This is a genomic window from Kitasatospora sp. NPDC098663 (assembly GCF_044760075.1).
Classification (GTDB): domain Bacteria; phylum Actinomycetota; class Actinomycetes; order Streptomycetales; family Streptomycetaceae; genus Kitasatospora.
On record NZ_JBIWAP010000020.1, the window covers coordinates 1 to 57,671 of the forward strand.

Below are 57,671 nucleotides of genomic sequence, written 5' to 3' on the forward strand. Positions count from 1 at the left end.
GGCGTACCTCGTCCCCGGCGAGGGCCTGGACGTCGATGTGGCGCGCAGCTACATCGCCGAGCGGCTGCCGGCCTACATGGTCCCGTCGGCGTTCGTGGTCCTGGAGGCGCTGCCGCTGACCGTCAACGGCAAGCTCGACCGGCGTGCGCTGCCGGCACCCGAGTACACCACCGGCACGGACCGTACGGCCCGGGGGTCGGTGGGTGTGCTGGAGGAGGTCATGTGTGAGTCGTTCGCCGAGGTCCTGGGACTGCCCACGGTCGGTGTGCACGACGACTTCTTCGCCCTGGGCGGCCACTCGCTGCTGGTGGTCACACTGGTGGAGAAGCTGCGGTCGCGGGGTGTCTCGGTCGCGGTCCGCGACGTGATGGGCAGCCCGACGGTGTCCGGTCTGATGAACACGCTCAGCCTGTCGTCGGTCCAGGACTCGCTCGGTACGCTGTTCCCGATCCGGACCGGCGGTGACCGCCCGCCGATCTTCTGCGTGCACCCGGGCGGCGGCCTGAGCTGGTGCTACCTGCCGCTGGCCCGGCACCTGCCCGAGGAGTACCCGCTCTACGGGCTGCAGGCTCGGGGCCTGGACGGGGCGACGCCGCTGGCGACCTCGGTCCGGCAGATGGCGGCGGACTACATCGAGCAGATCCGCTCGGTGCAGCCCTCCGGTCCATACCACCTGCTGGGCTTCTCCTTCGGCGGCGTGCCGGCGCACGAGATCGCCGTCCAGCTCCAGGAGCAGGGCGAGGAGGTGGCGTCGCTGATCCTCCTGGACGCCTACCCGCCGGAGCCTTCCGCGGAGGAGCCGGCCGGGGAGGCGTCGGCGGCCGCCGACGCCGAGCCGGGGGAGGAGGGGCAGGCCGGTCCGGAGCTCTGGGCGGAGATCATCAAGGCGGAGTTCGGGCACGTGCTCAGCGGGTTCTCGGACGACGAGATCGCGATCCTCACCAGGCTGTTCCAGAACAACCTGGATATCCGGGACACGCACGCGCTCGGGCGGTTCGAGGGCGACGCCCTGCTCATCGTCGCGACCGAAGGAAAGCCGGAGGGCGTGTCCAACTTCGCTCGGTGGGCGGACTACGTGGCCGGCGAGGTTGCCGAGGCGCCCGTCCCGTCCGCGCACTCCAATCTGGTCGCGCCGGACACCCTCGGTCTGGTCGCGGAGGCCCTGGTGGCCTGGCTGAAGTCGCGGGGCTGCTGACCGCGACACGACACCGGCGCAGGAAACTCCGGCGGCCCTTCTCGCACCCCCTTCGGGAAGGGCCGCCGGTCCGGGTTCGTGTGCTTGCCCGGACCACCCGAAATTCTCCACCTTGATTTGCCGTCATATTTCGTACCGCCCGATCGCCCGGGCGGTTCCATCGATTACCGAGGGGATTTCGCCTTGCTCACCGAAGAAATAACCGGGACGGTCTCCGGCCGGACGCGTCAGGATGTTCGGACGATGGTTCCGAAGCGCCTGCTGATGTGTCCGCCCAGCCATTTCGACGTCAACTACTCGATCAATCCCTGGATGGTTCCGGAGAAGCCCACCAGCAGGGACCTGGCGGTCGCCCAGTGGGAGCAGCTGCGCGACCTGTACGTGGAACTCGGCCACACGGTCGAGGTCATCGCACCGGAGCCCGGCCTGCCGGACATGGTGTTCGCCGCCAACGGCGCGACGGTGGTGGACGGCCGGGTGCTGGGCGCGCGGTTCCGGCACGTGGAGCGCGTCGCGGAGGGGCCGGCGTACCTGCGCTGGTTCCAGGAGAACGGGTTCGAGTCCGTGCTCTGGCCCGAGTACATCAACGAGGGCGAGGGGGACTATCTGGTCGCCGGGCGACTGATTCTGGCCGGCAACGGATTCCGCACCGACCGTCGCTCGCATGCCGAGGCGCAGGATTTCTTCGGTCGCCCGGTGATATCACTGACCCTGGTCAACCCGCGGCACTATCACCTGGACACCGCGCTCAGCGTGCTCTCGGACGATGAGGTCATGTATTACCCGGAGGCGTTTTCCGACGCCAGCCGGAGGGTGCTCGAGGCGCTGTTCCCCGACGCGATCAGGGCGAGCGCGCAGGACGCGGCGGTCTTCGGCCTGAACGCCTTCTCCGACGGGCGTCACGTACTGCTGCCGCAGTCGGCGGTGGGGCTCATGGACCAGCTGCGCGAGCGCGGCTTCGAACCGATCGGCGTGGACCTGACGGAGCTGCTGAAGGCCGGCGGCAGCGTCAAGTGCTGCACCCTGGAGCTCCGCGCCGCGTGATCGGGGCGGTCGTTCGACTGCGGCGCAGCTGCAGTTGAACGCCCTTCGCACAGAACCTGGTTGATCAGCGCTGGTGCCCGCGATACCTTCGATGGGCGCCAGGCCGGGGCACCGCTTCCGCCGGCTCACAGGGTCTGCCATCGATGCCGGGCCCGCCCCGGTCGCCCAGCGGCGCCGGCCGGCCGATCACCCGCGCGGCCGTCACATCCACCGCACGTCCAGCGTCACGCCGTATCCCGCCCACGAGGGACGGGGCACACGGCAGGGGCACCGAGCGGACAGCGCGCGCAATTCGCCGTCTCCCTCCACCACGCGGGTCCTTCACGGACACCTCCCACACTTCTGGAGAGCCATGGGTACCACCGACGTCGACGTCCACCACACCGACGGCGGACGTCCGCTGCCGACGATCGTCTCCGCGGCGGGGTTCGTCGGCGAGATGCCCGGTCAGGTGAAGGACATGGTCGGTCAGGTGAAGGACGTGGTCGGCGGCGACGACCCGAGGGCCGTCATCTGGGAGGTCATCCGCGGTCAGTGGAGGTTCTCGGCGCTGTACGCGTTCGTCGAGCTGGACCTGGCCCGGTGGTTGAGCGAGCGGCCGATGGGCGTGTCCGAGCTCGCCGGGCTCTGCGCGTTGGACGAGGGCGCACTGGCCCGGCTGCTGCGGACCAACGCGACCCTGGGCGTGGTGCGCTCGGTCCCGGACGGGAAGGGCGGCTCGCGGTACGCGCTGACCGAGGCCGGGCGGACGCTCGACGCGGGCGACGAGCGCTCGATGCGCTCGGTCGTCATTCCCCAGGGCGCTCCGGACTTCATGGACGCGATGGGGGCGCTGGCCGACGCGGTGCGTACCGGGAAGTCCCCGTTCGGAGCGAAGTTCGGCTCCTTCTACGCCTACCTCGACAGCCACCCGGAGGCCCGGCAGCACTTCGACGCCCACATGGTGACGCGTTCGCGGGCGATCGCCGAGGCGGTCGTCGCGCGCTACGACTTCGCCGGGATCGGGAGCTTCGCCGACATCGGCGGCGGGGCGGGCACGATTTTGGCGACCGTGCTCCACGCCAACGCCGAACTGCACGGTGTGCTCTTCGAGTTGCCGTCCGTGGTAGCGGGGGCCCAGGCGTTCCTGGCCGCCGAGCTGGTCATCGACCGCTGTGAGGTGGTGGCCGGCGACTTCTTCAAGGCGGTCCCGACCGCCGACGCCTACCTGCTGTCCAACATCGTCCACAACTGGGCCGACGACACCGCCGTCACCATCCTGCGGAACGTGCGCTCGGCGATGCCGGACCACGGCCGGGTGCTGCTGCTCGACATGCTGCTGCCGGACGACGACCGGCCCCACCTGGGCAAGGAACTGGACATGCGGATGTTGGCCCTGCACCAGGGCGGCCGGGAGCGTACCGAGGCCGAGTACTTCGGCTTGCTGCGCGAGGCGGACCTGACCGTGCGCCGGGTGGTCGAGCTCCCCTTCGCGCTCAGTCTCATCGAGGCGGTTCCGGCGTGACGGCGGCCGGGACGTCGAAGCGGTAGAGGAGAAAGCCATGCGCTCCGCCTTGGTGTTGGGCACCGGACTGATCGGCACCTCGGTGGCGCTCGCGCTGGCGGCCCGCGGCGTCGAGGTGTACCTGTCGGACACCGACCGGACCGCTGTGCTGACCGCGGCCGCGCTGGGAGCGGGGCTGGCGGAGGAGCCGGCCGAGGTGGTGGACCTGGCCGTGGTGGCGGTGCCGCCGGGACGGGTCGGCGACGTGCTCGTCGACCTCCAGGCCAGGGGAGTGGCGCGGCACTACACCGATGTGGCCAGTGCCAAGGCCGGGCCGGAGCGGGACGCCGTCGCGCTGGGCTGCGACCCGGAGCACTACGTCGGCGGCCACCCGCTGGCTGGCGGGGAGCGGTCCGGAACGCTGGGTGCCCGGGCGGACCTGTTCCAGCGCTGCAGCTGGGTGCTCACACCGATGCCGGAGGCCGACACCGAGACGTTCAACACGGTGCTGGAGCTGGTCTCCCTCTGCCGGGCCATCCCGGTCGTGATGGAGCCGGCCGCGCACGACCGCCTGCTGGCGCTGGTCTCGCACGCGCCGTACGTGGTGGCCCGATTGATGGCCGAACAGGTGCGGCGGGAGGGCAACGGCGTCGTGGACCTGGCCGGTCCCGGGATGGGTGGCCTCGCCTGGACGGCGGCGGCCGACCCGGAGCTGTGGGGCGACGTACTGCGGGCCAACGCTACGGAGGTCGCCGACCTGGTCGAGGACCTGGCGGCCGACCTCCGTGAGGCGGCGGTCGGACTGCGGGCCCTGGACACAGCGGCGGAGTCCGGCCGCGAGCACGGCGACGTGATGCGCGGCCTGCTGGGCGGGCGGAGCATGGACGACTCGGGGATCTTCGGCGGGCGCGGTGGCCTGCCGGCGCGGTGCCGGACGGTGGCCGTGCCGATCAGCGACCAGCCCGGTGAGCTCGCGCGGCTGTTCGCGGACGTCGCGCTGGCCGGGGTGAACGTGGAGGACATCCGCCTGGAGCATCCGGCAGTACGGCAGACGGCGCTGGTCCACCTCGCGGTGGCCGAGGCGGAGGCAGGGTCCCTGGAACGGGCGCTCTCGGTCCGGCAGTGGCCGGTGAGACAGGCGAACGAATGTGCGATGGGGTAGCCGGTGCCCGGTACGCGGGCAGCCGGCCACCCCGGTGCGGTGGCTCAGGAGGTGTTCTCCCGGACCGTGCCACGGACGTGCTCGTCCAGCTCCTGGGCCAGGCTGAGCCAGGACTCGGCGACCAGACGGGCGAGCTGGCTGATGAGAGAGGCGGAGTGCGGAGGAACGGCGGTCATCAGGCTGTACCACTCCTCGGGGGTGATGGCGCTCTGCTGCAGCAGCCGCAGCAGCCGGCGTCCCTCCTCCTTGTGGCGTAGCGAAGGGTCCCTCAGCAGCCGCTTCATGATCGCGGAGCCGTCGACGGGCACCGGATCGGGCTTGCGCTCCACGATCTCGGCCGGGAGCTGCGCGTGCGTGCTCGTGTCTCCCGCAGGTCGGTCGGCAGTCAGGCGCACGGGGACCGGAGCCTTGCCCTCCCTGAGTCGCCGGCGCACGTCGCTCGCCGTGGCCGGCGAGATCCCGGCGATCCGGGCGACCTCCCGGATGGAGGCGTCCGGCCGAGACTCCAGGACCTCCGCAGCCTTGTACCGGCGGTCGGCAGCGTCGAGCGGACGCACCTTACCGTCCATGCCGACCCGTGCGGTCATCTGGGGCAGGCTGTCCGCGGCGGCCCGCCTGATCGAGGCCACAGCCTTCGCCCCCAGGCCGGAGGCGCGGGCGATCACCCGGTCGGACATGTTCGGCTGCGAGGCGATGATCCGCGCGGCCGCCGCCCGTCGGTCGGCCTGCGAGAGGGGGAGGCCATGGGTCACGTTCGCCATGACGGAACAGAGGAAGGCCTCGTCGCTCGTTCCGTCGAAGAACTCGACCTCAACGGTGGTGAAGCCTCGGGCCAGCGCAGCCAGCAGCCGGTGCATCCCGTCGATCACCCGAAGGGTGCGCCGGTCCACGAGGATCGGAGGCAGCAGAGTCTCCACGCCTGCCAGCTGCGCGATGTGCTCGTGGTCAAGCCCTCCCAGACGCGGTGAGTCCGCGGGGCGGAGGGAAGAGATCGCCAGTGTGGCGATCTGGTGTTCGTTCCTGGCGGGTGTCAGGGTCTGGTGGAGAATGGGTGAATTGATGGCATGGTGGTCGGTTCCTTCCTCATGAGTGCGCTCGAGCAGCTCGGCAACCGAGTGGATCACAGCAACGTACCCCCGTTGACAGTGTGTTCAGGAAGCCAGTTCCGAAGAACTCCGTCTCAGGCGTCTCGTCAGCGGTGCGACCATGTCGATATGTTTCATCGCGTTCCCCCCTAGCGCCGGGAAGCGTGGACATCTCCCGGCAAGGCCTTGTGGGCATGGCAGTGGCCAGCCTGCGGAACCTCCGAAACGTGCGCGAGGTGGTTCGTGGTTCAGCAGCCTGACGGCTGAGCCATCGTCACAAGAAGTGGCGCCTTTGTCGAGCGGGAGTTCGATGGGTGCGAACTTCCCATAGCCGCCGGATCCGCCGGAGCATTCGAGAGTGCCGGCCGGACCTGAGTGCCGGGGGAGGCCGCCGAGGTGGCCAACGCTGGTGGCCACCAACACCTGGTCGCCTGCTTGGTATTGGGCGGAGGGTGGTCTGGCTGCACCTGGCGAATCGTTCGAAGTTTCAACTGACGCGTGGCTGCGGTTGAACGGTTCGGCGCTGTCCCCGACCTTTGCGAGCCAGGTGACTCTCGCGTGAAGGCCTACGAGAACAGCACATGAGCTCCACTGGCGGCGAGGGCGCATCCGACAACTGCGAGGAGCACACCCGTTGCGCGCTGGGCGCTCGGCCTCGTCGGACTCGGCAACAGGCGGCGAAGTGGTTCCGGTGATCGCGTCCGGTCTGCCAGCTGCTGGTCATGACGGCGAGTCACCATGCCGCGGAAGTCTGCCGCCCAGAGGAGTCCGAACCCCGTGGCCAGCACCCCGAGCACCACGAGAACCAGGCCCGAGGTGGGGCTCGGAGGCCTGTCGGACGGCTGCGCGCCGGCGACCGCGATCACCGCGTGAATCATGGCATGCATCGCCGGGCGTTGCGAATGAACACGTCAACTCTCCGTGAACGCCCCGAGAGGTGCTCGTCCTGGGGTCGCGAATCCCCAGGCGCGAGGCACCCCTCAGGTGGATGTCAGATCCAGGCCTGCTGCAGCCAGGCCCCCGTCGGCGCGGCCGAGAGCGTCGTGGTGTAGTCGAAGGTGTTCTTGGAGGTGGGCACGCCCGCCTTCGCGCACACGATCGGGCCGGAGGTGTAGTTCGTCGACCCCTGCGAGATGAACCACTCCGCGCAGATCGGGCCGTTCCACGGGTCGTACGGCATGCTGGTCTCGATGTAGCCGGTGACGTGGTAGCTGCTGCCACCCTGCGGACACACCGAGATCTGGCCGTCCCCGGCCGAGTTCGACGTGGTCACGTTGACGCACGATGCGGTCGTCGCAGTCGAGCCTGCCGCCTGCGAGGCCGGCGCAGCCAGCAGCATGAGCGACCCGGCGGTCGCGGCCACGGCCATGGAACGCGCAATGCGATTCATCGTTCTCCTTGTTTCTCAAAAGCGCCGAATGGTTTTGGGTCAGCCCAAAGCCCATTGTTTTAGACGGAGTTGGAGATTGTTGACTTGTCGTCAATTCTTTCGGTATTCGAGCGATAGATCAACCGTCACCCTGCCACGTGCTGCGGCAGTCGACCCGCCCCTACCCCGGCGCCGACCGCGTCGACACCACCCCGCCCACAGGCCGAGCCCCGACAACGGAACTCACCAACGCCCTGGGCCAGACCATCTCGTCGGTGGTGCACGGCGGCTCCGGGACCGGCGACGCCACGACCGCCTACGGCTACGACCGCGGCGGCACCGTCCTGATCCAGGCGGCCGACCCGCACGGCACCAACGGTGTCAAGATCGGCACCGACGCCGCGATGACCGTCACCCGCCGACCCACCTACCCCTTCGGCAACCCGCGCGGCACCCAGCCCGCGACAGGCCAATGGGCCGGCACCAAGGGCTACGTCGGTGGCGCCAAGGGCGACGCCACCGGACTCACCAACCTCGGCGCCCGCGAGTACGACCCGTCCGCCGGCCGCTTCATCAACCCCGACCCAATCCTCGACCGGGCCGATCCGCAGCAGTGGAACGGCTACGCCTACAGCGATAACAACCCCGTCAACCTCAGCGACCCCAGCGGCATGCGCCCGGACGGCACTTGCGGCGGCTCGGGCTTGTGTCGAACGCCGGACGGCCACACCGTCGAGGAGGGCTGGAGCCTCCAGAGCGGCGGCTGGTCCGTCGAGGTCCGCAAGAGCGAATTGGCTTACCTTCCCGGCAACATCGGGTTCCCCGTGATTCCCGACTACCAGAAGGTTCTGAAGAAGACCGTTGATCAACTCGCCGAATACCAGAAGGAGCACTACCGCTTCGGCGTGAGCGCCGTAGAGGACGAAACGCAGTACCGGGCAGCGGCACTCAATGCCTGTCAGGAGGTCGCCGCCTGCGACGACACCAGCGTCTACAACAAGCTCTGGGACGACCGGATGTCCTGGGAGCTCGAGAACTTCCCCGCATTCGGCCCCGCCGAGGGCGCCGGCTCCGGCGGTTCCATCCTCGCCGGGGGCAACTCGGCCAAGGGCGGCGTCCGCGGAGGGTCGTCCTCCCAGGGGAGCCGCGTCCGCGGCTGCGACAGCTTCCCGGTTCAGACGCTGGTCCTGATGGCAGACGGCAGCACCAAGCCGATCGGCGACCTCCAGCCAGGCGACGTCGTCACCGCCACCGACCCGCAGACCGGCGAGACCGGCGGGACGGCGATCACCCACAAGACCGTCACCCCGGACGACTCCCGGTTCACCGACCTCACCCTGGCCAAGGCCGACGAGAACGGCACCCCGGGCCCGGAGACCGAGCTCACCTCCACCGCCCACCACCCCTACTGGGACGACACCACCCACCGCTGGACGGCGGCGGAGGACCTCCGGCCCGGCGACCAGCTCACCACCCCGGATCACAGGCGCCTCGTCGTCGTCTCCGCCCGTACCTACAGCACCGAGCCCCAGACGGCCGACAATCTCACCGTCGCCGACCGCCACACGTACTATGTGCTGGCGGGTCGAACTCCGGTCCTAGTTCATAATGATGGCGGCACTCCGGATGTTGCACGTCTGCCAGACCTCTCTGGATTGAGCCAGGCCGACGCGGATTCGGTGGTGGCGCGCAATGGATTTGAACTGCAAGCCATCTCGGAGAAGTACGCCACCTATGTGGGGGGCGATAAGACCAAGCTGACGATTCGCTTGGAAGATGGCCGGGTGACGCGTACCTCTATGGTTGATCCTGGGTCGAACCAGAAAAACTATCCTCAGCGCTGGGATCAGAATGGGGAGAAGACTCAATCGCACGATCATGGAGAGTATCTTGGGTGCAAATAGCGACTTCATAGCCACCTGCGAGCGGGCTGCCGATATCCTCGGCGGGTTCGACGGTTACTTCATCGAGAGGCTACAAGTTGATTCCTCGTATCCAGGCGGGCGCGTCGACGTATTCCTTCGAATCGGTACAGATCGTCCAGATGTGGCGATCTCACTAACCGGAATCGTTGGCATATTTGCTGAGAATCTGCTCGAAATGGACGCCTCCTTCGTTGAGGGAATGACGGTGGAGTGCATCCCGGGCGCTGAAACTTTGTGGCCGCGTGGGCTCGAAAGGCTTGGCTGTCGACCTTCTGGATTTCCGGATGTTGCGCGATTGGTCCTCGCGGGGCCAATGGCTTTGGAGGTGATTGCACGAACGATTTCGATTTCGGTGGCTCAGGTGTACTAGGGTTCACCGGCTCGGGACTCTGCAATTAGTGGGCGCCTGCCGCATTGATATAGGCAGGCGCCCCGGCGCTTCTCGGGCGCCCGCCCTGAGCGAAGCCTCATCACACGTACTACGTGGTCACCGGCGACACTCCGGTGCTCGTACACAACTGCCCGCCGGGAGAGGCGCGGAGGAGGGCGAGAAGCCCGGCGATTCGACGGCGGAGAAGTTCAAGGACAAACCGGAGGACTCCGAGAAGCGCAAGGGCGCCGCCGATAGTCTGACCGGGACCGTGCTGAAGGACACACACAGCTCGCTGCCGGAAGGGAAGGAGCGTGCCAGCGTGGGCGGAATCCTCGAACTGGCCGTCTCGGTCGTGGCATACGTCAATCGGAAGCGGGGCCGAGGCGGACGAAGCGGAGGACGATGACGGAATTCGGTCCACGGACCGCGAATGGACGGATGCTGTACGCCTTCACCCGGGGGGACGGCGAGGATTACGAGCACTGGTCCTCCGAACTCCGGCAGGACGCGCAGGAAGGCGAAACCTGGCAGGACCTGCTGGAGGAAGCGTTCCACCGGATTGTCGAGCGGAGGTTCGGCCGGTCCGTGAAGCTCCGGCAGATCCTCAAGTTCATGGCGCGGAAGCGCCCATGGCCCTTGGAATCAAGTCGGACCTACGTCAAGTACTCAGCGGACAAGGCGGTTTCCGTCATCCTGTGGGCCGCAGGCGGCGCCGACGTCGAAGCCGTGGCGAAGCTCTCGCACCACGAGATCGTCGCCTACGAGCTCTACCTGTTCCTGGGCCTCGTCAACGACCTGAAGCTGTCGGACGCAGAGCTGATCGACCTGATCACCGACGCCGAGCGGTTCTCGGCGCACCCCGCGGGACTCCCGTACCAGATGCACCCCGGAAGGTCCGGCGAGGAGGGCTCCGAGGAGGGGGCCGCCGAGCGCGGGACCGTCACGGGGCCGTGGGACGTCACGGAACTGGCCGAGCCCCGCCGAAATCGGCTGGACCTGGGCGCCCTGCTGGTCCCGGTGGTGGAGGGGATGGAGATCCGGCCCTTCCGGCACAGCGGGGTCATCACCTCCGTCGCGCTGGTCGTCGGCGGCATCGAGCTCACGCTCTCGGCGTTCGCCGAGGACCGCTGGGACCGGATCAGGTCCGGTCTGCTCCACAATCCCACGGTGCTGGAACGCGGAGGCCTGCTGGAAGAGGTCTCCGGCTCTGTGGGGCCCGAAGTCCGGCTCCAGTTCCCGTTCGAGGAGGACGGCATCCGGAAGCCCCATCTCCGGCGCGTGCTGGGGGCCGATGGGCCAGGCTGGTTCTGCAAGGCCGACGTCGCCGGGAAAGACGTCTTCTCCCCGGCGAGCCGCGAGCTGGCGGACCGGCTCTTCGCCGAGGTGGTCGTGGTCCTCGGTCCCGACCCCGCGCACCCCGCACAGCCCTGCCCCTACCTGGGTAGTCACCGCCCTATCACGAGGAACCTGGAAGGCGTACATGCCTTTCGAGCCGGGCGCCTCGTCGCCCTCAACAGCTTCACCGACCCCGCGGCCGGATTCGCCATCCGGCAGCGGATCCACCTCGTCGACCGCGAGGGCCTCCCGCGCTGGGGCTCAGGCCAGCACCGCTACCACGCCCTGGAGATCGAGCGCGGCCCGGGGGCCGACATGATCGCCGGCTGTCACTCACCGGATGGCCCGCTGCCAGTAGCAGTGTCGTCGCGTGCCTCATCCATGGAACCGGCCGATGTTGTCGGTACCGGGAACTAGGCTTTCGAGACCGCCATCGACAGGGGGGCTTCGTGTACGACAACCCGCTGACCGTCGACGTCCCGCTCGGCCCGTTCGCGGGGACACCGGTCACCGTTCACTCGGCCAAGGGCAGGAACGCCAAGCTCCACACCACGATGGACTGCTCCCAGCGCCGGACCGCAGCGGTCACGGAAGCCAGGGTCTTGCTGGACACCGCTACGGTCGGGCGGTTGTGCGCCCAGTGCTGGTCCTGGGGGCCGTGGACGAGGTCGGGGAGCGGGCTGGGTGTCTTCCTGAGGGCGCTCGGCGGAGGTGGGCTGCTGTCCCAACTGCAGTGCTACGACGGGACCGACGAGGACGTCGGCTGGAACAGCGGGGAGACCCCAGCTGCGGCTGGCCTGCTCCGCTCGGTGACCGCGCATCAGGAAGACGACGAGGACGACGAAGTCCCTGAAGAGGATGCCCGTCGCGACGCTGAGTGCTGCGGGACCGCGTCTTCGACCGATGGAGCGCCGCCGCGCAGAGCCTGCACCAGGCCGAGAGCACCGCGGCGGTGTTCCCCTGGCTCAGGGACTGGGCGAAGCCGAAGCTGACGGCCAAGAAGCACCACTTGGAGGAACTCTGGTGCCAGGCAGCACTGTTCGTCGACCCAACGGCACTCCTCGCCGGCGCGGCCGCGGCCGGCATGAGCGAACCCGACCTCCCGGTGAGCGATCCCGCGTTCGGAGCGCTCGGCAAGAGCGGCGAGATCGCCAAGGGCCTCGCGGCACTCTGGCGCGGCTGGCAGCACGAAGCCGCCCGCAGCGGGAACGGCTCCACCCGGCCGTCCTACGTCGTGGCGAACCTCCTGCACGGAATCCGGAGCAACCGAAAGGGGTACGAGCAGACCCGCGAGGCCGCTAAACTGCTCGTCGCCTCCTGGACGGAGTACATACGCACCGTCGTCGCCACGGCGGACCCCACGCCCACACGGCTGGTGAAGGTGACGCTGTCGGAGATCAAGGAGAGGACCCCGCACCGGCCAGAGCATGGCTTCCTCCACGACATCGACTCGTGGACGCTCGGCGTCCTGCTCACCCACCTCACCGACGCCGACTGGGGCCGCCGCACTCTCACTCTCCGCGTCCCCGCACTCGTCGCGGACCGACTCCTCACCAAGTCCTGGCCGCTGTCCTGCGAGCCCGTCACAGACGGCACCGAGCCCGGGAACAGCGACGCGCACAACCCCACGAGCCGCCTCCAGCCCGGAGTGTTCGACGACACCCCGGTCCTCGAACGCCGACCGGTCACCGTGGAGCACCTGCGTGCCCTTCGCGCCTTCGCGCCTTCGCGCCCGACGCCGACCGACTCTTCATCGTCTTCTCGACAAGCGGTGGGGCCGAAGTCCTGCCCTTGACCGTGATCGAGAAGCGACTAGCCGACGGCTGGCAGGGCGTGATCGTCGCCGGCGCATCCGACCTGCCGGCCAGCCTGATCAAGCCCTGGGCCGAGCGCATCGGCGCCCGGCCCGAGACGGGCACGTCCCTGTGGCCCCAACCCGTACCGGACGCGGACGATCCGCGCTTCGGCGCTGAACTCGGGCTGGAGTACGGCGAGCCGCAGACTGCCTGGCTCGCCTTCGACGACCGGGACCGCGAACGCAACCTGCGGCTCCTCGCCATCGCCCGCGGCGTGCACGACCTGCGCATCCTGGACGGAGGCCGCGATCGTGACGACCACAGTCGGACAATGCCCAGCGCGGTGTGGCACGGTCTGCTCGCCGAGGAAACCCTCGACCTCGAACCGTTCGAAGCCGCCACCGGAGGCCGGTGGCGAAGGGGAAGTGGCATCCCGCTCGGTGTCCTCACGGACGTCCAGATCTACACCACGAACGCCAACCCGCGGATCCAGGCCAAGGGCCACTCGCCCCTGTGCAGGCACTCCAACGAGCGCGGCGTCGCGGACGACGACGACCTCCTGACCCCCGCAGACCTCCTCGGCCGCGAGGACCTCGACCACCACTGGTGCAGCAAGTGCGGAGGCTACGCCGTCCGCAGGCTCACCAACACCCAGCTCTCCTACTACCGCGCGGCGCACCGCCTCCACGAGATCGCCCAGGACCTCGACAGCGAGCGTGGCGGCCACGAGCACCTCGACCTGGAGGAGACCACGGAGCAGCTGAGGGAGCTGGCCGACTGGCGCCCGCTCGGCCAGGACTCCTGGTACACGAGCGGATCCCGGCGCTGGCGGCGCATCGTCCGCGACCTCCAGGACAAAACCGAGGCCGCCCGCCCTCGCGAGACGTCATGACGTCCCGTCGCGATCGGCCCGTAGCCGCCCGAGCGCTGGACATAGCCCCGCCCATCGACCGCACGCCTTCCGTCACCGCCTCGCCGTACGCCGCAGGCCCGCGCCTGCTGGAGCGACTGGCCGCACCCCTGCGTCGGGCGGGCTGGGCCACGGGTGAGAGCTGGTGCGAGAGCGACGAGGCTGACGACAACCCCGAGATCGTGCCGGGCACGACAGAGCTGTCCCGCTCGAACTTCCACATCAGCGTCCACTGGGACCCCGCAACCGCCTAGCTCACCGTGGACGATCCGACCGACGGGTGGGACTGGGGCGAGGACGAGAGCTTGCCGCCCCTGTTCCCGCCCGACGACGGCCTCGTCATCGACCTCAGCGGACACCCGACTCAGGCCGCGAAGTCGGAAGCCGCGCGTCGGGCCTTCGCCGAAGCGGGACTCCTCGACGCCACCCGCATCCACCTGCCCGACACCGCCAAGGGGCTGCGCCGCGACCTGGTCATGCTGCTGTGGGCCGACTACATCAGCGACGCGATCAGTCGCCACCGCGGCGCGGACGACGGATCCGAGGCGATCGCGGCACTCGGGGAGGACTTCTCCTGGCGGGCCGGTGCCGGACTGCGTGCCTACCCGCTGATCGTCCCCGACCCCGTCCCCTCCGCCAGCGCCCGTGGCATCGTCGAATGGTGCTGGCGCCGTGAGAGCGACGTCGAGGAATGGCACTTCAAGATCCGCGACATCACGATGGCCCGCGCCGACATCGCCGCCACCCGCGCCGTCATGCCCCACGTCCACCCCGAAGGCGTCGACTGGCCGGCCGTCCGCGTCGCCCTCACCACACCCGCCCGCCGACTCGCAGACGGCAGTGTGCTCGGCGACATCTTCGAAGAAGGCTGGGCACCGATCCTCGCTTCCGTCCACCGCCAGATCGACCTCTGGCAGCGGGCTGACGAATCCCTCGGACCTGAGGCCGTTCTGCGGCTGCTCACCCTGCACGGTTCCCGCACGGAGTCGGTCGGCGAATGGTGGGGATCCGGCTGGTACGAGACCGCTGCCCGCCGCGCCGTCGCCCGCGCCGCGGGCAACGGCGGCCTCCCGCCCGCCTTCCCCGATGTCGAGCGGCTCGCGGACACCGCCGCCTGCCACCCCGACCTGCTCGACGACGACACGCTCGCCTGGCTCACCGAGGCCGTCTGGAGGGAGGAATCCCTCCGACGTGACGCCCTGCTGCCGGTGCCCGTCGCGCTCACTCTTCCGGACTGGGCAGCACAGGACTTGCTCGGGCTCCTCCGGCCGGGCACCGATGACGAGGAACCCGACCGCGCCGAGACCAGTGGCTCGTACCCGGCCGATCAGCGGCCGGGTACGAGGGCCTGACACCCGACCGCTCACGCCGCCTTGCCGAAGTGGTGGTCGACCGATGAACCGGGCAGCCCGGCAACCTCGGTGTCCGCCCGGTCGAGCGCGGAGGCCAGTGCCTCGACGGCTTCGTCTGCGGAGTCCTTGAGGAGGTGGCCGTAGAGGTCGATGGTGATGGCGAGCGTGGAGTGGCGCATCGTCTTGGAGACGACGGCGACGGGGATGCCTTCGGCGATCATGATGTTGGCGGCGGTGTGGCGCAGGTCGTGGGTGCGCCGTGAGGCGCTGTGGTTCGAGTGGAGGTGAGAGACCTTCGCCGCTGATCCTGTCGCAGCAGGACGGTGGAGCTGAGGGCAGCCTGATCCGGGTGACGCCGGGGAGGGTGGGAGCAGCCCTGACAAAGCCGGGACGGGCCGGTACTGCCAGATGGTTCGGGTCCGGCGAGCGGGATGGAGAGGAGTGCGCGAGGAACCGGCGTGTGACACCCCCTTGATTAGGCACCGGCTCGAATCTGGCAGATCTGGGCCGGGAGCGGTGCGTATCCCGTCGAGCATCTGGGCGGGTAACTCCCAGGACGGTAGGCATGAGCCGTCCAGGAGGCCACGAGGAAGGTCTGCGGCGTACTCGTGGCGATGCCGCAGGGGCATAGTCGGGCTCCTACTTCGTCGAGCGAACCACAGTGAACACGGGAACCGTCCCGGGTCTTGCCCTCCGCGTCACTTCCAGCGGCGAGGGTGGGGTTGGGCGCGTCGACCGCCGATCGGTCCGGGACGGGGCGGAGCCGCCGTAGTACTCCGAGGCCGGGAAAGCCGGCTGCATGGGGAAGGGCGGCAGCGGTTTCGAGAGGGGAGGGACGCTGCAATGCCGGAAGACGCGTCGCCGAACGGCGATGCTCCTCGTTCTGGTCCGGCCGGGCCGGGAGCGAGGGCATCGGAGATGCAGGCCAAGCTTCACCGTTGGGCGGTGGCCGATCCCGGCCGCCGGTTCGATGACTTGTTCAACTTCGTGTGTGATCCGGCGACGCTGATCGTGGCGTTCGACCGGGTCGCAGGGAATCAGGGTGCGCGCACCGCTGGCGTGGACGGCCTGACGGTCGCCGACGTCGCGGAGCAGGTGGGCGTGCCCGGGTTCCTGGACGACCTGCGGGCCGGTCTCAAGGACGGCTCGTTCCGACCACTGCCGGTGCGGGAGCGCAAGATCCCGAAACCGGGCGGGTCGGGGAAGGTCCGCAAGCTCGGGATTCCGACGGTTGCGGACCGGGTCGTCCAGGCGGCGCTGAAACTGGTGCTGGAACCGATCTTCGAGGCGGATTTCCTGCCGTGCTCGTACGGTTTCCGGCTCAAGCGGCGTGCCCAGGACGCGATCGCCGAGATCCACCACTTCGGCTCCCGCGGCTACCGCTGGGTGCTGGATGCGGACATCGAGGCGTGCTTCGACTCGATCGATCACACGGCCCTGATGGACCGGGTGCGTCTGCGAGTGAAGGACAAACGCGTCCTGGCGCTGGTCAAGGCGTTCCTGAAAGCCGGGATCCTCACGGAACTCGGCGAACACCGGGACACCATGACCGGCACGCCGCAGGGCGGCATCCTGTCCCCGCTGCTGGCCAACATCGCCCTGAGCGTGCTCGACGAGCACGTGATGGGGCCGTGGAAGCCGGGCGGGGCGATGTCGACCCACGGCAAGCGCGACTACCGGCGCGCCAAGGGGCGGCCTACGTGGCGGCTGGTCCGCTACGCGGACGACTTCGTCGTCATGGTGCACGGCTCGCGCGAGCACGTTGAAGCGCTGCGCGAAGAGGTCGCCGTCGCGCTGGCCCCGCTCGGATTGCGGCTGTCACCGGCCAAGACCCAAGTGGTCCACCTGGGCGACGGGTTCGACTTCCTCGGCTTCCGCATCCGGTGGAAGCGCAAGAGGGGGACGGACAAGTGGTACGTCTACACCTTCATCGCGGTCCGGCCCGTCCGGTCGGTGAAGGCGAAGATCCGTGCCCTGACACACAGGACATCGCAGCAGGACTTCGCGTCCGTGCTGGTCAGGCTTGCCCAGATCATGCGCGGATGGGCCAACTACTTCCGACATGCCGTGGCGAAGTGGACCTTCAGCAAACTGGACGCTTTCACCTGGTGGAGGCTCGTCCACATGCTGAGGGCGCGTCACGGCTGGAACTGGGGACAGGTCCGTCGACACCTCGCCGCCTCCGGGCGATGGGTGATCGCGGCCGACGGGGTCGAGTACTTCCGGATCCAGGGTGTGACGGTCTCCCGTTACACCTACCGGGGCAACAAGATCCCATCCCCATGGCCTCCTGCGAACCCCGCCTGACGGCAGAAACCGTGGAGAGCCCGTTGCGCTGAGAGGCGCACGGCGGGTTCGGAGAGCGGTCCGGGGAAACGGACCGGGAGCAATCCCGGCACCGCGCCCCGGGCCGACTCACCAAGCCGATCTTCGGTAGGTCGAGTTCGGCGGTGCGTTTGCGGAGCTGGTCGAGGACCCACTGCGGGCGAAGCGGTGAGCCGTCCGGTTTGGCGAAGACGAGATCGTCCAGGCGTCCTTCGGGGTGGGCGTTCATCTGGAGTGCGGCCTGGCGGTGGAGGGCGGCCATGGCTCTGGGGGAGAGGCTGATCCAGGCGCGGCTGGCCTCGGTCTTGGGCTCGCGGAAGAGGATGCCGTTGTTGTTGACGGCCGCCAGAGTCCAGCGCACGTAGAGCTTGCGGTCCATGAGGTGCACGTCCGACCAGTGCAGGGCCAGGATCTCGCCGCGGCGCATGCCGGTGCCGAGCATGACCTCGAACAGGTCGCTCAGTCGGTCGGCGTAGTGCTCCGTGTTGTGGCGCAGGAACGCCGCGGCCTCCTCGGGGGTCCAGCAGGTACGCTCCGCGGCGCGGGGCTTGGGCGGGACACTGTGCTTGGCCGGGTTGTAGCGCAGCCGCCACGTGCGCACCGCGTGGTGCAGGGCGTTGCGCAGCGTCGAGACCACCCGGTAGACCGTGACCCGCCCGCGGCCGGCCTTGCGCTGCGTGGCCACCCAGGCGTCGACGTGATTCGGCCGCAGGTCGGGCAGCCGGCACTGGCCGAAGGTGGGGATGAGATCCCGCTCGATGCAGTCCTCGTACCCGGCGTAGGTGTTGGGCGCGAGCTCTTCCTTCTTCGCCGCCAGCCACTGCCGCAGGAAGCTCGCCACCGTCGTACGGCGGTCCTCGTACACGCCGCGCAGCTCACCGTTCAGCACCGCCTTCATCTCCCGGGCCGCCTCGGCGCGGGTGGCGAACCCACCGCGTCGGCGGGTCTTCCGATTCCCGTCCTCGGAGGCAAGGTCGACGCAGTACGTCCACTTCCCGTGCTTCAGATCCCCGGCCAGCCGCGGACACCACGGCCCCAACTGCTTCCCTGATCCGTCCGAACAACCACACCGTCGGTAGACCCGACCACGCTGCGCACGCTGTCCCATGAGCTTCCCCTTCTCTCGGACTGGGTGGTGCTTCTGGGGCAAGAGTGGCTGCTGTTTCGGGTGTGGCGGCAGAGCGCGTTGGGCGGTGCGCGAAGCACGTCAGAAGCATCTGGAGAAGACACACTCAAGACGACACACCGTCCGGAAGGTCACCATCCGTGACCAGTGGGTAAGCGACCATGATCCGCCCGCAGGCGCCGGTCCTGCGGGCCGGCTGGCGACACCTGTACGAGCGCAGCCGGGCAGGCATGACGCCGCCTCCTGAAAGCCCGACAGATTCCGGTTACAGGCGGTACCTGCGGCGGGGTGGCCGGCCTGGGGACCGTTTTGGGACCACGCCTGATGAGCGCCCATGGACGCTGATGATCCGAACGGACACTTGTGCGCAAAGTAAACGCTGAGCCACGGTCAGCGCTCCGCAGCGCCACTTCCGTCGAGAAGTCCCAACTTACTTGCACCTCACGGTGGTTGATCAGCAAGACAGTCCAGACCTTGAGGTCTCGGCTGTCGACAATAAGTGAACCGCTTGACTGGGGGTCAAGGGGTCGCAGGTTCAAATCCTGTCGTCCCGACGTGAGTCGGAAAGGCCGCCGGCCGGGAGAAATCCCAGGTCATCGGCCTTTTGCGTGATGGGCCGTCAGGGGCTAGCGGAATTGGTTCGCACACTGTTTGGGGCCAATTTGGGACCGAGGCGACCCAGTGGCCTCCCGAGCGGTCTCGAGTGGGCCCGAAATGCCTGTCTGCTCAGCTACGCTAAGCGACCGTTGCCAATCTGTGATAGTCGATTTCCGGTCACGTTTCTGGTGGAAATCGGGCTTGTGTGGCGAGAGTTGGCCACGACTGACCACCTCTCAGGTGGCGGGATCGTGTCCAGCTCGACACAATCGCCCTTTGCTCGGATGCCGCGAGCGGTCTCAACGCTGTGCCACATCCAGGGCATCGATGGCTCTCCGTGACGATCTCCTGGGTGGAGGGGCCTGGCGCCGGTCACGAGCCAGCTGCGCGGGTACTCGCTAGGCTCGCGTGGACCTGAGGAGGCATCAGCGCAGATGGTCCGCGAGTTCACGAGGTACCGGTACTGGTCGGAACGGCAGATCCGCGCCCTCGGGCGGGACAACGGCCTGCGCCTGGGTTCCTCGTGGCGCCTCTCCACCGCGAGCACCCCGTCCTCCCTGTTCGGCATCTCTCTCCCGGTCGTGGGCATCCAGCGCGCAGAAGACCGCGAACGAAGCCGGAAGCAGGTGGCCGACCGGCTCGTGCGGGCATTTCGGGGGCGGATCGCCGTGACCTATGACGAGCCGCAGGTGCTGCTCGCCAGCGGGGTGGGGAAGATCGTGTTCTCGGCCTTCACCGACGGACCCGCCCGAGAGAAGGGCATCGTGCTCCACTCCCGCACTGAGAGCAGCTCCGGCCAGCGGGTCGACTTGTGCTTGTTCGGCAGTGTGGACAACATGGCCGATTTCGGCGCCGGCGAAGCGGTCGAGGGTAGCTCCTCGTCCGCCTGGTACGCCGTCGCCGAACTCCTGGCGAGCCGAGGTGCCCGGAACACCTCGCAGTGGGATGAGCCGGGACTCGCCGTCGAGGCGTTGAAGATCGCACTCGGGGACAGGGAGCGAGCCGAGGGTGGATCGTCTCAGGAGCCGTGGACGCGCCGGTGGGCGCTCGGCCATGCAACCGACGTGGAATGGCTGGCGGTGATCTACAGCGACGTCGCGCTCGACCCCGAGCGGTGGAACTTCGACGGCACCAGCCTCGAAGGCGTTCAGCGGATCATCGTCGGAGCCCCGATCTGGGTCCGCACGGCAACCCCGCAGGCGGTGGTGCGGTACTCGGAACTGCGCCGACTCTCCACCGGTCGGCCGACCCGGTGGCGCCGTCTGCTGCAGACTGGAACTCCGGTGCGCCCGCTCGCGGCTCTGGCGGCAGACGCCCCTCTCTCCGACACGGCGGCCGCGACCGGCCAGTCCGTCACGTCGTAGCTGGGTTGTGGCCCGTCCGCTGCCGGCCGGTGATTCTCGGAAGATCACCAGCTCGGGCCACCTCCCCGCTTCGCTGTTCCTCAAGCCGTAAACCAGCCTGCTGGCCAGCGATCTGAGAGAAAGTTCATCCGATCGAGTGGACGAACCGGTCGATGCTCGCCTCCTTGCCCCGAGCGCTGGCACTGTCGGTGTCGCACGTCGGTGGTTCATCACCGCCGCTTGCCTCATGCCGCCGTCGGCGGAGCAGGAAACCAGACGCGAGATCCCGGACACCCAACCTGTGGGTGTCGTCCGGCGTAATCCCTCTGCAGGCGTCGACCATTGAATCGTACGTAGCGGGTCGCATAGGGCGCCTTCCGGTTCCTGCAGCGGATTTCGCGCTGGCACGAGGGGGTGAGTCCTCGGGCGCGTGTCGCGCCCCGAGAGACGGAGGCGTGCCTTGCCGCCCGGCCCCGCCGGGAGAAGGACAGATCTCATGGCCGCCAAGCGACCAACCGGCATCTACCCGTACATCGGCACCCCGGCGTGGGCCAGCCACCTGGCGGAAGCCGTCGAGAACACCTGCGAGGACCTGGGGCTGGTGCCCCCGCCCCGCGCCGCGATCACGGAAGGCCTTGCCACCGCCCTTGGTGAGACCGAGATCAAGAAGCTCATCAGCACCACGCGCAGCAGGAGGATCCTCAACCCCACGGCGTCGCGGGTGGTGCAGTCGGGCAACGACCACGTCCTCCTGCTCATCTGCGATGTCCATGGCGCGGCCGTGGCACCGTGGGACCTCAACGACCGCACCGTCGGCATCTGGTCCCCGCCCAGCCCCGAAGCCACCAGGCGTGTCGCCGACCTGATCGCAGCCGAAACCGTGCTGGACGCTTCCGAGAAGGTCAAGAAGGCCGCGGAGAAGGAGCGCGATGCCCGTCGCCGCGCTCCCAGCGAAGACGCCCACTACGCCACCGCCCTCGCCGCTGCGGAGAGCAAACTGGCGGATGCCGCCCGCCAGGTGCGAGAGGCCGAGCATCGCCGGGCCGCCGTGCTCACCTCGCTTGGCAACCGCCTCCCGCGCCCCGTGGTGCGGGCGGCCGAGGAGGACGGTGCACCGATGGCTGCGCTCACCCTCGCCGAGCAGACCTACGAACAGGCCGTCCACGTTCAGCGCTACGCTGCCGACCAGTTGAAGCGCTTCGGCAAGACCCGCGGATACGACCTCGCCGAATCCCTGGTCGCCGCCGGCCAGCTCTCGCGCGGCATGAGCGTCCTGCAGCAGTGGGGCATCAGGAACACGGACGGAACCCTGTCCGAGCTGTGGCGGCTGGTCGCGGTTACCGCCAACAACCGCGCCCTGGCACGCCTGGATGTCTTCGGACTGCGCCCCGAGCACATCGTCACCGGCATGCCGCGGACCGTCGTGTCTCTGCCCTCGGACAAGCACGAACCCGGTGTGCGGCTGCTGAACCAGCGAGAGGCCCTCAACCGGCTCTCGCAGCGCCTCAACGAGGCCGACGCCGACGAGGAGACGGAGCCGGAGCACACGGCCCGGCGCGCCGCGAAGATCGCCACGGTGCCAATGGAGATCGTCGTCGGCTGCAGCAAGCCGGCCGCACTGGAACACGTGCTGCGAGGCCTGAACGTCAACGACCACCTCCGCGGGATCCAGCCCTACGACGAGGAAGCCCGGCTGGTCGCCCTGTTCGCGACCCTCGTCGACGCCTACGCCAAGGACGGCAAGCTCGTCGAACTGCTCGACGAGACATTCCCCACGGCCCAGGGCGTGGACCTCCTCGACGTGGACGGGGTGCGCAACGCCCTGACGGCGAATGGCCCCCTCGACCCCCTGGCCGCCCTGCTGCCCGCGGACGAGAAGGTCTCGCCGGTCACCCTGCGGGATATCGCTGTACGGGCTATCACCGCGCTGGTCTTCCCCGAGATTCCCGCGGCCGGGCCCGTCAACGGGAAGCGGCAGGTGCGGAACACCGGGGCGTTCTGGCCGATCGTCCGGGCGAGTATGCAGGAACCGGCGTGGAGCCAGACCAAGGCCCTGAACGCCGAGACCCGCACGCGACTGTGGTCGGCGGCCGTCGCCCAACTCTTTCTCCACCGGGCCAACATCCTCTCGGCGCTCGGCCTGTTCACGGTGACGGACGCCAGGGATGGCGCCAATCAGGACCCCCGGTCGCTCAAGGAACTGCTCCTGCGGGCCGAGGCCGGTGAACCGGCAGCGTGGGCCGCGCTGGTGCGGCGCATAATGCCCGCGCTGATCCACGCGCCCCAGCCCCTCGTCACGCCCGGCCAGGGAAGCGAGGCCGGCGCCGGGCGCAAGGGCGTACGCCGCAGTCCGGCCAACGCCGTCGCGGCGCTCACCATGGCTTACACGGCAGGCGCACAGAACGTCAGCCGCGCCCTCTTGCTGGCCTTCGCGCGATCCGTCCTTGAGCACCCCGACCTCGTCCTGGCGCCGAAGGCCCCCGACGGCGCCAGGCCGGTCTGCTACGGCGAGCGCGAGGTGAACGAGGACCACCGGAGTCCGATCGTTCCCGGCATGATCCTCGTCCCGGACTTCGACGGCGCACCCACCGGCATCGTCGTCGACAAGGCGTGGTTCGACGACACCTTTCCGTCGGACCTCACCCAGAGCACGAACTCGGGAAGCGGCTCCGGCGCCACGGCTGACGACACTACGGCCTCAGACAGCAGCACCAGCACCATGCCGGCCACCGCGAACGGGCAAGCACCGCAAGACCCCCGCGACCGGCTCGCCGTCCTGCGTCGGGAGATGCCCTCGCGAATCGAGCTAGTCGAAGGCAGCTACCGGATCGCCACCGCTGCCGCTCAGGAACTCATGACCAGGTTCAACGAAGCGATCGACCTGCGAACCAAACTGGGCGAGGACCCGCTCCCGGCCGACCAGCGGATCCAGTGGATGGAGAAGTTGACGGCGCTCCGCGACGCAGCGCATACCAGCGCTGCGGAACTGGAGAGCGTTGAGACGCTGATTCTAAAGATGTAGCTGGGGTGCTCCCGTCGTGTCCGGGGGCGAATACGGCAGCTGCGAGAGGGGCTCCCCTTGAGGGGCTTGGGAAGTCGGAGGGCCTCCGCCTCAGGGATGATATCTGTGCGGCACCATTACAGCGAGATCGATGAGTATCCCGAGTTCCACTCCTCTGTATGCGGTTGCGCACTGAGCGTTGCTGAGGGTTGCAGCGAAAGGGTACCGGTGGGGGACTTGTCGGGGACCGCGCGTCGTTCGCCACCGCCTCTGAGGTGTTTCTCGGTGAACGAACAGCGCGGGCTGTCTACCGTCTGACGTGCGGCGATGGCTATGCGCGGGCGACTGGGGTCAAGGGGCCGCAGGTTCAAATCCTGTCGTCCCGACAGTGATGTCGTAAGGCCGTTGGCCGGGAGAAATCCCAGGCCGGCGGCCTTTTTTGTTGATGGCCCGGCAGGTGGTGGGCGGCCGTGGTGCCGGCGTCTTGCGATCTTGTCTTGGAGCGCTTGGTCTGGACGGGGGAGATGCTGGAGCCGGTGGGGTCGTTCAGGGTGGCGATGGTGTCCACGTCGTGGTGGGGTGGTTGGTTCGGAGGGGAGGCGGGACTGGGCCTGGTTGTGTCGTGCCCATGGTGGGGTTCGGCAGGCTACCGTGGGGCCGGATGTGAGGGTGCGGCGGTGTTGGTCGGGTGCCGCGGTGGAGCAGGGGGTGTGGGGTGTTGGAGCCGGTGTCGTTGTCGGCGGTGGCCGCTGTTTTCGGCGCCGTGGGTGCGAGTGTGGCGAACGAGGCCGGTAAGTGGGCCTGGGAGTCGGCGGGTGCGTTCGTCCGTCGGGTGACGGGGCGGGATGTGCCGGCGCCGACCGATGCCGCCGAACGGGCCACCGTGGCACAGCTGTTGCTGGATGTGGCGGAGTCGGATCCCGTGCGGGCCAGGGCGCTTCGGGCCTGGCTGGGCGGCCAGGGCGGGGGCTGGTCCGGGCCGTTGGCGGCGCCTTCGCTGCTGCCGCCCTCCGACCGCTTCTTCACCGACCGGCGCAAGGTGCTGGCACTGTTGGACAAGGAGGCCGGACGGAAGGCGGACGGCACGCCCCGCGTCAGTGTCCTGTACGGGCCGCAGGGGATGGGCGTGAGTGCCGCGGCCGTTCACTGGGGTGCGCTGCAGCGGAAGCGGTTTCCGGATGGGCAGCTCTACGCGGACCTCTCCGGCGGGTCGCTGGCCACCGCACCCGATGCGGCCGCCGTGCTCCGGCAGTTCCTGATCCACCTCGGCATGCCGGCGGACCGGGTTCCGCCGGCCGCGCAGGACCGGGTCGAGCGGTTCCGGTCGCTGGTCGCCGAGCGGCAGTTGCTCGTCGTGCTGGACCACACCCGGTCGGCGGCCCAGGTCCGGCCGTTGATCACCGGGGCTCCGGGCGTCGTCACGGTCGTGGTGGCCCGGCGTCCGCTCACCGGTCTCGATGCCGTCCCGATTCCGGTGGGGCCGCTGTCCGACAAGGACGCCAGGCGGCTGCTCACGGACCTCGCGGGGAAGGAGACCGTCTCCGCCGCCGGACCCGCCCTGTCGGATGTCCTCGAACGGTGCGGCGGATCGCCCTTCGCCCTGCGTGCCGCGGCTCCCCGGCTGGCGTTCATCCCCCAGCAGCGCCGGGGCGGCCGGGGCGGTGGTGGCGATGGCGATCCCCACGGGGGTGATCCGGTGCGCGTCGCCGTGCAGGAGTCGTACGAGGCGCTGGAGCCGGAGGAGGCCCGGCTGTTCCGGCTCTGCGCCCTGCGGCCGTGGCCGGCTGTCGGTCCCGAGCTGACCGTGGCGGTCGCCGGACCCGGCGGACCCGCGGTCGAGCGCGCCGGTGTCCTGCTGGCGGGGCTCGCCGAGGCCGGTCTGGTGGAGGCTGCGCCCGAGGGCCGCTACCGCTACCGGCCCGCCGTGCGCCGGTTCGCCGAGGAGCAGGCGGCGCGGGTGGACGGTCTGGCCGCGTGCGCGGGTGCGGTGACGCGTGCCGTGGAGCACCTGCTGCGCTTCGCCGTCCGGGCCGACTACGCGGCGTTGCGGGAGCGTTGGCACGTCGGGCCGCTCTACCGCGAGCTCGGGCCCGGTGACTACCCGGACGCCGGTGCGGCGTTGGCCGCCCTGGCCGCGGAGGTGGGCAACCTGGTCGAGGCGGTGCTCGCCGCCGAGGAGTTGGCCGCGCCGGCCATGGCGTGCGAGCTGGCGGAGGCGTCGTGGGCGGTGCAGCTCAAGGCCGGTCGGCACGAGGCCCTGTTGCCGGCGCTGCGAGCCGCCGTGCGGGCAGCGGTCGCGCACGACCCGGACTCGGCGATGGCCGGCCGGATGCACACCCAGCTGGCGTTCGCCCTGATGGAACTGGACCTGCTGGCCGAGGCCGAGAGCTGTCTGGTCGACGCCTCCTCGGCGTTCGAACGGGCCGGCCACCTGCTGGGCCAGGCCACGGCCGTCGAGTCGCTCGGGCTGCTGAGGCTCCGGCAGTGGCGGTGGCAGCCCGCGTACGACTGCTTCGAGCGGGCCGACGGGCTGCTCGCCTCGATCGGCCCGGACCACGAGCGGGCGGGGGACGTCCCGCGGGCCCGGGCGCTGCTGAAACGGCACCGGGGGCGGGCGCTGCGGGGACTGGCCGAGTACGGGCGGGCCCGGACCTGGCTGACGGAGGCGTTGTCCGAATTCCGGCGTCTGCGCGACGACTACAACGCGGCCCGCACCCTCACCAATCTCGCGGAGACCTGGGCGGACACCTCGGCGACGGAACAGGCGCTGGCCGCGATCGACGAGGCCACCGCGATCCTGGACCGCGAGCAGGCGGAGCCCCATCTGCGCTACCTGGCGGGCCTGCGGCAGCAGTGCCTCACGGAACGGGACTGACCAGGACCGGGTGGGACGCGCCGCCGGTGCGCACCGTCAGCTCCGTCGGCGGCAGGGGTCGCAGGGGTCGCAGGGGTCGGGGGACGGCGGCGCCGTTCCATCGGGCGAACAGGGCCGAGGCGGCCGCCGCCGGGTCGAGCGTGCGGCTGGTGAGGCGGACGAATCCCCGGTCGCGCAGCAGCACTTCACAGGTGTCCGGACCGGAGACGAAGGCCGCGAGCGAGCAGTTCGGGTAGCGGGCGAGCGTCGCCGCGGCCCACTCCCGGGGCGGACCGATCCGGGGGTCGTCGGCCTCCCCGTGGCGGAGGATCGCGTCGGCCAGACCGAGGAGGCCCTGGTCGAGGGTGTCCTCGTGCACCGCGAGGTGATCGGAGCCGGGCCCGGAAGGCCCGTACCGGCCTTCGGTGACCCGCTCGATGGTGACCTCGTGCGGGCGGGGCCCCGGGCGGGTACGGACCCGGAGCGGCACGGTTCGGATCGGCGGCCGGTAGGCGGGGAGTGGGAGCAGGTCCAGGAGAGCCGGCTCTGTCGGTTCGGGCAGTCCCATGACCTCGTAGAAGAGCGAACGCAGCAGGCCGGCTGCCTCGCCGGGCGACGACGTCGTCAACTTGCCGGGAGCATCAAGAGGTTGATGGTCAGTCAGGAGTCGGTTCAGCTGTGGCAGCAGGGGGGAGTCCAGGGCGAGCCGGGGGGCTTCGCGGACGAAGGCCGCCACCGGCGAGCCGGCGCCCAGCACCTCGTCGGAGGCCGTGCCGAGCAGAACGGGGGTGCCCAGTGCGGCAGCGTAGTAGCTGACCGAGCCGAAGTCCCCGATCACCGCGTCGGCGGCGATCAGTGCCTGTCGCCAGCTGTCCAGGGGGTCGATCAGGATGAGGCCGGCCCGCTCGGCGCGGTCCAGCCAGAGGCGGACCTGGCCGGGGCCGTGGCCGTGCCAGATGTTCGGGTGGAGGACGGCCGCCACCCGGTAGTCGTCGACCGGGAGTTCGGCGGTGAGGCGGTCGAGCAGCCACGGCAGCGGGTCGTCCGTGCCGGCGTCACCGAAGAGCGACTGCGGGTTCCAGGTGGAGTTGAGCACGATGAGCCGCTGCCCGGGTCGGACGTCGAACGCGCGGCGATGGCGTTCCCGGTGCGGAAGGGCGGCCAGGATGCGGTCGAAGCAGGGGTCGCCGCCGAGCACCGCCGTCGGAGCGGCCTCGGGGCAGGCTTCGCGCAGCCGGCCGAGCTGCTCGGGGTGGGAGAGCACCATCGCCCGGGCGAGCGGAATCCCGTCGGACAGCAGCCACTCGGGCGCCAGGCCGAAGACCGGGGCATGCGGCGCGTTCGGTGTTCGGTGTTCGGTGTTCGGTGTTCGGTGTTCGGTGTTCGGTGTCGCGAGCGTTTTATTGTATCCGGTGCCGTGTGAGAGGACGACCAACTTCCCCTGGAAGTCAGCCAGTTCACCGCCGAAGCTGGCCGACAGGGCGAGGTCGACGGGTGTCTTCCTGGCCTGCTCCCACGGAAGTACCGGAACCCCGAGGGAGCTCAGCAGCTCGGCGACTCCTGCGCTGAAGGGGGACGATCCCGTGCAGGCGGCCAGCAGCTGGATCCTGAGGTCGTCGCGGAACAGCGGAACGACGTCCAGGAGTCGGGTCGCGGAGGTCACGTTGTGGACGACGAGGAGAACCCGGCGGCAACCACCGCGGGTGGTCCACCTCGAAGCGTCCTCGCCCACCGGAACCCGGATCCAGTCGGTCACCAGCCCTGCCAACCCGCCGCTCCTTCGATGCTCGCCGCCTCCCCTCGCGAGGTCCGGCCATTGTTCCACGGTGTGGATGTCGAGGCTCGGCCTCGGTCGGGACCGGTCGGTTCGGCCGGACCCGACTCGCGGTCAGGGTCTTCGCTCGGCGGCGGGTTGGGGGGTTGGGGGTGATTACGGGTGTTCGAGGCGGATGGCCGCGGCCGGGCAGACCGCGGCGGCGTCCTGGACGGCCTGGTGGAGGTCGGCGGGCGGTGCGGCGTCGAGGAGGACGACGATGCCGTCCTCGTCGCGCTGGTCGAAGACCTCGGGGGCGGCGAGTACGCAGTGGCCGGCGCCGCAGCACTTTTCCTGGTCGATGTGGATGAGCATGGCTTTCCCTTCGGAGGATCGGTTCGGACGCGGGGGCTGCTACCAGGCGAGGGGGAGCTCGTGGACGCCGTAGATGAGCATGTCGCCCCGGAAGCGGATCTCCTCGAACGGTACGGCCAGGCGCAGTTCGGGCAGTCGCCGCAGGATGGAGTTCAGCGCGATCTGCAGTTCCAGTCGGGCCAGGGGCTGTCCGAGGCACTGGTGGACGCCGAAGCCGAAGGCCAGGTGGAGGCGCGCGTCGCGGGAGAGGTCGAGCTCGTCGCCGGCGGGGAACTTCTGCTCGTCCCGGTTCGCGGTGCTGATCATGCAGATCACGCCCTCGCCCGCCCGGATCAGGACGTCGCCGATGGTGACGTCCTCGGTGGCGACCCGGGTCAGGCCGGAGTGCACGATGGTGAGGTAGCGCAGCAGTTCCTCGACGGCGCCGCCGACCGACTCCGGGTGCTCGCGCAGGTGGGCGAGCTGGGTGGGGTTCTGCAGCAGGGCCAGGATGGAGAGCGCGGTCATGTTCGCCGTGGTCTCGTGTCCGGCGACCAGCAGCAGCCGGCCCATGGCGCCGATCTCCTCGGTGCTCAGCTCGCCGCGGGCGACCAGGCGGCTGAGGATGCCGTCGTCGGGTTCGGTGCGCTTGGAGTCGGTGAGCTTGACCAGGTAGTCGGCCAGGTTCTGCTGGGCGATCCGCACCTCGTCGGCCGAGGAGTCGCGGCGCAACAGGACCCGGCTGCACTCCTGGAAGAAGCCGTGGTCCTGGTAGGGGACGCCGAGCAGCAGGCAGATGACCAGGGACGGCAGCGGCAGCGCGAACTCGTGGACCAGATCGCCGGAGTTACGGCCGGCGGTCAGCTCGTCGAGCAGTTCGTCGGCGATGCGCTGGACCTCGGGGCGCAGTGCCTCGACCTTCTTGATCATGAATTCGCTGGTGAGCATCCGGCGCAGCTGGGCGTGCTCCGGGTCGTCCATCCGGATGAAGGTCCGCTGGCCGCTGCTCAGCTGGCGGGCGCCGGCGCTGATGAACGGGAAGCCGGGCCGGGCGGCGTCCGAGCTGAAGCGGGCGTCGCTGAGCACGGCCTTGATGTCGTCGTGGCGGGTGACCAGCCAGCTGGGGGCGCCGTCCCAGAGGGTGATCCGGCTGATCGGTTCGTCCTGCTGGGCCTGCTGGTAGGCCGGCGGCGGGTCGAACGGGCAGCCGCCACGGGCGGCGGGGTGGGTGAACTGGGGGTTGTGAGCGGCGGTGGCCATCATGGGCTCCCTTCGCGGAGCGGATTTGCCGGTGGCGCCGAGCGGATGGGCCTGCGGTGCCGTGGGGTAGCGCCCGGGACCATTGCATGCCCTAAGCAACTAACTCACCGTCACGCTAACTCGCGGTCAGTGGTGGCGAAAGGGCTCATCCGGTGGCGAACGAATCTGTCCGGAAACCGGTCAGTGGTCGAGAGGGGAACCACTCCCCGAACGGGGTCGCTACAGTTCCCCCATGCCGGACGCAACAGACAATCCGACCGCCACCTCCGAACTGGAGGAGGTGCTGGCCTCGCTGGCCTACCTGCTGACCCGCTCGCAGGAACACGAGCGCCAGACGGCGCGGGCCGGCATCACGGCGGCGCGCTCGGACGTCTACCTGCTGCGCGCGCTCGCCGAGGCCGAGGAGGTCAGCCGGGTGGGCGACCTGGCCGCCCGGCTGATGGTCAAGCCCTCCCACGTCACCCGGCAGATCGACCGGCTGCAGACCCAGCAGCTGGTGGAACGGACCCCTGACGTGCTGGACCGCCGGGCCCGCCAGGTGGCGCTCACGGCCGAGGGACGGGCGATGCTCAACCGTCTGAAACAGGCCAACATCGCCGGTCTGGCCAATGCGCTGGACGGGATTCCGGCGCCGGACGTCGCCGCGACGGTCAGCGTGCTGCGGCACTTGGTGGACCGGTACGTGCGGCAGGTCCGGATCAAGATGCTGGCCGAGGACGCCGCGCCCGTGGACGGGGCGGCCGGGGGCGTCGGCACCGCCGACCCGGGCCCGAACCGCCGCCCCTGACGCGGGGCCCGGAAAGGGAGGGAGCGCCGGAGCGGGCGCCCCCTCCGAGGTCGGAGCCGTGCGGGGATCAGGACCGTGCGGGGATCAGGACCGTGCGGGGATCAGGACCGTGCGGCGATCAGGGCGGCCAGTCCGTCCAGCCCGCGGTCGACGGTGTCCGGGTCGACCTGGCTGACGGAGAGCCGCAGCTGCCGCTCCCCGCCCGCGCCCGGGTAGAAGTGCGACATCGGGGTCCAGATCACCCCGTACTCCGAGGCCGAGAGTTCGAGCAGTGCGTCGTCCACCGCGAACGGCACCGTGACCACCAGGAAGAACCCGCCGCGCGGTTCGTTCCAGCTCACCCCGCTGCCGGGCGGGAAGCGCCGCGCCAGGCCCGCCAGGACGAGCGCGAGGTTGCGCCGGTAGAGCGCGGCGACCTCGGTGTTGGCGGCCCGCAGGCTGTAGCCGTGTTCGAGCAGCGCCCCGCCGATCACGGCCTGGGCGATCGGTGAGGTGTTCACCGTGGTCATGCTCTTGATCATGCCGAGCAGGTCGGCCAGCAGGTCGGTGCCGCCCGCGCCGTCCGCCACCGGCTGGTCCGCCACCACGTACCCGACCCGGGCGCCGGGGAGGGCCGTCTTGGCGAAGGAGCCGAGGTGGACGACCCGCCGTTCGGTGTCCAGGGCCTTGAGCGAGGGCAGCCGTTCCTCGCCGGCGAAGACGCAGTACGGGTTGTCCTCCAGCAGGAGGAAGTCCTCCTCGGCGGCCAGGGCGAGCAACTCCCGCCGCAGCTCCAGCGGCAGGCTGGCCCCGCTCGGGTTGGCGACGTCCGGTACCAGGTAGAGGGCGCGCGGGCGCAGCCCCTCGGCCCGGGCGGCGGCCAGTTGGCGGCGAAGGTCGGCGAGGTCCACGCCGTCCGGGCCGTCGGCGACCGGCCGCACCGGCAGGTCGGCGAGCAGCGCCGCGCCGGTCAGCCCCACGTACGTGGGCGAGACGGCGAGCACCACGTCCTCGGGGCCGCGGCGCAGCGCCCGCAGCACCAGGAACATCGCCTCCTGGCAGCCCACCGTCACCACGATCGACTCGGCGGGCACCTGGATGCCCTCGTCCACCGCGAGGTGGGCGGCGATCAGCTCGTGGATGATCCCCTTGGTCCGCCCGTACTGGAGCACCTGCCGCCGGGCCGCCTCCTCGGAGAGCCCGTGCTCGGCGCGCAGGTGGGCGACGTAGCGGTCCAGGTGGCGGTGGACGGCGTCGAGTTCGAAGAACTGCTCCGCCGGGCGGCCCGCGGCGAAGGAGACCGCCTCCGGGTAGCGGATGGAGATCTCGTTGAGCAGGTTCATCGAGGTCATCGCCGGGTCGGCGAGGGAGGGGTGCAGGTCGGCCCGCAGCAGGCCGCGGGGTGGGGCGGTGGTGGTCACGGGGCACTCCAGGTGGGGCAGGGCATGGGGGTGGTGCGCAGCGCGGCGGCCGCGCTCAGGTCGGCGCAGCCCGCGAGGCCGAGCGCGTGCCGCAGCTCCGCGGCCAGCAGGTCGAGCACGTGGGCGCAGCCGGCCTCGCCCCGGGCCGCCAGGCCCCAGATCATCGGGCGTCCGAGCAGCACCCCGGACGCCCCGAGGGCCAGGGCGGTGAGCACGTCCGAGCCGCCGCGCACCCCGCTGTCCAGCAGCACCTGGCAGTCGCGGCCGGCCAGCGCCTCGGCGACGGCGGGCAGCGCGGTGATCGAGGGGACGGCCCGGTCGAGCTGGCGGCCGCCGTGGTTGGACACCACCACGGCCTCGGCGCCGAGGTCGGCGGCCCGCACCGCGTCCGCCGGGTCGAGCACTCCCTTGACCATCAGCGGCAGGCTGGTGTGCTCGCGCAGCCAGGCGAGATCCGCCCAGGTGACGGCGGGGGAGAGCAGCTCGGCGGTGTGCGCGGCCACCGCCGAGACGGCGGTGGTGGCCTGGTGGGCCCGCCCGGCGGCGCCGTCCTCGAGCAGGACCGCGCGGACGTCCGCGGGCAGCGCGAAGGCGTTCCTGGCGTCGCGCAGGCGGCGGCCCATGAACGGCACGTCGGCGGTGACGACCAGGCACTCGCTGCCCGCCGCCTCGGCCGCCGTGACCAGGTCGAGCAGCCGCCCCCGGTCGCGCAGCCAGTACAGCTGGAACCAGAGCGTGGCTCCTGTCGCGGCCAGCTCCTCGAAGCCGACGCTGCTGAGCGTGCCGACGGTGAACGGCACCCCCGCCGCGGCCGCCGCCCGGGCCGAGGCCAGCTCGCCCTCGGGGTGGAACAGCCGGTGGTACGCGACGGGCGCCACCGCCACCGGCAGGCTCGCGCGGCTGCGCACCAGGGTGGTGGCGGTGTCGCAGGCGGAGACGTCGGCCAGCACCCGGGGCACCAGGGCCAGTTGGTCGAAGGCCGCCCGGTTGCCGGCGAGGGTGCGCTCGCGCTCCGCGCCGCCCTCCAGCCAGTCCCAGACCTCGGGCGCGAGGACGGCCCGGGCCGGCTCCGCGTACTCGGCGACGGAGAGCGGCTGGGCGGAGGGCGACGGGAAGGAAGGTGATGGGACGGAGGGCGACGGGACGGAGGGCGACGGGGCGGGGGAGGGCTGGTGCCCGGTCAGGGCCGGCGCGTTCATCCGGCCACTTCGCTGGCGCTGCGCTGGAGTTCGACGGCCTCGTAGAGGGCGCGGACGTTGTTGCTGCCGAAGGTGCGGGCCCGGATGCGCTCGATCACCTCGAAGAAGAAGGTGCCGCGCGGGTGCTGGGAGCGGGTGAAGATCTGGAACAGCTGGCCGTCGTGGTCCTGGTCGACCAGCAGGTCCAGGGCGCGCAGCTGGTCGAGCGAGTGCCGCAGCGGCGTCAGACGGGTGGGCAGCGCGTCGAAGTACGCGCCCGGGGTGCGCAGGAACGGCACGCCGCGTTCCGCCATCGCGGAGACGGAGTGCACGGCGTCGGCGGAGGAGAAGGCCACGTGCTGAACCCCGGCGCCGCCGTGGTCGGCGAGGAAGGAGGCGATCTGGCCGCCCGCGTCCGGGCTGAGCGGCTCGATCAGGGTGAGCGTGACGCTGTGGTCGGCGCTCTGCACGACCGCCGAGTCCATGCCGAGCGCGCCGACCTCGATCCGCTCCTCGAAGATCATCCGGAAGCCGAAGACCTCGCAGTACCGGCGGACGGTCTCGCGCAGCTCGCCGGAGGGGACGCAGACCGCGAAGTGGTCGACGGAGCGCAGTCCCACCGTGCCGGCACCGGTCACGGGGACGGCGTCCGGCAGGCCGGGGATCCGGTCGGCGGAGGCCTCGGGGCCGCGTTCGATCAGGGTGTGCACCACGTCGCCGAAGGCGCCGACCACCGCCGTGACGCAGCCGTGCGCGGCCTGCGGCGGGCGCAGGCCGTCGGCGCCCCGGCCGGTCAGCGTCCGGTAGGCGTCGGCGGCGTCCGGCACCCGCAGGGCCAGTGCGCCCACGCCGTCGCCGTGCCGGGCCAGGTAGTCGGTGGCCGGGTGGCCGCCGGCCAGTGGCTGGGTGAGCAGCAGCCGGATGGTGCCCTGCCCGACCAGCGCCGAGAGGCAGCGCTCGGCGGCCTCGCCGCGCTCGGTGGGCGGGACGAGCAGCTCGAAGCCGTACTCGGTGGTCAGCCGGGCGGTCTCGGCGGTGAGGTCGGACAGGTAGAACTCGACGTGGTCCAGTTCGACGGGGAGCGGGGCGGCGGTGGGCGAGGAGCGGTCGGTCATCCGAGGAGCTTTCTGGTGAGGAGGAGAGGAGGTGTCGAGGGTGATCGGGCGATCAGGTGCGCTGGAGGTCCGGGGCGCTCCCGGGCTCGGTGGGGCTCTTGGGCTCTTCGGGGGCCTCGGTGTCGGTGGGGCTCTCGGTCCCGGCGGGGCTCTCGGTCCCGGTGGGGGCCTCGGGCTTGCCGAGCAGGTGGGCGGCCGCGAGCAGGGCGCCGAGCACCATCACGGCCAGCACGACCCGGAAGTCCAGGGCGGCCACCAGTCCGGAGCCGACGCCGACCGCGAGGGCCTGCGGGGCGGTGAGCGAGAGGTTGACGGCCGCCTGGGCGCGGCCCATCAGCTGGGGCGGCGTGGCTGCCTGGGCGGCCGTGGCGAGGCCGACCATGGCGGCCGGGATACCGGCCCCGGCGATCACCAGACCGGCCGCCACCACGGGGAGGGACGGCGCGAGCAGCAGGACCGTGCCGAGGCCGAACACCACCGACCCCGCCATGACCGTCCGGCGCGGCCCGAGCCGGCCGATCAGCAGGCCGCCGACCACCGAGCCGCCCAGCGCCCCGACCGCCTCGGTCGTCTCCAGCACGCCGAGGAACTGCGGCGGGCGGTGCAGCCCGTGCTGGGTCAGCGCGAACAGCACCGGCTGGAGCAGGCTCAGCACGAAGCCCGTGACGGCGGTGGCCGCCACCAGCGGGCGCAGCCCGGTCGCACCCCGCAGGTGGGCGAAGCCCGCCAGCACCTCGGTGCGCCACCGGCGGCCCGAGGGCTCCGGCCTGGGCTCGTCCGCCCGCAGGCCGAGGAAGGCCAGGGCCGCCAGCAGCAGCACGCCGAGGTCGGCCAGCGCCACGGCGTGCCCGCCCAGCCAGCTGTAGAGGCCCGATCCGAGCAGCGGCGCGACCAGCGTGGTGCCGGCCCGGGCGCTCTGGGTGAACCCGGCTGCCGCGCCGAAGTCCTGACGGTCCGTCAGGATCGTGCGCAGCAGGGCGCTCTGCGCCGGGGCCAGCACGGCCCCGGCGAGACCGCAGAGCGAGGCGGTGCAGTAGATGATCCAGACCCGGTCCGGACCGTCGACGAGCAGCAGGGGCGTCAGCCCCGCCGCCACCACCAGGTTGACGCCGACCAGCAGCGGCCTGCGCCGGACCCGGTCGGCGAGCAGGCCGCCCAGCGGCAGGAGCAGCAGCGGCGCGGCGAAGCAGAACAGCACCAGCCCGGCGGCGGAGTTGCTGCCGGTCAGCACCTTGGCCCAGATGCCGAGGGCGATGGAGAGGGCGCTGTCGCCGAGGACGGACAGGGTCTGCCCGACGAGGTAGCGCCGGAACTCCGGGCGGGCCAACAGCGGGTGCATCGCGGTTCCTTCGCTGCGCCGACGGCGCTTCGGGGTGCTGGACGTGCTGGACGTGCTGAGTTGCTGGACGTGCTGGACGTGCTGGGCGTGCTGAGTTGCTGGGCGTGCCGAGTCGCCGGGCCGCTCGGCGCGTGGGGCGCGGACGGTGCGCCCTCACGCGCCGTGCGCGGGGACGTGCGCGGGACGTGCGCGAGGACGTGCGGGGAGGCGCGGGGCGCGGTCAGGGAGCGGCGGGCGCGGTGGCGCCGAAGCCCTCGATCACCGCGTCGTTGGCGTCCTTCTCACCGACGGCGATCCGGACGCCCTGGCCGGGGTAGTAGCGGACGGCCACCCCTCGGCGCTCCAGCTCCGCCCGCAGGGGAAGCTGGTCACCCGGCGCGACGACCCAGAGGAAGTTGGTCAGGCTGGGCGCCACCGTCCAGCCCAGCCGCAGCAGTTCGGCCCGCAGGCGCTCCCGCTCGGCGGCGATCTCGGCGATCCGCCGGTCCACCTCGTCCTGGGCCGAGACGGCGGCCAGCAGGCCCGCCTCCTGGAGCCGGTTCACCGCGTACGGGACCTGGTGGTCCCGCACCCGCTGGGCCACGGACTCCTCCGCGAGCGCGTAGCCGATCCGCAAGGCGGCGATGCCGTGCGACTTGGAGAGGGTGCGCAGCACCACCAGGTTCGGCCACTCGGCGATCCGGTCCGGCACCGCCGGGGCCGTCCAGTCCCGGGCGAAGTCGACGTACGCCTCGTCCAGCAGGATCAGCGCCGTGGCCGGGACGCGGCGGAAGAAGTCCGTCAGCTCCGCCCAGGAGTAGACCGTGCCGGTCGGGTTGTGCGGGTTGCACAGCACGACGATCCGGGTGCGCCCGTCCAGCCGCTCGGCCATCGCGGCCAGGTCGTGCCGGGCGTCGGGGCCGAGCGGGACGGCCCGGGCCTCGGCCCGGGCGATCTCGCAGAACAGCGGGTACGCGTCGAAGCAGGGCGCCGAGTGCACCACGTTGTCGCCGGGCCCGACGACGGCGTGGAAGAGGTCCAGCGCCACGCCCGCCGAGCCGTGGCCGACCACGACCTGGGCGGCCGGGACGCCCTGCCAGTCGGCGATGATCCCCTCGATCCGCTGCGGGCGGAAGTCCGGGTAGCGGTGCAGGTCGCCGGCGGCCGCGGCCAGGGCGGCGACGACGGACGGCAGCGGCGGGCCCGGGTGCTCGTTCTGCGCCAGCAGGTGTCTGGCGGCGGAGGCGGCGGCCATCAGTCGGCCTGGAGGACGTAGAGCCAGGAGTGCGGGGTGGCCAGCGCCTCGACGCGGTCGATCCGCAGTCCGGCGTCGGTGAACAGCTCCTCGTACGTCTCCTTGGTGTGCAGCGGCACGCCCATCATCGCGTGCGCCAGCTCGAAGCCGACCGAGAAGACCGGCAGGGAGCTCTGGGACTCGCCCGGGCCGCGCAGCATGGTGTCGCCGAGCACGAAGGTGCGGGCCTTCGGGAAGGCCTCCCGCATCCGGGTGAAGATCGAGGAGCGGGTGGCCGGGTCGGCCAGCAGGTCGTGCAGCAGGAAGAAGCTCATCACGGTGTCGACCTCGGCCACCTCGGCGGCCTCGGCGTCGTTGTCGATCTGGGTGCCGAGCAGGCCCAGGACGTCGGCCCGGACGGCGGTGACGCGGTCCTGCATACCGGCGGTGACGATGTCGCGGCGGGCGATGTCGGTGGCCGGGCGGCTGATGTCGATGCCCAGGCCCCGGGTGCCCTCGCGCTGCCCGACCACCCGGCGCACCCGGGCGGAGGTGCCGCTGCCCAGGTCGGCGATGGTGCGGAAGTCGATGCCGGAGAGCACGTCGGTCAGCTGCGCGGCGAACAGCGACTGGTCGCACTGGGCGGAGCCGAGGGCGACCATCGCCTCGTCGCGCAGGACGTCCTCGCCGTAGTGGTGCGTCCCCGTGCTCAGGTGCCCGGCGCGGCCGAACACGTCGTGGTACCCGCCGACGGCCCAGGTGAAGTAGCCGCGCGCGGCGGCGACTTCGAGGCCCACCTCGGTGGGCACGTAGGTGGTGCCGTCGGCCTTGACGTAGCCGCAGTCGGCGGCGGCGCGCAGGACGGCCTCCGTCCGGGCGGTGTCGCCGCCCTGGGCGGTGGCCTCGACGGCCGAGAGCGGCTCGCCGCGCCCGAGCTTCTCCAGGACGCCGATCCGGTCCAGCGCGAAGATCACGTTGGCGGCGATGAAGCCGTTGTAGGCGTCGGTCGACGTGATCGGCGACGGGGTGACGCCGCGCCAGGTGTCGGGGATGGCGGCAGTGGTCATGGTGGTGTCCGTTTCTCGGTGGGCGGGCCGGGTGCGGCCCGCGCGGTGGGTGCAGGTCGGTGGCCTGCGGTCGGAGGGGATGCGAAAGTCGGCGGGTCAGGTGGCCGGTCGGTCGGTCAGGCGGGCGGCGAGCACCGGGCCGATGACGGCGAGCGCCTCGGGGCCCGTCATGGCGCCGTGGGTGCTCGGCACCTCGTGGACGTCGATCCGGCCGCCCACGTGGGGGCGCCAGCCGTCCGGGTCGGGGGCGTCGGCCGGGCGGTCCTTGGCGGCGGTGAAGACCACCGCGTCGCCGTCGTAGCCGGGCAGCGGGAGCGCGTGCGCCAGCTCGGCGTTGGTCCGGAAGACCGCGACCACCCGGGCCACCGCGGCGCCGCTGAGGCCCGCGAGCGGGCCCTCGCCGTGCCGGACCAGCTCGGCGTAGCCGTCCTCGTCCTCGGGCCAGGCGTCGCTCTCCCCGGCCGGGTGGCCGAGCGAGTCGAGGATCACCGACAGCTGCGCCGGGTCGTCCCGCCACTGCTCGGGCTCCGCCTCGCCGGCGCCCGGGTAGGCGTCCAGCAGGGCCAGCAGCCGGACCTCCTCGCCCTGGTCGCGCAGCAGCGCGGCGATCGCGTGGGCGACGGCCCCGCCGAAGGACCAGCCGAGCAGGGCGTACGGACCCTCGGGGCGGACGGTGCGGATCTGCGCGAGGTAGTCGCGCGCCAACTCCTCGACGGAGGAGGGGCGGTGGCCCGGATCGGCCAGGCCTGGGGCCTGGAGGCCGTAGATCGGCTGCTCGGCGTCGAGGTGGCGCAGCAGGCCGCTGTACACCCAGCTGATGCCCGCGGCCGGGTGGACGCAGAACAGCGGCGGGCGCGAGCCCCGGGTGCGGATCGGCAGCAGGACGGGGAAGCTCTCGGCGCCCGGCCCCCGGGCGAGCCGCTCGGCGAGCCCGGCGACGGTCGGTGCCTCGAACACGGTGCGGACCCCGATCCCCTCGCCCGCGCCGACCAGCTCCCGCAGCCCCGCGACCAGTCGGGCGGCCAGCAGCGAGTGCCCGCCCAACTCGAAGAAGTTGTCGTCCACACCGACCCGTTCGACGCCGAGCACGTCGGCGAACAGCCCGCAGAGCACCTCCTCCTGCGGCGTGCCGGGCCTCCGGCCGGCGCCGGGCCAGGCGGCGGTGTCGGGGGCGGGGAGGGCGCGGCGGTCGACCTTGCCGTTGGCGGTGAGGGGGAGGGCGTCCAGGGCCACGACGGCGGAGGGCACCATGTGGTCGGGCAGGGTCGCGCCGACGTGGGCCCGCAGGAGGGCCTGGTCGACCGTCTGCCCGGGCCGGGCCACGGCGTAGCCGACCAGGCGCCGGTCGCCGGGGCGGTCCTCGCGGACCAGGACGAAGGCCTGGGCGAGGGAGGGGTGGCGGACGAGGGCGGCCTCGATCTCGCCGGGTTCGATGCGGAACCCGCGGACCTTGACCTGGTGGTCGGTGCGGCCGAGGTACTCCAGGGAGCCGTCGGCCCGGCGGCGGGCGAGGTCGCCGGTGCGGTACATCCGGCTGCCGGGGGCGCCGTACGGGTTGGCGACGAAGCGCTCGGCGGTCAGGCCGGGCCGGTTGAGGTAGCCCCTGGCCAGGCCGACGCCCGCGAGGTACAGCTCGCCGACGACCCCGGCGGGGACGGGCTGCAGGGCGGCGTCCAGGACGTGCAGCCGGGTGTTCAGGATCGGCCGGCCCAGCGGCGGCGCGATGCGGCCGGACAGCGGGGCGGTCATGCTGGCGCAGACGGTGGACTCCGTCGGCCCGTAGGCGTTGACCATCCGCAGGCGGGCGGACCAGTGCTCGACGAGGTCGGGCGGGCAGGCCTCCCCGGCGACGGCCAGGGTCTCGACGTGGGCGAGCGCGTCGGGGGGCAGGACGGCCAGGGCGGTCGGCGGCAGGGTGAGGTGCGTGACGCCCTGCTCGGCGATCAGTTCGGCCAGGGCGGGGCCGGGCAGCAGCTGGTCGGCGGTGCCGAGGACGGCGCGGGCGCCGGTGAGCAGGGCCAGGCTGAGTTCGGCGACGGCGGAGTCGAAGGAGGGGGAGGCGAACAGCAGGTAGCGGCTGTCCGGGGTCACGGCCAGGCTCTGGCGCTGGCTCTCGACCAGGGCGGCGAGGCCGGTGTGGGGGACGACGACGCCCTTGGGGCGGCCGGTGGAGCCGGAGGTGTAGATGACGTACGCGGCGGCGTCGGGGGCGGGTTCGGTGCCGGGGTCGGTGCCGGGTTCGGCGTCCGCGAGGTCGTGCGCCGGGTGGGCGGAGGTGTCGAGGTCCTCGATCAGCAGGCGCGGGACCGGGATGTCGGCCGGCAGACCGGCGGCCACCGTGCCGGTGGTGAGGACCAGGACGGGGGCGGCGTCGGCGAGCATGTAGGCGATGCGGTCGGCCGGGTAGCGCGGGTCGAGCGGGAGGAAGGCCGCGCCGGCCTTGAGGACGGCGAGCTGGGCGACGACGAGCTCGATCGAGCGGTCCAGGGCGATCGCGACGAACCGCTCGGGGCCCGCACCGTACGCGGTGAGCAGCCGGGCGAGGCGGTTGGCGCGTCCGTTCAGCTCGGCGTAGCTGAGCTGCTCGGCGCCGAAGGCGAGCGCGACGGCGTCGGGGCGGGCGGCGGCCTGGGCCTGGAAGAGCGCCGGGAAGGTGGCGGGGGCGACGGGGTGGTCGGTGTCGTTCCAGGCCGTGACCAGCTGCCGGCGCTCCTCCGGCGCCAGGATCTCCACCTGGCCCACCCGCTGGTCCGGGTCGGCCAGCACCGCGCGCAGGGCGCGCTCGAACCGCGCGGCCGTCGCCGCCGCCGTGGCCCGGTCGAACAGGTCGACGGCGTACTCGACCGTCAGCTCCAGCCCGGCGGGGGCGCCGTCGCGGTCGAAGGTCTCGCCGAAGGCGAAGGTCAGGTCGAACTTGGCGAGGTCCGAATCCAGCGCCTCGACCCGGCCCGGCAGGCCGCCGAGGCGGACTTGTCCGGCGTCGCCGCCGGAGGTCAGCATCACCTGGCAGAGCGGGTGCCGGGCCGTCGAGCGCGCCGGGTTGAGCAGCTCGACCAGGCGCTCGAAGGGCACGTCCTGGTGCCCGAAGGCGTCCAGGGTGCCGATCCGGACGCGCTCCAGCAGTTCGCGGAAGCTCGGGTCGCCGGACGTGTCGGTGCGCAGCACCAGGGTGTTGACGAAGAAGCCGACCAGGTCGTCGAGGGCTTCGTCGGTGCGTCCGGCGACGACGGTGCCGATCGGCAGGTCGGTGCCCGCGCCGAGGCGGCCCAGCGTGGTGGCGAGTGCCGCCTGCATCACCATGAACACGCTGGCCCGGCTCTGCTGCGCCAACTCGACCAGGGAGGCGTGGAGTTCGCCGTCCAGGTGCAGTTCCACCGCCGCGCCCCGGTGGGTGGGCGCGGTCGGGCGGGGGCGGTCGTAGGGGAGCGCCAGCTCCTCCGGGAGGCCGGACAACGCCTGCTGCCAGTGGGCGAGTTGTTCGGCGAGCAGAGCGGTGGGCTGTTGCGGGGTGCCGAGGAGTTCGTGCTGCCAGAGGGCGTAGTCGGCGTACTGCACGGGGAGCGGCTGCCACTGCGGTGAGGCGCCGGTGAGCCGGGCTTCGTAGGCGGTGGCGAGGTCGTGCAGGAGCGGTGCGACGGACCAGCCGTCGGTGGCGATGTGGTGCATGAGGACGAGCAGGACGTGTTCGTCGTGCGGGAGGGAGAGTAGCGTCGCGCGGACGGGCAGGTCGTGGGCGAGGTCGAAGACCTGCCCGCCGGCCTCGGCCAGGGCGGCCCGGAGCGCCTCCTCGGTGGCCACCGGCACGGTGTGCAGCGGGAGTTCGGGACGCTCGACGATCAGCTGGTGCGGCTGGCCGCCGGTGGTCGGGTAGACGGTGCGCAGCACCTCGTGGCGGTCGAGGACGTCCGTCAGCGCCGCCTGGAGGGCGGGGGCGTCGACCCGGCCGGTCAGGCGCACCGCGCACGGGGTGTTGTAGAGCGCGTTGGGGCCCTCGAACTGGTCGATGAACCACAGGCGTTGCTGTGCCGGAGAGAGCGGGATGCGCTCGGGCCGGTCGACGGGCCGCAGGGCCGGGCGGGCCGTGCCGGAGGCGGGCAGGGCGGCGGCCAGGGCGGCGACCGTGGGGGAGTCGAACAGGGTGCGGATGGGCAGTTCGGTGCCGAGGGCGGTGCGGATGCGGCTGACCAGCTTGGTGGCGAGGAGGGAGTGGCCGCCGAGGTCGAAGAAGCGGTCGTCGATGGTGACGGTGGTGAGTCCGAGGACGTCGGCGAAGAGTGTGCAGAGGGTTTGTTCGGTGGTGTTGCGGGGGGCGCGGCCTTCGGTGGTGGCGGTGTAGTCGGGGGCGGGGAGGGCGCGGCGGTCGACTTTGCCGTTGGCGGTGACGGGGAGGGTGTCGAGGATGACGACGGCGGCGGGGAGCATGTAGGTGGGGAGGGTGTCGGCGACGGCGGCGCGTAGTTCGCCGGGGGTGACATCGCCTGTCGACGTGGTGGTGTAGACGACGAGGCGTTTGTCGCCGGGTTGGTCTTCGCGGACGTGGGCGAGGGCTTGGCCGACGGCGGGGTGGGCGGTGAAGGCGGTTTCGACTTCGCCGAGTTCGATGCGGAAGCCGCGGATCTTGACCTGGTCGTCGGCGCGGCCGAGGAATTCCAGGATGCCGTCGGTGGTCCGGCGGGCGAGGTCGCCGGTGCGGTACATCCGCTCACCGGTGGTGAACGGGCAGGCGACGAAGCGTTCGGCGGTGAGGGCGGGTCGGCCGGTGTAGCCGCGGGCGAGTCCGGCGCCGGCGATGTACAGCTCGCCTGCCACGCCGGCGGGTACGGGTTGTAGCGCGGTGTCGAGCACGTAGGTCCGGGTGTTGGCCAGCGGGCGGCCGATCGGCACCACGTTCGGGACCGCCGAGGCGGGGGTCATGGTGAAGGTGGTCTTGATGGCCGTCGTCTCGGTGGGCGCGTAGACCGCGACGACGGAGGTGTCCGGGCACGCCTCGAAGAGCCGGCGAACGGCCTCGGGCGGGACGACGTCGCCGCCGGTCCACACCTGCCGGACGGCCCGGAAGGCCTCCGGCGTCTCCTCGGCCATCAGCCGCAGCAGGCCCGACGGCGCCTGGACCAGCGTCACCTGGTGGATGGTGATGGTCTCGGCGAGGCGCCGGATGTCCAGTTCGCCGGGCTCGGCCAGCACGATCGCCCCGCCGGTGACGAGCGGCGCCCAGATCTCGGTGGTGGAGGCGTCGAAGGCGGTGGGCGAGTGCAGCAGGACGCGCTCGTGGTGGCCCGCGCGGAAGTGCTGGTTGCCCAGCAGGTCCACCACGTTGCGGTGGGTGACGGCGACGCCCTTGGGCAGGCCGGTCGAGCCCGAGGTGTACATCACGTAGACCAGTTGGCCGGGGTGCACGGGCACGGCCGGGTCGCCCGCCTCGGGGGCCGTGGCGAGCAGCGCGTCGGTGACCTCGACGGTGGCGAAGCCGCCGGTGGCGAGGACCGGGTGCCCGTGGTGGGCCGGGTCGGTGAGCAGCAGGCCGGTGCGGGTGTCGGTGAGGATGTGCTGGAGCCGGTCCAGCGGGTAGCGGTCGTCCAGCGGGACGTACGTGCCGCCCGTCTTGGCGATCGCGAGGACGGCCGTGAGCAGCCCGGCGGAGCGCTCCATCAGCACCGCCACCGGCTGTTCGGTGGTCAGGCCGCGCGCCAGCAGCAGGGCGGCGAGGCGGTTGGCGCGCTCGTTCAGCTCGGCGTAGCTGAGCTGTTCGGCGTCGGTGATCAGGGCGGGGGCGTCGGGGGTGGCGGCGGCCTGGGCTTCGAACAGCCGGGGCAGGCTGGTGTCGGGCACCGGTGCGGTCGGTCCGTTCCAGCCGGTGAGCAGGTGCTCGCGTTCGGCGGGGTCGAGGATCTCGATGCTGCCGATCGGGGTGTCCGGGTCGGCCGCGACGGCGCGCAGGACGCGCAGCAGCCGCTCGGCGAGGGCGGTGGCGGTGGCGTGGTCGAACAGGTCGGCCGCGTAGTCGACGGCGCCGCGGACGCCGAGGCAGTCGCCGTCCGCCGCGAGGTGTTCGACGAAGTTGAAGTTCAGGTCGAACTGGGCCTGGGCCTCGCCGGCCTCGACCGGCCGGGCCGACACCGGGCCGAAGGCGAGATCGCCGGCCCGCTCCGTGTTCAGGGTGACGAGCGACTGGAAGAGGGGGTGGCCGGCGGTGCGGGTGGGGTTGAGGTGTTCGACCAGGCGCTCGAAGGGGATGTCCTGGTGGTCGTAGGCGTCGAGGTCGGTGCGGCGGACGCGATCCAGCAACTCGCGGAAGCTCGGGTTGCCGCTGGTGTCGGTGCGCAGCAGCAGCGTGTTGACGAAGAAGCCGACCAGGTCGTCGAGGGCTTCGTCGGTGCGTCCGGCGACGACGGTGCCGATCGGCAGGTCGGTGCCCGCGCCGAGGCGGGTGTAGAGGGCGGCGACGGCGGCTTGCAGGGCCATGAACAGGCTGGCGTTCTGTGCGCCGGCCAACGCGGCCAGGGCGGTGTGCAGTTCGACGTCGAGTTCCAACGCGGCGGCGCCGCCCCGGCGGGTGGGCGCGGTCGGGCGGGGGCGGTCGCAGGGGAGCGCCAGCTCCTCCGGGAGACCGGACAACGCCTGCTGCCAGTAGGCGAGTTGCAGGGAGACGACGCTCTCCGGGTCGTCCTCCTCGCCGAGCAACTCGCGCTGCCAGAGGGTGTAGTCGGCGTACTGCACCGGCAGCGGCTCCCACTGCGGCTCGGTGCCGGCGAGCCGGGCCTCGTAGGCGGTGGCGAGGTCGCGGAAGAGCGGGGCGACGGACCAGCCGTCGCTGGCGATGTGGTGCGTCAGCAGCAGCAGGACGTGCTCGCCCGGCGAGGGGAGGGCGTACAGCCAGGCGCGGACGGGGAGGTCGGCGGCGAGGTCGAAGACCTGCCCGGCGTCCTCGCGCAGCCGCTCGGACAGTTCGGCCTCGTCGGCCACCGGCACCCGGTGCAGCGGCGGGCGCCCCTGGTCGAGGATGTGCTGGTGGGGCTGGCCGTCGGTGGTCGGGAAGACGGTGCGCAGCACCTCGTGCCGGGCCACCACGTCCCACAGCGCGCCTTCGAGGGCGGCGGCGTCGAGCTCGCCGGTCAGCCGGAGGGCGAACGGCGTGTTGTAGAGGGCGCTCGGGCCCTCGAACTGTTCGATGAACCAGAGCCGCTGCTGGGCGAACGACAACGGGATCAAGGTCTGCCTCCGACTGGCGACTTACGGCTGCTGTGGTTGGTGGGGCTGGTGGGGTTCGGCGGTCGCGGGGCGCCGCCCGCCGCGCCGCCGGCCGGGCCGGCGGCGGGCGCGCATCCTGCGGTGGACGGGGCCGCGAGGTGGGCGGCAGGTCAGGCCGGGCCGCCCGGGCGGCGCATCGGCCGCAGAGCCGGGCGGGCCTTCTTCGGCGCGGCCGTCTGCTCGCGCTCGGGCAGGGCGGCGGCCAGGGCGGCGACCGTGGGGGCGTCGAACAGGGTGCGGATGGGCAGTTCGGTGCCGAGGGCGGTGCGGATGCGGCTGACCAGTCTGGTGGCGAGGAGGGAGTGGCCGCCGAGGTCGAAGAAGCGGTCGTCGATGGTGACGGTGGTGAGTCCGAGGACGTCGGCGAAGAGTGTGCAGAGGGTTTGTTCGGTGGTGTTGCGGGGGGCGCGGCCTTCGGTGGTGCCGGTGTAGTCAGGGGCGGGGAGGGCGCGGCGGTCGACTTTGCCGTTGGCGGTGACGGGGAGGGTGTCGAGGATGACGACGGCGGCGGGGAGCATGTAGCTGGGGAGGGTGTCGGCGACGGCGGCGCGTAGTTCGCCGGCGGTGACATCGCCTGTCGACGTGGTGGTGTAGACGACGAGGCGTTTGTCGCCGGGCTGGTCTTCGCGGACGTGGGCGAGGGCTTGGCCGACGGCGGGGTGGGTGGTGAAGGCGGTTTCGACTTCGCCGAGTTCGATGCGGAAGCCGCGGATCTTGACCTGGTCGTCGGCGCGGCCGAGGAATTCCAGGATGCCGTCGGTGGTCCGGCGGGCGAGGTCGCCGGTGCGGTACATCCGCTCACCGGTGGTGAACGGGCAGGCGACGAAGCGTTCGGCGGTGAGGGCGGGGCGGCCGGTGTAGCCGCGGGCGAGTCCGGCGCCGGCGATGTACAGCTCGCCTGCCACGCCGGTGGGTACGGGCTGCAAGGCGGTGTCGAGGACGTAGGTGCGGGTGTTGGCCAGCGGGCGGCCGATCGGCACCACGTTCGGGACCGCCGAGGCGGTCGGCATCGGGAACTGGGTCGCGCACAGCGTCGTCTCGGTCGGCCCGTACAGTGCCCGCACCGCGATGCCCGGGACGGCCTCCAGCACCCGGCGGACGGCGGGGGCGGAGACGACGTCCCCACCGGTCAGCACCTCGCACACACCGCTGAAGATGCCCGGGTCCTCCTCCGCGATGACGCGGAACAGCCCGGCGGTGACGTGCACGTGGGTGAGCCCGTGCGCCCGGACCAGCTCGCGGATGGCGGAGGCGTCCAGGTCGCCCTGCGGCGCGACGACCACCTGGCCGCCGGAGAGCAGCGGCGCCCACAGTTCGTAGGTCGAGGCGTCGAAGGCGTGCGGGGCGTGGAAGAGCACCCGCAGCCCGTCGGGGTGGTGCCAGCACGGGTCCGTCGCGAGCTGCACCACGTCCCGGTGGGTGATGGCGATGCCCTTGGGCACCCCGGTGGATCCGGAGGTGAACATCACGTACGCGAGCTGCTCCGGGTGGAGCCCGGCGGGCTGGGCGCGCCGCCTGCGCGGGCCGTCGAACCAGCCCTCGGTGAGCGGCAGGACGGGGCAGGGGGCGTCGGTGGCCAGCGGGTGGTCCTGGTGCGCGGGATCGACCAGGACGAGCGCCGCCCGCGTCTCGGCGGTGATCTGCCGCAGCCGCTCGGCCGGGTGCCGGTCGTCCAGCGGGACGTAGGTGCCGCCGGCCTTGGCCACCGCGAGGATCGCCGTCACCAGGTCGGCGGAGCGGTCCATCAGGAGGATCACCGGGGTGTCGGCGCCGACGCCGACCTCGGCGAGGTGGGTCGCCAAGTGCTCGGCCCGGGAGTCGAGTTCGGCGTAGCTGAGCTGCTCGGTGCCGGTGATCAGGGCGGGGGTGTCGGGGGTGGCGGCGGCCTGGGCCTCGAACAGCTGCGGCAGGGTGGCCTCGGGCACCGGTGCGGTCGGTCCGTTCCAGCCGGTGAGCAGGTGCTCGCGTTCGGCGGGGTCGAGGATCTCGATGCTGCCGATCGGGGCGTCGGGGTCGGCCGCGACGGCGCGCAGGACGCGCAGCAGCCGCTCGGCGAGGGCGGTGGCGGTGGCGTGGTCGAAGAGGTCGGCCGCGTACTCGACCGCCACGGACAGGCCCGCCTGGGGGCCCTGTTCGGTGAAGCGGAAGGACAGGTCGAACTTGGCCACGTCCAGCTCGAAGGGGTGGTCCGCGCAGGCCAGGTCGCCGAAGGCGGCGGGCACCGCCGGGCCGCTCTCCAGGGCGACGAGCGACTGGAAGAGGGGGTGGCGGGTGGTGCGCGGGGGGTTGAGGTGTTCGACCAGGCGCTCGAAGGGGATGTCCTGGTGGTCGTAGGCGTCGAGGTCGGTGCGGCGGACGCGGTCCAGCAACTCGCGGAAGGTGGGGTTGCCGCTGGTGTCGGTGCGCAGCAGCAGGGTGTTGACGAAGAAACCGACCAGGTCGTCGAGGGCTTCGTCGGTGCGGCCGGCGACGGGGGTGCCGAGCGGGAGGTCGGTGCCCGCGCCGAGGCGGGTGTAGAGGGCGGCGACGGCGGCTTGCAGGGCCATGAACAGGCTGGCGTTCTGCGCGCCGGCCAACTCGGCCAGGGCGGTGTGCAGTTCGGCGCCGACCTCGAACTCGGCGGCGCCGCCCCGGTGGCTGGGCGCGGTCGGGCGCGGCCGGTCGTAGGGGAGCGCCAGCTCCTCGGGGAGGCCGGACAACGTCTGCTGCCAGTGGGCGAGTTGTTCGGTGAGCAGGGTGGTGGGCTGTTGCGGGGTGCCGAGGAGTTCGTGCTGCCAGAGGGCGTAGTCGGCGTACTGCACCGGCATCGGCTGCCACTGCGGTGCGGCGCCGGTGAGCCGGGCTTCGTAGGCGGTGGCGAGGTCCCGTAGGAGCGGTGCGACGGACCAGCCGTCGGTGGCGATGTGGTGCATGAGGACGAGCAGGACGTGTTCGTCGTGCGGGAGGGAGAGCAGCGTCGCACGGACGGGCAGGTCGTGGGCGAGGTCGAAGACCTGCCCGCCGGCCTCGGCCAGGGCGGCCCGGAGCGCCTCCGCGGTGGCCACGGGTATGGTCCGCAGGATCGACTCGGGTGTTTCGGCGATCAGTTGGTGCGGCTGGCCGTCGGTGGTCGGGAAGACGGTGCGCAGCACCTCGTGCCGGGTCACCACGTCCCGCAGCGCGCCTTCCAGCGCGGGGCGGTCGAGGGTGCCGGTCAGCCGGAGGGCGACGGGCGTGTTGTAGAGCGCGCTCGGGCCCTCGAACTGCTCGATGAACCACAGGCGCTGCTGCGCGGAGGACAGCGGGACGCGCTCCGGTCGGGTGGCGGCCCGCAGGGATGGGCGGGCCGCGCCGGAGGCGGGCAGGGCGGCGGCCAGGGCGGCCACCGTCGGGTGGTCGAAGAGCGCGCGGATCGGCAGCTCGGTGCCGAGGGCGGTGCGGGTGCGGCTGACCAGCTTGGTGGCGAGCAGCGAGTGGCCGCCCAGGTCGAAGAAGCTGTCGTCGATGCCGACCGAGGCCAGCCCGAGGACCTCGGCGAAGAGTTCGCAGAGCGCCTGCTCGGTGCCGGTGCGCGGGGCCCGCCCGGCGGCGGCGCCGCTGTAGTCGGGGGCGGGGAGGGCGCGGCGGTCGACCTTGCCGTTGGGGGTGACGGGCAGCGCGTCGAGGGCGACGATCGCGGCGGGCACCATGTAGCCGGGCAGGCGGTCGGTGACGAAGGCGCGCAGCTCGTCGGGCCGGACGGGGCCCGTGACGTAGGCGACCAGGCGCTTGTCGCCCGGCTGGTCCTGGCGGACCACGGCGACGGCCTGGCCGACGGCCGGGTGGGCGGTGAACGCGGCCTCCACCTCGCCGAGTTCGATCCGGAAGCCGCGCAGCTTGACCTGGTCGTCGGCGCGGCCGACGAACTCCAGTTCGCCCGTGCCGGTCCAGCGCACCACGTCACCGGTGCGGTACATCCGGCCGCCGGGCTCGCCGAAGGGGCAGGCCACGAAGCGCTCGGCGGTCAGGCCGGCGCGGCCGACGTAGCCCCGGGCCAGCCCGGCGCCCGCGACGTACAGCTCACCGGCGACGCCGACGGGGACCGGGCGCAGCCCGGCGTCCAGCGCGTACACCCGGGTGTTGGGCAGCGGCCGCCCGATCGGTACGGCGGCCGGCACCTCGGCGGCGGTGGCCATCGGGTGGCGGGTCGCGAAGGTCGTCGTCTCCGTCGGTCCGTAGCCGTTCACCACCCGCAGGCCGGGGCAGTGCTCCAGCACCCGCCGGATGGCGGCCGGCGAGACGATGTCCCCGCCCGTCCACACCTCGCGCAGCCCGGCGAAGGTCTCCGGGGCCTCGGCGGCCAGCACGTTGAAGAGCCCGACCGTCATCCAGGCGGCGCCGACCCGCCCCCGGCCGATCGCGGTCGCCAGCTCGGCGACGCCGAGCCGCCCGGCGGGGGCGACCACCACGCGGCCGCCCGAGAGCAGCGGGACCCAGAGCTCGTAGGTGGAGGCGTCGAAGGCGACGGGGGAGTGCAGCAGGACGTGCTGGTGGCCGCCGTCCGTGAACGTCCCGCCGAGCGCGAGGTCGACCACGGACCGGTGGGTGACGCCGATGCCCTTGGGCACGCCGGTCGAGCCGGAGGTGTGCATCACGTACGCCAACTGGTCGGCGCTCAGGGGGAGTCCGAGGTTTCCGGCGGTGTCGTCGCCCTCGGGGTCGAGCACGTCCAGTCCGGCCGGCGCGGGGTGCGCCCGGTGGGCGGTGTCGGCCAGCACCAGCCGGGCCCCGGAGTCCGCGAGGACGGCCCGCAGGCGTTCGACCGGCTGCGCGCCGTCCAGCGGTACGAAGGCGCCGCCGGCCTTGAGCACGGCCAGGATCGCCACCACCAGGGCGGCCGAGCGCTCCATCAGCAGCGCGACGGGGGTCTCGGGGCGGACCCCGGCCTCGACCAGCCGTACCGCCAACCCGTTGGCCCGCGCGTTGAGTTCGGCGTAGGTCAGCTCGACGTCGTCGGCCGTGAGCGCGACCGCGTCGGGCGCCGCGGCGGCCCGCGCCTCGAACAGCTCGGGCAGCGCGGCCTCCGGCAGCGGCGCGGTGGCGCCGGTCCCGCCGGTCAGCAGCCGCTCGCGCTCTTCCTCGGTCAACACCTGGACGGCGCCGACGAGTTCGGCCGGGTCGGCGACGATCCGGTCGAGCAGGGCGAGGAAGCGGTCCAGCAGGGTGCGCGCCTCGGCGGGGGTGAAGGCGTCGGGCCGGTGGTCCAGGCGCAGTTGGAGGCCGTCGCCGGGGGTGAGGGCCAGCAGCAGCGGGTAGTGCGCGCTGTCGACGTCCTCGACCAGGGTGACGTGGGTGGCGCCGCTCGGGTCGGCCTCGTCCAGGGCGGACGGGTCCGGGTAGTTGCCGTACACCGTGACGGTGTCGAACAGGCTTCCCACTCCGGCGAGTTGCTGGATCTCGGTGAGGCTGAGGTGCTGGTGGTCCAGCAGTGCGGACTGCTCGTGCTGGAGGCGCAGCAGCAGCTGCCCCCAGCTCTCGGCCGGGTCGAGGGTGACGCGCACCGGCACGGTGTTGATGAGCAGGCCCACCATCCGCTCCACGCCCGGCAGGTCGTGCGGCCGGCCGGACACGGTGGTGCCGAAGAGCACGTCCTCGCGCCCGGTGAGCCGGGCCAGCAGCACGCCCCAGGCGGCCTGGACGAGGGTGTTGAGGGTGACGCCGTAGCGGCGGGCGGTGCGGGCCAGCGCCTCGGTGGCCGCCGGGGTGAGGCCGGTGTGCAGGCGCAGCGGCAGCAGGGGGGCGGCGGCGGTGCGGCCGGGGGCCAGCAGGGTGGGCTCGTCGGCGCCCGCCAGGGCCTGGGCCCAGGCGGCGCGGGCGGCGGCGCCGTCGCGCCGGGTGAGCCAGCGCAGGTACTCGCGGTAGGGGGCGGCCGGGGGCATCGGCTGCTGGAAGTACAGGCCCCACAGCTCCTCGGCGAACAGCGGGGTGGACCAGCCGTCCAGCAGGATGTGGTGCGCGGCGGCGATCAGCTGGTGGCGCCCGGGGGCGAGGGTGAGCAGGGTGTAGCGCAGCAGCGGCGGCCGGGCGAGGTCGAAGCGGCGGCCGTACTCGGCGGCGGCGATCCGCGCGGCCTCGGCCCGCGGGTCGGCGTGCGCCGTCAGGTCGAGGACGGTGAAGGGCAGTTCGGTGCCGTCCGGCACGGCCTGCACGGGCGGGCCGTCGGGGCGCTGGTGGAAGCCCGCCCTGAGGTTCGGGTGGCGCAGCAGCAGGGCCTCGGCGGCGGCGCGCAGCCGGTCGGCGTCCACCGGGCCGGTGAGGTCGAAGGTGCAGACGGAGGTGTAGACGTCGGCGCCGTCGGTGTCGTACGCCGCGTGGAAGGCCATGCCCTGCTGGAGCGGCGAGGTGGGCCAGACGTCCACCAGGCGGGCGGGGGCGTGGTGTTCGGCGAGCTGGTCCAGTTCGGCCTGGCCGAGCGTGACGAGCGGGAAGTCGGAGGGGGTGTGTCCGCCCGCGTCCGGCCGGTCGGCGTGCTCGGCGAGCGCGCGCAGCGCGGTGAACCACGCCTCGGCGAGCGCGGCCACGCGCTCCTCGGTGAGCAGCCCGGTGGCGTAGGACCACTGGGCGACCAGCAGCGGGCCCTGCGGGGTGTCGACGGTGGTGGCGTCCAGGCCGAGCACCCGGCCGAGCGCGAGGCCGGTCGCGGCGCCCTCGCTCATCGCCTCGGTGCCGGCGAGCACGTCCTCGGCGGTGACGCCCTCCGGCGCGAAGCGGCCCAGGTAGTTGAACTCGACCTGCGGATCGGCGTACCCCTCCAGCACGGTGGCGGTGGCCGGGTTGAGGTGGCGCAGCAGGCCGTAGCCGATGCCGTTGTCCGGGACGGCGCGCAGCTGCTCCTTGACCCGGCCGAGGGCCCGGCCGAGCCCGGGGCCGGCCGCGGTGACCTCGGACCAGGGCAGCGCCCCGGGGGCGAGCCGGACGGGGTAGAGGGAGGTGAACCAGCCGGCGGTGCGGTGCAGGTCGACGCCGTCGACGATCTCCTCGCGGCCGTGGCCCTCGGCGGTCACCAGCACGGCGCCGTCCGGACCGGCGGTCGCCGCGCCGCGCCAGTGGCCGAGGGCGAGCGCCAGCGCGGTGAGCAGCACGTCGTTGACCTGCGCGTGGTAGGCGGCCGTGACGCGGGTCAGCAGCGCCTGGGTGGTCTCGGCGGGCAGCACGAGCCGCAGGACGCCCTCGGTGGCGTAGGTGTCCCGGGCCGGGTCGAGCGGGCGCGCGCCGAGCAGCGGGTCCGGGGTGGCCAGGGCGGCCTCCCAGAGCGGGAGTTCGGCGGCCCGGCGGTCGGTCCCGGCCTCGGCGGTGAGCCGCTGGGCCCAGCGGCGGAAGGAGGTGGGCACCGGCGCCAGCGCCACGGCCCGGCCCTCGCGGGCGGCGGCGAGCGCGGCGAGCAGGTCCTCCTCGACGATGCGCCAGGTGACGCCGTCCACCGCCAGGTGGTGGATCACGAGCAGGAGCTGCGGGGGCAGGCCCGGCCCGGCGTCGAACCGGACGGCCTGGAGCATCCGGCCGTCCTCGGGCGAGAGGCGCCCGCGGGCGGCCTCGGTCTCGGCGCGCAGCGCCTCCCCGGTGGCCGGGCCCGCGACGTGCCGCAGCACGGCCTCGGCGGGGACGGCGCCGGGGGCGGGGACGTGCAGCGTCCAGGGGCGCTCGGCGAGCGGGGAGGTGCGGGCGCGGAAGACGTCGTGGTGGTCGAGCAGCGCCTGGAGGGCCGTGGCCGCGTGCTCGGGCCCGCTCCCGGCGGGGAGGGTGAGCAGGGTGGACTGGTAGAAGCTCTCGACGGCGCCGTGCTGCGCGGCCAGCCAGTGCACGATGGGCGTCGGCGGCACCTCGCCGAGGCCGGCCCCGGCGGGTTCGGCGACGACCGGCCCCTCCAGCGGTCGGGCGATCCGGGCCAGTGCCTCGACGGTCGGCGAGAGGAACACCTCGCGGGGGGTGAGCTGCAGCCCGGCCTGCCGGGCCCGGGAGACGAGCCGGATGGCCACGATGGAGTCGCCGCCGAGCTCGAAGAAGGAGTCCGTGACGCCCACCGCGGGCAGGCCCAGCACCTCGGCGAAGAGGCGGGCGAGGGCGTGCTCCAGCTCCCCGGCGGGGGCCCGGCCGCCCTCCTCGGCGGCGGCGAAGACCGGCGCGGGCAGGGCGCGCTTGTCCACCTTGCCGTTGGGCGTGAGCGGCAGCCGGTCGAGCACCACGACGGTGGGCACCATGTGGTCGGGCAGCCGCTCGGCGCAGTACGCGCGCAGCTCGGCCGGGTCGGCGGCGCCGACGGTGTAGCCGACCAGGCGGCGCTCGCCCGGGCGGTCCTCGCGGACCAGCACCACGGCCTGGCGCACCTCGGGGTGGGCGGAGAGGGCCTGCTCGACCTCGCCGAGCTCCACCCGGAAGCCGCGGATCTTCACCTGGTCGTCGGCCCGGCCGACGAAGTCCAGCTGCCCGTCCGGCCGTTGGCTGCCGAGGTCGCCGGTGCGGTACATCCGGTCGCCGGGCTCACCGAAGGGGCAGGCGACGAAGCGTTCGGCGGTCAGGCCGGGGCGCCCGAGGTAGCCCCGGGCCAGGTGCGGGCCGGAGACGTACAGCTCGCCCACGGTGCCCGGCTCGACCGGGCGCAGCCGCTCGTCCAGCACGTGGATGCGCACGTCCTGGCAGGGGTGGCCGATCGGGGGCTGCTCCTCGCCGGTGAGCGGCTCGCTCATGGTGACGATGACGGTGGTCTCGGTCGGCCCGTAGCTGTTGAGCATCAGGCGGTCGCGGCCGCAGCGGGCGGCCAGTTCGCGCGGGATGGCCTCGCCGCCGCCGATCAGGGTGCGCAGCGAGGGCAGCGGCACGTCCGGCAGGGTGGCCGCCATCGCGGTGGCGATGTCGGCGTGGGTGACGCCGTACTGCTCGATCAGGTCGGCCAGCGGCTCGCCGACCAGCTGGCTCTGCTCGCGGGGGAGCAGCAGGGCGGCGCCCGTGGAGAGCGCCACGGCCAGGTCGGAGACGGAGACGTCGAAGCTGAGCGAGGCGGCCTGGAGCACCCGGCTGCCGGGGCCGACCCCGGTGGCGGCGACCTGGGTGTCGATCATGCTGGGCAGCCCGGTGTGGGTGACGGCCACGCCCTTGGGCACTCCGGTGGAGCCGGAGGTGTAGATCACGTACGCGGTGTTCCCGGCGCTCAGCGGCCGCACCCGCTCGGCGGCGGTGAAGGGGGTGCCGGGCCGGGCGGCCAGCTCGGCGAGGTGCCCGGGGTCGTCGAGCAGCAGCCGGGGGGCGCCGGTCCCGGGCAGCTGGGCGGCGGCCTCGGCGGTGGTGAGCACCAGGGCGGCGCGGGAGTCGGTCAGCATGTGGCGCAGCCGCTCGGCGGGGTAGGCCGGGTCGGCGGGCAGCCAGGCGGCGCCGGTCTTGGCGACGGCGAGGATCGCGGCGACGGCCTCGGGGGACTTCGGCAGGGCGAGCGCGACGATGTCCTCGGTGCCCAGGCCGCGGGCCGCGAGCACCCGGGCCAGCCGGTTGGCGCGGGCGTCCAGCTCGGCGTACGTGAGGGTGGTGCCCTCGGCGTACAGGGCGGGGGCCTGCGGGGTGCGGGACGTCTGGGCGTCCACCAGCGTGGTCAGGGTCGGCCGCCGGTCGGCTCTGTGCGTCTGCTGGACCCCGGACATGTGACTCTCTCCCTCGTACGGCTGGCCCCCGCGGTGGCGGGAACGGCTTGCTCGGCGACCTTCGGGGCGGTCGGCCCGGGCGGTCGATGGAGCGGCGGTGCGGTGGCATGGTGGCGCGGTGCTGGTGGCGCTGGTGGTGCTGGCTGGTTCTGGCGGTGCGGTTCCAGCGGTGCTGCGATGCTGCGGTGCGGCTTCAGCGCTGGGCCGCTGCGGTCAGTGGCCGGACTGCTGGGCGAGCAGGCTCTTCGGCCGCAGGTCCTGCCAGTGCTGTTCGACGTAGTCGAGGCAGTCCTGCCGGCCGGCGGCGCCGAAGACCTGCTGCCAGCCGTCGGGCACCGGGCTGAAGCCCGGCCACAGCGAGTGCTGGCCCTCGTCGTTCACCAGGACGAGGTAGCTGGCGTCGGGGTCCTCGAACGGGTTCGCCATCGTCGGTTTCCTCTTTGTTCGGAGAAATTTCGGGGAGGAGGGAATTACGCCGGAGCGCGGCTCACGGACCCCAGCCGGAGTCGGCGTTGGGCGCCGAGACGAGGGTGGCGGCGGCCAGGGGCGAGTACGGGTCGGCGCTGCTCTGGACGCCCAGTCCGGCGACCAGCAGAACGGCGAGAATCCCGAGCATATGGTGAATGCGAACGGCAAGATTCTTCATCGTTAATTCCTTTTTCCGAGGGGGCGGTCGGCCCTCTTCGCTCGGAAATTCATCCTGCCGAGGCTCAAACGGGGGTGGAAGCTCTGGCCATGATCGGGAACACGCATTGCGGGAACCGGAAGCCCGAACAGATCATGTCAAAAACAGACAGATCTGATCCAAAGAGTGCCTGGCACTGTCAGATCAGTGGTGGGAACCGGTCACTGGCGAGGGTTTCGGTCAACCGCTCTCCCGGCACGTCGCCGGGGGGAGACTCCGGCCCCCGGAAGTCGCCGAACCCCCTGCAGGGAACGGGAGGTTACGGAGTGTCAGCATTATAGGTTACGGAGCGTCAGTGCTCGCGGTTATGGAGCGTCAGAAATGGGATCCCCGGCGCAGTTCCTCGCGGACGGTGGGCCAGTCGTCGCTCCACGTCCGCCCCGCCGAGGCGGGTGACTCCAGGGCGATCGTCGCCAGGTAGGCGCGCTTGAGCGCGGCCCGCTCGTCCTGCACCCGGCCCGAGGCCTGCTCGATCCGGCGCAGCCGGGCGTGCAGCCGCTCCAGCGCGCCCCCGCCCGCGAGCAGGCGCCGCGCCGCGGGGCCGAAACGGAAGCCGGCCGCGAGCAGCGGCCAGGCCGACCGCCACACCCGGAACACCTCGCGGTGGCCCGGACCCCACTCCCGCTCGGCCCGGGACAGCCGCGCCATCGCCGCCCGCTCGGTGGGCGCGGCACAGATCTCGCGCAGCGTCCGCGCGAGCGCACCCCAGTCCTCGCCGGGCGCGTGCCGCAGCGCGGCGGGCAGCAGGTGGGCCATCGAGCCGTGCACCACGGTGCGCGGCCACCGCGCGGACACCGCCTCGGCCAGGCCCCCGCCGGTGTCGCCGACCAGCACCCAGACCTCGCGCACCCCGCGCTCGGTGAGCTCGGTCAGCACCTGCGGCCAGTGCTCCCCGTCCGTGGCCGGCCACAGGCCCAGCACCTCGCGCCGGCCGTCGGCGGAGATCCCGAGCGCCAGGTGCACCAGCGGGCCGCCCGAGCGGCCGCTGCGCACCGCGTCCAGGAAGACCGCCGGGTAGACGGGGCCGAGCGGGCACCGGCGCCGCTCGTCGAGCTCGTCGAGCACCTGGTCGGTGATGGCGGAGACGGTCTCCCGGCTGAGCTCCACGCCGTACACCTCGGCCAGGTGCGCCACCAGCTCGCCCGAGCTGAGGCCGCGCGCGGTGAGCGAGATGACCAGCCGGTCGAGGCCGGGCAGCCGGCGGGCCCGGGGGCGGACGGCCCGGGGGGTGAAGCTGCCCTGGCGGTCCCGGGGCACCCGCACCTCGACCGGGCCGACCTCGGTGAGCAGCCGTCTGGCCCGGGCGCCGTTGCGGACGTTGGCGCCGGGTCCGGTGCCGGGCTCGGTGCCGGGTTCGGCCCCGCGCAGGTGCTCCTGGAGTTCGAGCTCCAGGGCGTGCTCGATCAGCTGCTTGGCGAGCGTCTGGAACAGCCCGCCGTCGCCCAGCAGCCGGATCGCGCCGGAGCCGACCTGCTCGGCGGCGGCCTCCGCCAACTGCCGTACCAGCCGCTGGTCCACCAGCTCGGCCAGGTCCACGGGCGGGACCGCCGGCCCGGGATCAGCTCGCAACAAGGGGTGCCCTCCGTCTGTCGGCCGTTCGTCCGCCGGCCGTCCGCCCCGGCCGCCCCGACGGGGCGACAGGCGCGACACGGCGGCCATCCGCCTGTCACCGCGGCCGGGTGCGCTCGGGTCCGCCACTGCCGCGGTCGGCTCCCCCGCCTCCGGGCGCGCTCGGCTTCGCCGTCGGCCGCTGATTTCCGCGCCACTTGGGCGTACACTCACGGCAGTCAGAGCCCGGGGGGACGGCTTCCGAACGACAGGTGATTTCCATCCTGCCATTTCAGACGCCTGGCGGTGGCCGGTACGGGCATTCGTGAAACCGCAATGCCGAAGCCGGAAGGATGCCCAGATGTGCCTATCCCAGGACAACAGCGCGGGAATGGGGACACCGCAGCTCTGTGACCGGGGGATCGAGTTCTACCGGGCGGTGCTGGCCGAGGGCTGCGCCACCGGAGACGCCCCCGAGTGCCTGCTCGCGATGGGCCTGCTGCGCTCCGTGCCCGGCTCCGGCGAGCGGCTGACCCCCGTCCCGCCCGACATCGCGGCCACCGGCCTGACCCGGCCGCTCGAACTCGCCGTGCTGGGCCACCAGGAGCGGCTCGCCGAACTGCGCACCGCCTTCACCGCCGCCGACCGCGCCTACCAGGACGTCATGCGCCGGGCCCAGCTGCCGGTCCGCCTCCTGACGGGCGAGGAGATCAACCCCGCGCTGGAGAAGGCCGTCGCCGCCTGCACCGAGGAACTGCGCACCGCCCAGCCCGGCGGCGGCCGCAGCCCCGAGCACCTCGCG

The 57,671-nt window shown here is 72.1% G+C and carries 34 protein-coding genes and 1 pseudogene (1 of these 35 running past the window's edge); 17 read left to right on the forward strand and 18 right to left on the reverse strand.

The window, feature by feature from the left end; genetic code table 11:
• The 4 genes from ACIQVZ_RS21985 to ACIQVZ_RS22000 all read left to right on the forward strand — a co-directional run.
• Positions 1–1,195 (forward strand): alpha/beta fold hydrolase (locus ACIQVZ_RS21985; protein ID WP_402452261.1); only part of this gene is annotated, 1,195 nt, incomplete at its 5' end.
• Between the two features lie 183 nt (positions 1,196–1,378).
• Positions 1,379–2,239 carry a dimethylargininase gene (ddaH, locus tag ACIQVZ_RS21990; protein ID WP_402452263.1) on the forward strand — a complete coding sequence of 287 codons (861 nt, stop codon included), beginning with the start codon at positions 1,379–1,381 and terminating at the stop codon, positions 2,237–2,239.
• Positions 2,240–2,591: 352 nt separating this feature from the next.
• The gene (locus ACIQVZ_RS21995; protein ID WP_402452266.1) at positions 2,592–3,743 is read left to right on the forward strand and encodes a methyltransferase; all 1,152 of its coding nucleotides are present in this window, start codon (positions 2,592–2,594) and stop codon (positions 3,741–3,743) included.
• A 37-nt stretch (positions 3,744–3,780) separates the two neighbouring features.
• Positions 3,781–4,884 (forward strand): prephenate dehydrogenase, encoded by a 1,104-nt coding sequence (locus tag ACIQVZ_RS22000; RefSeq protein WP_402452268.1) that lies wholly within the window; start codon positions 3,781–3,783, stop codon positions 4,882–4,884.
• 44 nt (positions 4,885–4,928) lie between these two features.
• Here the strand turns inward: ACIQVZ_RS22000 and ACIQVZ_RS22005 are convergent, their stop codons facing one another.
• Positions 4,929–6,008 carry a transcriptional regulator gene (locus ACIQVZ_RS22005; RefSeq protein ID WP_402452270.1) on the reverse strand — a complete coding sequence of 360 codons (1,080 nt, stop codon included), beginning with the start codon at positions 6,006–6,008 and terminating at the stop codon, positions 4,929–4,931.
• A gap of 952 nt (positions 6,009–6,960) precedes the next feature.
• Positions 6,961–7,242: a hypothetical protein gene (locus tag ACIQVZ_RS22010; protein ID WP_402452272.1), complete on the reverse strand. Its 282-nt coding sequence runs from the start codon at positions 7,240–7,242 to the stop codon at positions 6,961–6,963.
• 254 nt (positions 7,243–7,496) lie between these two features.
• Between ACIQVZ_RS22010 and ACIQVZ_RS22015 the strand changes: the two genes are divergently transcribed.
• From ACIQVZ_RS22015 to ACIQVZ_RS22045, 7 genes are all read left to right on the forward strand, one after another.
• On the forward strand, positions 7,497–9,242 hold the full coding sequence (locus tag ACIQVZ_RS22015; protein ID WP_402452275.1) for an RHS repeat-associated core domain-containing protein: 1,746 nt from the start codon (positions 7,497–7,499) through the stop codon (positions 9,240–9,242).
• Entirely contained in the window at positions 9,217–9,633 is a 417-nt protein-coding gene (locus ACIQVZ_RS22020; protein WP_402452278.1) for a hypothetical protein, read from the forward strand. The genes ACIQVZ_RS22015 and ACIQVZ_RS22020 overlap by 26 nt, the downstream gene beginning before the upstream one ends.
• Positions 9,634–10,074: 441 nt before the next feature.
• Entirely contained in the window at positions 10,075–11,388 is a 1,314-nt protein-coding gene (locus ACIQVZ_RS22025) for a DUF3710 domain-containing protein (RefSeq protein WP_402452281.1), read from the forward strand.
• A gap of 460 nt (positions 11,389–11,848) precedes the next feature.
• Positions 11,849–12,766: a hypothetical protein gene (locus ACIQVZ_RS22030; protein ID WP_402452283.1), complete on the forward strand. Its 918-nt coding sequence runs from the start codon at positions 11,849–11,851 to the stop codon at positions 12,764–12,766.
• The gene (locus ACIQVZ_RS22035) at positions 12,763–13,659 is read left to right on the forward strand and encodes a hypothetical protein (protein WP_402452286.1); all 897 of its coding nucleotides are present in this window, start codon (positions 12,763–12,765) and stop codon (positions 13,657–13,659) included. Before ACIQVZ_RS22030 ends, ACIQVZ_RS22035 begins: the two co-directional genes overlap by 4 nt.
• Positions 13,656–13,931 (forward strand): hypothetical protein, encoded by a 276-nt coding sequence (locus ACIQVZ_RS22040; RefSeq protein WP_402452288.1) that lies wholly within the window; start codon positions 13,656–13,658, stop codon positions 13,929–13,931. The genes ACIQVZ_RS22035 and ACIQVZ_RS22040 overlap by 4 nt, the downstream gene beginning before the upstream one ends.
• 6 nt (positions 13,932–13,937) lie before the next feature.
• On the forward strand, positions 13,938–15,029 hold the full coding sequence (locus tag ACIQVZ_RS22045) for a hypothetical protein (protein ID WP_402452291.1): 1,092 nt from the start codon (positions 13,938–13,940) through the stop codon (positions 15,027–15,029).
• Positions 15,030–15,040: 11 nt separating this feature from the next.
• Here ACIQVZ_RS22045 and ACIQVZ_RS22050 read toward each other — a convergent pair whose 3' ends face one another.
• Positions 15,041–15,658 carry a tyrosine-type recombinase/integrase gene (locus tag ACIQVZ_RS22050; RefSeq protein WP_402452293.1) on the reverse strand — a complete coding sequence of 206 codons (618 nt, stop codon included), beginning with the start codon at positions 15,656–15,658 and terminating at the stop codon, positions 15,041–15,043.
• A 289-nt stretch (positions 15,659–15,947) separates the two neighbouring features.
• Between ACIQVZ_RS22050 and ltrA the strand changes: the two genes are divergently transcribed.
• Positions 15,948–17,336 carry a group II intron reverse transcriptase/maturase gene (gene ltrA, locus ACIQVZ_RS22055; protein WP_402452296.1) on the forward strand — a complete coding sequence of 463 codons (1,389 nt, stop codon included), beginning with the start codon at positions 15,948–15,950 and terminating at the stop codon, positions 17,334–17,336.
• 151 nt (positions 17,337–17,487) lie between these two features.
• On the opposite strand, the pseudogene ACIQVZ_RS22060 reads toward ltrA, so the two are convergent.
• Positions 17,488–18,462, reverse strand: a pseudogene (locus ACIQVZ_RS22060) (tyrosine-type recombinase/integrase); the annotation flags it as partial.
• A gap of 1,196 nt (positions 18,463–19,658) precedes the next feature.
• Here ACIQVZ_RS22060 and ACIQVZ_RS22065 point away from each other — a divergent pair.
• The 3 genes from ACIQVZ_RS22065 (at position 19,659) to ACIQVZ_RS22075 (ending at position 26,296) form a co-directional block, all read left to right on the forward strand.
• Positions 19,659–20,441, forward strand: coding sequence for a hypothetical protein (locus ACIQVZ_RS22065; RefSeq protein WP_402452298.1), 783 nt, complete (start codon positions 19,659–19,661; stop codon positions 20,439–20,441).
• 475 nt (positions 20,442–20,916) lie between these two features.
• Positions 20,917–23,442 (forward strand): hypothetical protein, encoded by a 2,526-nt coding sequence (locus ACIQVZ_RS22070; protein WP_402452299.1) that lies wholly within the window; start codon positions 20,917–20,919, stop codon positions 23,440–23,442.
• An 826-nt stretch (positions 23,443–24,268) separates the two neighbouring features.
• Entirely contained in the window at positions 24,269–26,296 is a 2,028-nt protein-coding gene (locus ACIQVZ_RS22075; RefSeq protein WP_402452301.1) for a tetratricopeptide repeat protein, read from the forward strand.
• On the opposite strand, the gene ACIQVZ_RS22080 is transcribed toward ACIQVZ_RS22075, so the two are convergent.
• The 3 genes from ACIQVZ_RS22080 to ACIQVZ_RS22090 all read right to left on the reverse strand — a co-directional run bounded on the left by ACIQVZ_RS22080 (position 26,280) and on the right by ACIQVZ_RS22090 (position 29,642).
• The gene (locus ACIQVZ_RS22080) at positions 26,280–28,043 is read right to left on the reverse strand and encodes a hypothetical protein (protein WP_402452303.1); all 1,764 of its coding nucleotides are present in this window, start codon (positions 28,041–28,043) and stop codon (positions 26,280–26,282) included. The genes ACIQVZ_RS22075 and ACIQVZ_RS22080 overlap by 17 nt on opposite strands.
• A gap of 162 nt (positions 28,044–28,205) precedes the next feature.
• The gene (locus ACIQVZ_RS22085; protein ID WP_350887074.1) at positions 28,206–28,403 is read right to left on the reverse strand and encodes a ferredoxin; all 198 of its coding nucleotides are present in this window, start codon (positions 28,401–28,403) and stop codon (positions 28,206–28,208) included.
• Between the two features lie 39 nt (positions 28,404–28,442).
• Positions 28,443–29,642 carry a cytochrome P450 gene (locus tag ACIQVZ_RS22090; protein ID WP_402452306.1) on the reverse strand — a complete coding sequence of 400 codons (1,200 nt, stop codon included), beginning with the start codon at positions 29,640–29,642 and terminating at the stop codon, positions 28,443–28,445.
• Between the two features lie 232 nt (positions 29,643–29,874).
• Between ACIQVZ_RS22090 and ACIQVZ_RS22095 the strand changes: the two genes are divergently transcribed.
• Positions 29,875–30,429, forward strand: a complete 555-nt coding sequence (locus ACIQVZ_RS22095) for a MarR family transcriptional regulator (protein WP_350887080.1) — start codon at positions 29,875–29,877, stop codon at positions 30,427–30,429.
• A gap of 101 nt (positions 30,430–30,530) precedes the next feature.
• On the opposite strand, the gene ACIQVZ_RS22100 is transcribed toward ACIQVZ_RS22095, so the two are convergent.
• The 11 genes from ACIQVZ_RS22100 to ACIQVZ_RS22150 form a co-directional block, all read right to left on the reverse strand.
• Positions 30,531–31,760, reverse strand: a complete 1,230-nt coding sequence (locus tag ACIQVZ_RS22100; protein ID WP_402452401.1) for a PLP-dependent aminotransferase family protein — start codon at positions 31,758–31,760, stop codon at positions 30,531–30,533.
• Positions 31,761–31,825: 65 nt separating this feature from the next.
• Entirely contained in the window at positions 31,826–33,028 is a 1,203-nt protein-coding gene (locus ACIQVZ_RS22105) for an alpha-hydroxy acid oxidase (RefSeq protein ID WP_402452310.1), read from the reverse strand.
• On the reverse strand, positions 33,025–34,122 hold the full coding sequence (gene hppD, locus ACIQVZ_RS22110; RefSeq protein ID WP_402452312.1) for a 4-hydroxyphenylpyruvate dioxygenase: 1,098 nt from the start codon (positions 34,120–34,122) through the stop codon (positions 33,025–33,027). Before hppD ends, ACIQVZ_RS22105 begins: the two co-directional genes overlap by 4 nt.
• A gap of 52 nt (positions 34,123–34,174) precedes the next feature.
• On the reverse strand, positions 34,175–35,461 hold the full coding sequence (locus tag ACIQVZ_RS22115) for an MFS transporter (protein ID WP_402452314.1): 1,287 nt from the start codon (positions 35,459–35,461) through the stop codon (positions 34,175–34,177).
• Between the two features lie 220 nt (positions 35,462–35,681).
• Positions 35,682–36,695, reverse strand: a complete 1,014-nt coding sequence (locus ACIQVZ_RS22120; RefSeq protein WP_402452317.1) for a pyridoxal phosphate-dependent aminotransferase — start codon at positions 36,693–36,695, stop codon at positions 35,682–35,684.
• Positions 36,695–37,741 (reverse strand): class I SAM-dependent methyltransferase, encoded by a 1,047-nt coding sequence (locus ACIQVZ_RS22125; RefSeq protein ID WP_350887093.1) that lies wholly within the window; start codon positions 37,739–37,741, stop codon positions 36,695–36,697. Before ACIQVZ_RS22125 ends, ACIQVZ_RS22120 begins: the two co-directional genes overlap by 1 nt.
• 96 nt (positions 37,742–37,837) lie before the next feature.
• Positions 37,838–44,950: an amino acid adenylation domain-containing protein gene (locus ACIQVZ_RS22130; protein ID WP_402452318.1), complete on the reverse strand. Its 7,113-nt coding sequence runs from the start codon at positions 44,948–44,950 to the stop codon at positions 37,838–37,840.
• A gap of 149 nt (positions 44,951–45,099) precedes the next feature.
• Positions 45,100–54,636 carry an amino acid adenylation domain-containing protein gene (locus ACIQVZ_RS22135; RefSeq protein WP_402452320.1) on the reverse strand — a complete coding sequence of 3,179 codons (9,537 nt, stop codon included), beginning with the start codon at positions 54,634–54,636 and terminating at the stop codon, positions 45,100–45,102.
• A 213-nt stretch (positions 54,637–54,849) separates the two neighbouring features.
• Positions 54,850–55,062 carry an MbtH family protein gene (locus tag ACIQVZ_RS22140; RefSeq protein WP_350881059.1) on the reverse strand — a complete coding sequence of 71 codons (213 nt, stop codon included), beginning with the start codon at positions 55,060–55,062 and terminating at the stop codon, positions 54,850–54,852.
• Positions 55,063–55,123: 61 nt separating this feature from the next.
• The gene (locus ACIQVZ_RS22145) at positions 55,124–55,252 is read right to left on the reverse strand and encodes a hypothetical protein (RefSeq protein ID WP_350881057.1); all 129 of its coding nucleotides are present in this window, start codon (positions 55,250–55,252) and stop codon (positions 55,124–55,126) included.
• A 384-nt stretch (positions 55,253–55,636) separates the two neighbouring features.
• Complete coding sequence (locus ACIQVZ_RS22150; RefSeq protein WP_402452323.1) at positions 55,637–56,857, reverse strand: IS256 family transposase; 1,221 nt, start codon at positions 56,855–56,857, stop codon at positions 55,637–55,639.
• 373 nt (positions 56,858–57,230) lie between these two features.
• On the opposite strand from ACIQVZ_RS22150, the gene ACIQVZ_RS22155 reads away from it, so the two are divergent.
• Positions 57,231–57,671, forward strand: the beginning of a protein-coding gene (locus tag ACIQVZ_RS22155; RefSeq protein ID WP_350881053.1) for a helix-turn-helix transcriptional regulator. It continues 543 nt past the right edge of the window; 441 of the gene's 984 nt are visible here — the first part of the coding sequence; its start codon is at positions 57,231–57,233; its stop codon lies off the right edge, out of view.

Bases quoted from the DNA above. Each gene is read 5' to 3' on its own strand.
- ACIQVZ_RS22085 (WP_350887074.1), bottom strand. From the start codon at position 28,403: ATGCTCATCCACATCGACCAGGAAAAGTGCTGCGGCGCCGGCCACTGC.
- ACIQVZ_RS22000 (WP_402452268.1), top strand. From the start codon at position 3,781: ATGCGCTCCGCCTTGGTGTTGGGCACCGGACTGATCGGCACCTCGGTG.
- ACIQVZ_RS22120 (WP_402452317.1), bottom strand. From the start codon at position 36,695: ATGGCCGCCGCCTCCGCCGCCAGACACCTGCTGGCGCAGAACGAGCAC.
- ACIQVZ_RS22090 (WP_402452306.1), bottom strand. From the start codon at position 29,642: ATGGCCACCGCCGCTCACAACCCCCAGTTCACCCACCCCGCCGCCCGT.
- ltrA (WP_402452296.1), top strand. From the start codon at position 15,948: ATGCAGGCCAAGCTTCACCGTTGGGCGGTGGCCGATCCCGGCCGCCGG.
- ACIQVZ_RS22140 (WP_350881059.1), bottom strand. From the start codon at position 55,062: ATGGCGAACCCGTTCGAGGACCCCGACGCCAGCTACCTCGTCCTGGTG.
- ACIQVZ_RS22125 (WP_350887093.1), bottom strand. From the start codon at position 37,741: ATGACCACTGCCGCCATCCCCGACACCTGGCGCGGCGTCACCCCGTCG.
- hppD (WP_402452312.1), bottom strand. From the start codon at position 34,122: ATGACCGACCGCTCCTCGCCCACCGCCGCCCCGCTCCCCGTCGAACTG.
- ACIQVZ_RS22070 (WP_402452299.1), top strand. From the start codon at position 20,917: ATGGCCGCCAAGCGACCAACCGGCATCTACCCGTACATCGGCACCCCG.
- ACIQVZ_RS22025 (WP_402452281.1), top strand. From the start codon at position 10,075: ATGCTGTACGCCTTCACCCGGGGGGACGGCGAGGATTACGAGCACTGG.
- ACIQVZ_RS21995 (WP_402452266.1), top strand. From the start codon at position 2,592: ATGGGTACCACCGACGTCGACGTCCACCACACCGACGGCGGACGTCCG.
- ACIQVZ_RS22115 (WP_402452314.1), bottom strand. From the start codon at position 35,461: ATGCACCCGCTGTTGGCCCGCCCGGAGTTCCGGCGCTACCTCGTCGGG.
- ACIQVZ_RS22095 (WP_350887080.1), top strand. From the start codon at position 29,875: ATGCCGGACGCAACAGACAATCCGACCGCCACCTCCGAACTGGAGGAG.
- ACIQVZ_RS22135 (WP_402452320.1), bottom strand. From the start codon at position 54,636: ATGTCCGGGGTCCAGCAGACGCACAGAGCCGACCGGCGGCCGACCCTG.
- ACIQVZ_RS22100 (WP_402452401.1), bottom strand. From the start codon at position 31,760: ATGACCTCGATGAACCTGCTCAACGAGATCTCCATCCGCTACCCGGAG.
- ACIQVZ_RS22145 (WP_350881057.1), bottom strand. From the start codon at position 55,252: ATGCTCGGGATTCTCGCCGTTCTGCTGGTCGCCGGACTGGGCGTCCAG.
- ACIQVZ_RS22050 (WP_402452293.1), bottom strand. From the start codon at position 15,658: ATGCCCCTGCGGCATCGCCACGAGTACGCCGCAGACCTTCCTCGTGGC.
- ACIQVZ_RS22040 (WP_402452288.1), top strand. From the start codon at position 13,656: ATGACGTCCCGTCGCGATCGGCCCGTAGCCGCCCGAGCGCTGGACATA.
- ACIQVZ_RS22105 (WP_402452310.1), bottom strand. From the start codon at position 33,028: ATGAACGCGCCGGCCCTGACCGGGCACCAGCCCTCCCCCGCCCCGTCG.
- ACIQVZ_RS22020 (WP_402452278.1), top strand. From the start codon at position 9,217: ATGGAGAGTATCTTGGGTGCAAATAGCGACTTCATAGCCACCTGCGAG.